Raw genomic sequence first — 54,436 nt, forward strand, 5'->3', positions numbered from 1 at the left:
AGGTTGGCGAGCGCCCGGCTCGACTCGCTGAACCGCCTGACGGCTTGTTTTACTTCCTGCATGATGGCTTCCAGATGCCGAAAAAAGTCTGGCGTACTATAGCCGAGAGGGGCTCCTTGTCTATCAGCAAAGGCCTACATCGCCGACCTTTTTTGCGGCCCTAGTACCATTACGATTCGTAGCCACCAGGAACTCGTATCCTTACTGGTCGGGATTCACTCTGTGATTTCACTCTGTGATATATAAGAAGCGAAGAAGCGCCGTCAGACCATACTTCATTCCTGATCGAGCCGATGCCGCGATGACCGTTCAGGCGCAATTTCCGGATGAGCAAAGCACGGCGGGCGAATTCCTTCGGCAGCCCGACGCCTTTCGCCGGTCCGTCACCGCCGACGGGAGCTCGGGGTTCCCCGCCGCGGCCGGGCGCTACCATCTCTATGTCTCCTGGGCCTGCCCTTGGGCGCACCGCACCATCATCGTGCGGAAGCTCAAGCAGCTCGAGCACGTGATCGGCCTGACCGCCGTCGATCCGATCCGTGACGAGCGCGGCTGGGCGTTTCGCGAAGGCCCGGGCCATTCGCACGATGCGGTCAACGGCTTTCAATTTCTGCGCGAGGCCTACACGGCGACGGATCCGAACTATGCCGGACGCGTCACGGTGCCGGTCCTCTGGGATACGGTCACCAAGCAGATCGTGAGCAATTCGGACGACGACCTCATGCGGATGTTGAACGGCGAGTTCAATCGCTGGACGGACAGCCCGCTCGATCTGTATCCCGAAGGGCTGCGGAAGGACATCGACGAGTTGAACACGTTCATCTACGAGAACGTCAACGACGGCGTCTACCGGGCGGGATTCGCGACCTCGCAAGCCGTGTACGAGCGGGCGGCGCGGCGGCTCTTCCAGGCGCTGGATCAGTTGGAGGCCCGGCTGGCGAGCCGGCGCTATCTCTTCGGCTCGATGTTCGTCGAAACCGACTGGCGGCTGTTCGTCACGCTGGTGCGCTTCGATGCGGTGTACCACGGCCATTTCAAATGCAACGTGCGACGCATCGTCGACTATCCCAACCTGTTCGGGTATTTGAGGGACCTGTACCAAACCGACGGCATCGCGGAGACCGTCAATTTCGACCACATCAAGCGCCATTATTACATCACCCACGACGACATCAACCCGACCGGGATCGTGCCGATCGGCCCCGAGCAGGATCTCACCGGCCCGCATGGACGGGCGCGCTTGGCTTGACTCTTTCTTGCGGGCAACTCGGGTCGTTACCAGTCATCGCGCTCGGTCCTACTTGCTATGATCCGCCCCTGAAGCGTATAAGCCTACCGTGTCCGACCGTTCCGGTGCGTCTGTCGTGAACGTACGTGCCTGCCTCTTCTTCGTGATCGCGGGAGGACATCATGATGACTCGCCCTCTCTTCCTCGCTTTCGTGCTTGTCTCCGCCGTGCCGGGAATCACCGCTGCTGATGCCGGCGCGGCCGACCTGGCTGCTCCACCCGTTGCCGTCTTTGCGGCCCTGGACGACCGGTTCGAGGGCCCCGATCAGTTGCAGGCGGGGCTTACGACCCTCCGCCTCCACAATCGAGGAGAGGAGCCGCATCAACTGCAACTCTTGAAGTTGGCCGACGACAAATCGCCGGCGGATCTGGCGGCCAGTCTCCGCGAACAGGCGCAGGTGCCCCCTTGGGCCAAACATATGGGAGGACCGAACGGCGTCGGGGCGGGCGAGACGGCTGAAGCGACGGTCTACCTCGAACCGGGCACCTATGTGGTCATCTGCGCCATCCCGACGAAGGATCAGCGGCCCCACGCCGCGCTCGGCATGCAGAAAACGGTGCGCGTGACGCACACCGCGCCATCCGATGCCGAATTCATCGGCAACGTCCACATGGCGATGTTCGACTACGAATTCGTCGTCGTGCAGAAGGTGGACAGCGGGCCGCACACGTTTTACGTCGTGAATCGCGGCCATCAGGCGCATCAAGTGAGTCTCGTGCAACTCAATCCCGGCGCATCGACGGACGATATGCTGGCGGCGTTCGGATCCCCGCAGCGGTCGCCCCTGCCGGGCAAGCTCATGGGCGGCATGGCGGGTCTCGAGCCGGGCGGACGCGGGACGTTTTCCGCCTCGCTCTCGCCCGGCCGCTACGCGATGATGTGCCTCTTTCCCAATCCGGCCGCCCACGACTCCCATGCCGCGAAAGGCATGGTGATGAATTTCACCGTGGACAAATAAGGGACGGCCGGCCCCGGACTCGCGCCGGGAGCCGGCCTCCGCTCCACGCGTCGTCACCCTCCGTTCACTGCGGAGAGGCGTTCACCTTCGTCGCCTCCTTCACCGGCGGCTCGATCTTGATGTTGGGCCCCTGCACTTTCGGCAACAGCCCGGCGCCCGGCTTTTCGAGCAGCCGTTGGTCGCTCATGTTGGACAGATTCTGTCTGAGAGAATCGGACCCGAACGCGGCGGCCCCGGTCAGCGACCGCTCGCCGGTCGCGTTTCTCTGCCCCGGATCATTCGCCAGCGGCTGGCCATTCACCGGATCGACCGCCTTGCCCATCGGATAGCCTTCGTGCTTGGGCAGCATGGCGGGATTCGCCAAGACCGCGGACGCGGTCACCATCGCACCAATGAACACCGATATGATGAGCAGCGAGGTCCTCATCGTTCAACCTCCTTGCTGGACGTGAGACAACACAATGCCCCCGACGGCTCAAGGCCGCACGAGAGCGTGTCATGGAATGGGAGCACGACGCGCGGAAACGGTGGGAAGACTTTACCCCGGCTCCATACGATCCCCCGGGCGACGCTTAAGCATACTCCCGGAGAGGATCATGGAGTCAAGCGGCCGGAAAGGGCCGTGGCAGCCGGCTTCTTAATTCCCAGCTACGGAGCCGCAGTAGCTCCGTTTATGTACCGGTCTGATAGATAGCAGGGCGATAGCGCGGGCGGGGAATAGGCTTGCGTTCGGCGCGGGCGGCTTCGAGCCAGGCTTTCTTGGCGAGCTGCGCCTGACGGAGAGCCTCAGCCGGCGTCTTGCCGAAGGCGGAGCAGGCTTCGAGATCGGGAATGTCGGCGATGTAGCCTTTATCTTTCTCGCTATAAAAAATGTTGATGTGATAATCCTTCATGGCTCGTCTCCGGTTTCAAGAGTTAGATTATACCGCTCGACGATATCAAGCAACTGGCGCACTTGGTAGGGCTTCGCTTTTCCACCGACTTCTTGAAGGTTAATCAGTTCCTTAACCCGGGGATGCACAAAAATGTGATGACTTCCTCTGGTCCGAGACAATCGATATCCGAAGGCCTTCGCTAGGGCCACGGCCTCTGTGAACCGCAAGTTTTTTGATCCCGCCAGCGCCTTTACGAGTAATTTCTGTTTATTCATGTAGGGGCTTGATTGGCATGGGGACGATTGTGCGCGAGTCTAGGGGGAAGAGAATGACATGTCAATTTTTGGTGAGGCAGGATTGGACGAAGACCTACTTCCCCAGCATGCCCAGGCCCCGTAGCTCGTCGAGCCACGCCATTCGCCGCTTGTCGGTCAGGCTCTCGATGTTGCCGATCAAGGTCGTCCGGATGGGACGAATGCCGCAGAAGCCGAGGATGTTCCGCTTGAGGCTCTTCACGCTGTGCGCCAGGAAGATCCACCGATAGGCGAACGCCGACATACCCATCGTGACGGCGATTCTGGCCGACTTGCCGGTAAGAAGCTTTTTCGGCAGCTTCCCGCCTTGATACTCGGCGCCGAATCCAGGGCGGAACACCTGTTCGAAGAAGCCTTTGAGCAGCGCCGGCATCGATCCGTGCCAGAGCGGATACAGCAGCACGAGATGATCCGCCCAGCGAATCGCCTCCTGCGCTTCCATGATCGAAGCCGGCGGGCTCTTTTCGAAGTCCTCCTTCGTCCGCAGCAGCGGGAATTCCAGCGCCGCCACCTCGATCCGCTTCACGTCATGCCCACTGTCCTCCGCGCCTTTGGCATACTCGTCCGCCAGCGCATGGCCGAAGTGGCGCCGTGACGCATCGGGATGGCCTTGGATGATCAGAATGCGCCTGCTCATAGTTTCGCCGCTCGCGATGATTCAGAACAGAGGATGATGTGGAGCGCTTGCAACGGGCGCGGAAGGGTCGGTCCCTCCTGCATTGCCATAGAACCGCCAGGCGCCCTTTTCCTTCACCAGATAATGGATCTCCCGGACCCAACTATCGATCGTCACCGGCTTGCCCGTCTGTTTCTCGGTCCCGTACAGGCCGCCGGTGCAGGTCACGTACGCTTTGCTCACGCCGCCCGCCTGCGCCAGTTTCACCTCCGTGAAGACATGCTTCGACGAGACCGCACCATAATGCGCGAAGACCTCCCCCCACACCCGCCCCACATCGGACCGTTTCAGTCCGTGGTAATTGTAGGCCGGCGCATAAAACGGCATCAGCGCCTCGACGTCGCCCTTCTGCACAGCTTGCTCCGCCCGATCGAAGGCGGCCACGAGTTCCTTCATCGCCTTGCGCTCGTGTTCGGGCAAGCTTCCCGCTGACACTTCGACGGCCGAGGCCACCGGTCCGGGAACGGACCATTCGAATGAAACCAGCAGTCCGAGTAGCACAAGCAGGGCGACCGGCTTGCTGCTCGTGCTGGGCGACGCACTTACGAGGGTTAGGACGCGCACTATGGCGGCCGGCAGACTTCTCATCGGACGGTTCCAGGTACAGCGAGCACGCTGTAATCTCTCAGCAAGACGGATGCCGAACACGCCATATTGAATGACCGTGGGAACTCCCCGTGTCGGCAGGAGAAATTCCTCTCCCACGCTGCTGATCACGCATTCCAGGTTGATGAGCCGGCAATCGGCTGCGAGCATGAGGGCAGCACATCGCCCCACAAAGCTTCGGGGCAGATGGATCGGTTCTGGGTGACATACTGATCCACCAAGCGCCCGAGCATCACGTCGCCGGTCAGCGCAATCTTCATCGCTTGAAGGACCTTTATTCTCGATTGAGGTCATCCCGTTGTTCCCGTTAAGATGACCGACGAGGCACAGATTGCTTACCTTACTCCCTGCGTCCGCCGGCATCCTCATTAGGAGCGCATTGATGAGCGTCTTCTGGGCTGCGCTCGCCTTCGGCGCGCCTCAGCCCGCTTCGGAGACGCCGACCGAAGTCGTCCGCGCAACCCTCTCGGAAGTGATCCGCATCCTCGAAGACCCCAAGATGAAAGACCCGGCCAAACTCGCCCCGCGGCGCCGCCTGCTGGAAGACGTGATCGCCGAGCGCTTCGATTATGCCGAAATGTCCAAGCGGGCGTTGGCCGCCCAGTGGCCCAAGCTCACGCCGGCGCAACAGAAAGAATTCGTCGATCTCTTCAAATCGTTCCTCTCGGATCGCTATGCCGGAAAGATCGAAGGCTATTCCGGCGAGCAGGTGGAGTATTTGAACGAGCGGCTGGAAGGCCGCTATGCGGAAGTCCGGACGAAGCTGGTCTCCAAGAAGACGGAGATCCCGATGGACTACCGGCTCATCAATAAGAGCGGCCGATGGTACGCCTACGACATCATCGTGGACGGCGTCAGCTTGGTCAAAAACTACCGCAGCCAGTTTGAAAAGATCATGCGATCGGATTCCTATGAGGAACTCGTCACACGATTGCGCAACCGCACCGTCGCCGAAGACCAGAAAGAGAAACGCTGACCGCCCGTCAGCCCGCTACGTGGCCGCCGGAAATTTTCGCAATCCGACCCGCCCCGCCAGCTCATGCAGTTTCTCGTGCACGGATTCGTTGTTATACGACTGGACCTCCGCGAGCGCGAGGCAATAGTCGGTCAAGGCCTCCAGCCACAGTTTTTGATTCTCACAGGTCACGGGTCCTTGGCGCGCTTCGTCGATCCTGAACTCCACCTCCTTGAGCTTGGCCACGGCGTCTTCCAAGTGCTTCGGTACCGGCATGCGTCCCTCCCTTCCGGCTCTCGCCTCGCGTCCCTCAGGGGTTCCATGATTTCGATTTCGGCATGGATGGAACAAGCATTCTGTGTGCCATACCGCCTATACAAGACAGCAAGTCTGTTGCTGACGGCAACTGCCGACTTCCCTTGGCTTTATGTCTCATCGTACAGCATCGATTCTTAGAACCGATCCGCCATCGACGGACTTCCTGTCCTCTTTTGATACGATTCGCTGTCGCACCGGAGTATGATGAGCGGGATTGACCCTGAGGAATCAGCCGTTATCTGGTAACTGAGCGGAGGCCTCGGTGAGAGGAACACTCAAGGGAATCGAGGTCGAGCGCTGGGGCGGTGAGCAGGCCCGCAGGTGAGCGGGAAGCCTAAAGCCCCTCCAAAGACCTCCACAGTAGATGCAAAGCTCTCTAGACCTGCCTCCGCTCCGGTGTTTGCCTTCCTACAGAGAACTCCCATAAATGAGTGGTAGTGTGGGCCGCACCCATGATGAGGACGTTTGTCACGGGTCTGCTGCGATTTGCCACGGGACTCGTCGTACCCTGTTGATTTCCGCTACAGACTTCCATCTCTCGGCGCGCCCGTTCCTTTCGTCAGGCCTACCATTCGCAAGGAGATTGTCGGACAAGAGACGCCCGGCTGTTGGTCTCTTCCTTGCAGAACCCGTGCTCGCATCACGACGAGCCGTAGCCACAGGAGGTCTTACCGATGCCGACTCATCCGATACCTGTCTTGTCCATCTTCTGCCTGGCCCTTAGCCTCTGCTTGTCGCCGGCCTCCAATGGTGAAGCCAAGACGCAGCTCACACCGAACACGATTCAGGAAGTGGACCAACAAACCGTGAGCGAACTGGTAGTCACGTTTGAGGAAGCCGAGCGGGCGATGCAAGCCCACGATCTGGACGGCGTCATGGTCTTGTATTCGGACGAGTACGACTATCACGGCCTGAAGAAGGCGGACGTCCGGAACATTTGGCGCAAGCTGTTCGACCACTATCAGGAATTGGAGAGCGTCCATACATTTTCGATGATCCGCCGGCTTGGTCCGGCCAGCAAGCTCACGGCGGAAATGACCTGTACGGGCGTCATCTGGGGCACCTCGAAACAGACGACGCTACGCACCCCGATCGACAGCTGGTATGAAGAGGTGCATTACCTCCGAAAGGAAAACGGCCGCTGGCGAATCGTCGGGCATGCCGGCGGGAACGTGCAACCCATCCTCCAGTTCGGCATCGCTCCGCATCCCTTGTTCTGATGCACGATCGCCATGTTGAAAGAATCCACAGTGCCGTGTGGCGGCCTGCCCTGTTACGCGACAACGATCCGTGCCTGTTTGTCCCGGCGCCCCCTCCAACCCGTTGAAAACCTGCCCCGGAGAGTTAGTTCATCGGATATCGCCACTGTGGCATTGTCGATGCATTTTCGGGTTCATGACAGGTGTATGACGTCGGAAAAGCGTTCATAGTCATATTTATTATTCTTCCCGCGAAAGGAGAGGTGTTATGAGCGCGCTGACGAGGTGGGAACCGCTGAAGGGCCATTGGAATCCGTGGAAAGATCTGGAGGAGCTGGAAAAACGCCTGGCTACCATGTGGGGGAGGTCGCCGGCCAAGGGCGACGGCGACAAGGAAGCGATGACGGTCGCCGAGTGGTCCCCGCTGGTCGACATCGCCGAAGACGACAAGGAATATACGGTGAAGGCGGAACTCCCGGAGATCAAGAAGGAGGATGTGAAGATCACCGTGCAGGACAATGTGCTCGCCATTTCCGGGGAGCGCAAATACGAGAAGGAGGAAAAGGGGAAAAAATACCATCGCGTGGAACGGGCGTACGGGAGCTTCATGCGCAGCTTCACGCTCCCCGAGGACGCCGATGGGGCGAAGGTCGCCGCGGAATACAAGGACGGCATCCTGAAGGTGCATGTGCCGAAGTCGGAGAAGGCCAAGCCGAAGTCCATCGAGGTGAAGGTGGCCTGAGGAGCGAGGTCCAGGTTCAGGCCTCTTCCCTCAACCTCAGCCTTCTTGGAAAGGAGGACGCCATGATTCGCCATCCGGATTACCTCGACATTCCGTGGGACATCCATTGGCGGACCGAGCCTCAGCAGCACCATGGGTTCGGATGGTGGCTCGTCGCCGCGAGTGCGTTGTTGGCGCTGTTCCTGATCGGGGTCAGAGTCACAAGCGGCACGTTGGGGTAAGAAGGGAGGGAGCGTGGTGTTGTTCGACGATCGCCGGCATGCCGGAATTCTGCTGGCGAAAGAACTCGAAGCGTTTCGGGGCAATCCCGCCGCAGTGATCCTTGCGCTCCCGCGAGGCGGCGTGGTGGTCGGCCACGAGCTCAGCCTGGCGCTGCATCTGCCGCTGGACGTGTTCATCACGCGCAAGATCGGTCTCCCGGAGTGTCCGGAGTATGCGATTGGAGCGGTCAGCGAAACCGGCTCTGTGTATCTCAATCCCGACGCGGCGGGCACCGTCCCGCGTGAAGATATCGCCGGCTTGGTGGAGGCGCAGCGCCATGAGATCGCCCGCCGCCAAACGCTCTACCGGCAAGGCAAGCCGCTCCCTTCGCTGCACAACAAAACCGTCATCGTGGTCGACGACGGGATCGCGACGGGATCCACCTTCTTCGCCACCATCGAGGCGCTCCGAACACTGGCGCCGGACCGCATCATCGCGGCGATTCCCGTGTCGCCGCCGTCGACCGCCGCCAAGGTCCGCGCCCTAGTAGACCATTCCGTCATCCTCGCCACCCCGGAGTTCTTCGGCGCCGTCGGGGAATTCTACGTCAATTTTCAGCAGGTCGAGGATGAGGACGTCGTCCGCTGTCTGGAGCAAGCGGAGCAGGTCTACCGGACGCGGCCGTGCGACGTGCGTTGAGGTTCACAGTCACTGATAAGGGGAACTGATGAGAGTCATCGCGGGCGTCGATTGGTCGGAGGAATCCTTCGCCGCAGTGGAGCAGTTGGGGCAGCTCTACCGGCCGGAGGAAGTCGTGATCGCCCACGGCGTGGACCTCGGCATGTTCCAATCGCCGATGGTGGCGGAGGCGGTGAATTTGCAGGGGTACGACGAATTCCGCCAAGCGATGATCGACGCGGGTCAGCGGGTGGTGGATCGCGCCCGGACGCTGCTGCCGGCGGACATCCCTTCGGTCAAGACCGTCTGCGACATCCATCACGCGGCCTCCTTCATCACCGATCAGACACAGGCGCTGAAGGCGGACCTGGTGGTCGTGGGCACGCACGATCGTTCGCGGGTGACGGAGCTGTTTGTCGGGAGCGTGTCGCACGATGTGCTGCTTCATGGCGGCACGACCACGCTCATCGTCAAGCGGAAAGCGGCGCCGGTGTCCCGCGTGCTCATCGCCGTGGAGGGCCGCGCCGACGCGACGCGCGTCCAGACCTGGCTGACGACCCATCCCTTCAGGACTCCGGTGGCCGCCGCCGTGCTCTGCGTCGTGCCGACGTTCCAGATGCTGGATCCGCATCCGGTCATCGGATTGCAGAAACTGGTGGAAGAAAATATCCGCCAAGCCGAGCAACTGGTCCGCGGTACTGCGCAAGCCTTGGCGAGCCCGCACTATTCCACATCGTCGGAAGTCCGCACCGGCGATCCGGTCACCGCGGTGTGCGACGCGGCGCGCTCGTACGATCTCCTGGTCGTCGGCTCGCACGGTCGGACGGGCCTCGACCGCTTTCTGTTGGGCAGCATCTCCCACGGCATCGTGCACCGAGCCGGCCTCTCGGTGCTCGTCGTCCGATAGCGCCGCTGGAACGGCGGAGAAGGAAGAACCCATGACACGCACCCCCCTCGTCGGCGCGCTCTGCGCGGTTGTGCTCACAAGCTCATGGGCGGTCGCCCAGATTCCGCGCGGAAATCCGGACGCCGGCCAACAGATCTATCAGCAGCATTGTCTCCGCTGCCATGGCTCCAAGCTGGACGGCAACGGGCCGGACAGCAACGATCTGATCGTCCGGCCGGCCAATCTCACCTCGCCCGCTTCCCGCTCCAAGAGCGACTGGGAATTGCTGGTCACCATTTCCAACGGCGCGCTGTTCACGCCTATGCACAGTTTCCGGGGAAAGCTGAACGACCAGCAGATGCTGGACGTGCTGTCCTACATCCGATCCGTCGCGCCGTCCGACTCCGTGAGCTAACGCGCCGGACGCTGGCTGAAGCTGGCCGGCGGCACCGTGATGGCCGGACTGGGGTTCGTCCTGCTCTTCGCGCCGGACTGGTTGATTCCCTAGGGCACCGCCGATGAAACACCTTCGTCCGCTCTATGTCCCGCCGTTGCAAGCCGACCGCGCGGAAGCCGGGTCGTTGATCCTGCGCGACGGGACCACGGCCGCCATCCGGCTCGCCCAGCCGGCGGACCGGACGCGCGTGCGTGAGTTCGTGGCCCGGCTGTCGCCCGAGTCCAGACGCCATCGGTTTTTTTCGGAGGGCGCCCCGCCGGATGAGATGATCGCGGCCCTGTGCGACTCATCCCGTCCCCGCGTCCAGCTGACGCTGCTCGTCACGCGGATCGCCGACGGCGACGCGCGCATCATCGCCGCCGGCTCCTATTGGGCCAAGGACGAGCAGACGGCCGAAGTCGCGATGGCCGTGGACGACGCGTTCCACGGAAAGGGACTGGGCACGCTGCTGCTGGAACGGCTGGCCTTGCTCGCCATTCGCCACGGCTTCTCGCGCCTCTGGGCCGTGACGCATGCCGAGAACGCCGCCATGCGGGAAGTCTTCCGGGAATCCGGCTTTACGGCGCGCGAAGCCTATGAAGCGGGCGACATGCACGTCGAATTGTCGCTGATCCCGACCGAGACGACGGTCGCCCGCGCGGAAGTCCGGGAGCGGCTTGCCGCGGCCGCCTCCCTCCGGCCCTTTTTTCATCCGCACTCGGTCGCCGTCATCGGCGCCTCGCGGCGGTCCACGAGCATCGGCTACCGATTGCTGGAAGCGATCGCGGTGAACGGGTTTCACGGGGCCGTCTATCCGGTCAATCCCAAGGCCGCCGAGCTCGCCGGGCTCCGCTGCTATCCCTCTATGCGCGACATTCCAGGGCCGGTGGATCTGGCCGTCGTCGTGGTGCCGCGGGACGCGGTGCCGGGCGTCGTACAGGAGTGCGCGGCCAAGCAGATTCGGGCGCTGATCGTCATCACCGCCGGATTCGCCGAAGCGGGGCCGGAAGGCGCGGCGCTCCAGGCCCGCCTGGTGGAGACGGTGCGCCAACGGGGCATGCGGATGATCGGCCCTAACTGCTTCGGCCTCTTGAACACCGACCCGGACGTGCGGCTCAACGCCACGTTCAGCCCGCTGTTTCCACCGGCGGGCCGCGTCGCGATGTCATCCCAGAGCGGCGCCATCGGCCTCGCGATCCTGGCCGGAGCGCGACGCACCCATCTGGGCATTTCGTCCTTTGTCAGCGTCGGCAACAAGGCCGACGTATCGACCAACGACTTGCTGCAGTACTGGGAAGAAGACGAGGCGACCGGCGCCATCCTCCTGTATATGGAGTCGTTCGGGAATCCCCGCCGCTTCGCGCGGATCGCCCGCCGCGTCGGCCGCCGGAAACCGATCGTCGCGGTGAAGGCCGGCCGAAGCCGGTCCGGAGGCCGCGCGGCCGGCTCGCATACCGCGGCGCTCGCCGTGAGCGACGTGGCGGTCGACGCCTTGTTCCGCCAGACCGGCGTCCTGCGCGCCGATACGTTGGACGACATGTTGGCGCTGGCCGCCGGCTTGTCCCAGCAACCCTTGCCGCTCGGGCGGCGGGTGGGCATCATTACCAACGCGGGGGGACCGGCGATCCTCTGCGCCGACGCCTGCGAGGCACAGAACCTGACGGTGCCGGCCCTGTCACCGGCGATACAGCGGGCGCTCGCAACCTTTCTCCCCGCGGCGGCCGCGCTGGCCAATCCCGTCGATCTGATCGCTTCGGCCGGCGCGGAACACTATCGGCGGTCCATCGAAACGGTCTTGGCGACGGACGAGATCGATGCGCTGATCGTCCTCTATACCTCCGTGACCGCGGAGGACCAGGCACCGATCGCCCGCGGAATCGAAGCGGGGATCGCGAACGGACGCAAGCGCGGCGCCGCGGCGAAACCGGTGCTCATCTGCTGGATGGCCGAAGGAGACGCCGATCGAACCTTTTGCTTGCCCTCCGAAACCGTCCCGGCGTACGGGTTGCCGGAAACGCCGGCGCTGGTTCTGGGCAAAGCGGCTGCCTATGCCGACTGGCGAGCGCAGCCGGCCGGCACCATCGTGGATTTCGACGATCTGGGTCTGCCGGAGGCCCGCGCCATTTGCTCGACGGCATTGGCCCGGCGCGGGCCGGGCTGGCTCACGACCGACGAGACGAGGCGCCTCTTGAGCGTGGCGGGATTGCCCGTGCAACCGGGCGGGCTGGCGCACACGGCCGATGAAGCCGCAGTCCTGGCCGCACGCATCGGATTTCCCGTCGCCGTCAAGCTGGCCTCGCACCGGATCGTCCATAAAACGGAATTCGGCGGGGTGCGCCTCAACCTGACGAGCGAAGCGGCCGTTCGGGACGCGTTCGAGGCGATTCGCGCGGGGCTGGCTCAGGATGGGCAGGTTGAGGCCATGGAAGGGGTGCTGGTTCAGCCGATGGTCTCCGGAGGCGTCGAGGTGATGGTCGGGATGACGCAGGATCCGTCGTTCGGCCCGTTGATCGCCTTCGGCCTGGGCGGCATCCACGTCGAAATCCTCGGCGACGTGCAATTTCGCGTCACGCCCTTAAGCGATCGCGACGCGTCCGACATGGTCCGGAGCATCAAGGGCTTTCGCCTGCTCACCGGCTACCGCGGACATCCGGCCGCCGATGTAGGGGCCATCGAAGACGTCCTGTTGCGCGTCTCCCGGCTGGTCGAAGAGCTTCCCGAGATCGGCGAGCTCGACTTCAACCCGATCTTCGCCCTCCCGCCCGGCCAAGGCTGCCGCATCGTGGATGCCAGAATCCGCCTGAAGGGGGGAACGCTAGTCGACGGCCCGCTTGCGACGACCCCCGGCTGCACGGCGCGTCACGGCATGAGACTGCCTATCCACATAGGCATCTAGAAGCCGACGGATCATCCGTTGATATTGGGTATGGTGCCGTGACGCTTCTGCCTTGAAAAACTCGACACTTTTCTTGCTCAGCGCCAGAGTCACCTTGACGCCCTCCTCGCGAAAAGCCAATTCGGCGGGCGAAGGAAGAAAGTCTTGAATCACCCGAATCTCTCCGAGCGGCTCATCGGTGTATTTGATTTTCGCGCTCATAGATCGCTTTCCCTTTGCGCCAATACCCGGCGCCGATGATACGAATCACTGAAGCCCGATATACGAACCGCACCGTCAGAATGCCCCCGTCCACTTCGCCGAAGCAATAGAAGCGATCCTCCGACTGGCTATGCGTGAGATCCTTTGCGATGACACGTCGAGGATCGGCAAAGGCGTACTGCGCTCGCTGAAACGACACGCCGTGCTTGATTCGATTGGCGGCGTCCTTGTCAGAATCCCACTCGAAGCGCGTCGGAGCCATCTGCCTCGTCGCAGACTAGCACAAGGCAATACTTTCTACCATATCAGTTTATGGCTTCCCGGCATCGCTCAGGATTCTTGGCCTGGAGGGACGGCAGCGGCAGGAGCAGAACTCTCTTTCTTGGCACCGTCTCTGCGGCCCGTCGAGGCGAGTCACACTCGCCTCGACGGGATCCGATGCAAGAGCGATGACAGATGGCTACGATGCCATGCGATACACCCAACGGGACATCTCGCGGTTCCGCTCCGCCTGCGCTTTGGCCTCGCGCGCCATCGCGCTCAGGAGCAGCCCCGCCATAAAAATCGTGCCGAGCCCGACGACCGCGGCGATCAGCAAGCCGAGCGGAATGTCGGGCCAGGATGCCGGTTGAGTAGAGCGCGCCGCAGGCTCGTCCTGCAACGACTCGAGCGCCGCCAGCAGCTGCAGCCGGTCGGACAGAGCATCGGTCCGGACGGCGGCCATGATCGCACCAGCCAACTGCCGTTGATTCTCGCCGAGCGCTTCACCGGACGCCGCTTCCACGGACGTCAGGTGCGCGATCGCCGCGCCCATCCGCTCCTGGACGGCGGCGCTCTGCTGCCGGTACCGCCGGACCGCATCGATGATCGCCTGGCCCAACATCGGTTGCCAGCTCGCCTCGAACTCCCGGTTCATCCGGAGCCCGGTCGCCTCAGTCTTGCCGATCATGCTCGTATTGAACGCCGAGTCCAGGCGGTCGCCCGACAACAGTCCGCTTCGGACTCCCCGCTTGGTGAAGTTGACGATGGACCGTCCCAGCACGCCCTGCACGCGGGCGAGATGCTGAGCCGGCATCGCCACCGCCAGACGAGCCACGCCGCCCACGGGATCGTCGAAGCGGGCCTGCAGATCGTGGTACGCCATGGTGGCCCGGTTCCATTCCGACACCGCGTCGGCCTGCGCGGCGTTGAACCGGCTTTCGAGCAGCATCCGATCCACGATGGCTTGCCCGAGCGCCGGCTGGAGCCAGACCATGCCGCTTGGATCGTCGGAGAACTGTTCTGCGGAGACGGCTTGCGGAGAGACGGCTTGCAGCGTGCCGGCCGTGGCGACGAAGAACAGGATCGCCCCGAACATGATGGCGCTCATGCCGACGCCGACGATGATATCGAGCGCGTTGAATCGGTATGACATATGAACCTCCTTTGTTCAGGCAGCTCGGCACGCGGCAAGCGCGCCGCCCGCCGGCGAACGGTGAGCAGGTGCGTGGGGGGCGTGAGGCGCCGGCCACGGATGGATGACGAGGGAAGAGAACGGGATTGTGGACGCGCGCAGCAGGGGCTGCGCAATCGAATGACAACCACGCTCTTGGTCGGAAGACCGCGTAAGGGAGAAGAGGCCGCACTCGGCAGGGTCGCGCCGTTGGATGAGGGCTCCACGGAAGACCATGCCGCCACCTCTGAAGACAGGCGGTTATTGAACGGACGGATTTACTCTACGCTCGGCCGGAAACCCGGTCAAGAGGCCGGAACCCAAGGGTGCCGGCGGGCCACAGCGAATCATGGCAGCGTCTGAAGCCACGCCCGGATGTCGGCGAGTTGCTTCGAGGTGACGGTATCCTTGAGCGGCGGCATCATGTGCCGGCCTTCTGACAGAATCCTGTCGAACGCCTTGTCGTTCGACAACACCGGATTGCCGGCCAGCCGCGGGCCGATGCCGCCGGCCGCTCTCGGGCCGTGACACACGACGCAGCTCGCGTTGTACAGCTCCTCGCCTTTCGCTGGATCGCCGGCCGGAGACGTCCGGCTGTCGGTGTGACCGGATGGGGCCGCTTGCACGCCGGCGGCGGCTGCGAGGAGACACATCGCCATGATGGGCCGTCGCTTCACCGTTGCGCTCCTCTTGAGCCTTCGCGCCTGAGCACCGCGAGATACGCCAACGTGTCGGCGAGCTCCCGGTCGGTCATCGTCGTATCCGGAAACATGGCCGTGCCTTCGTGTCCTTCACGGATCAATTTGGCGCGCGCCTTGTCGGTCTTGAGTCGCAGGCTCTTGGGATTACGCAGATCGGATGGCGGCGGATTGAGGCGCGCGATCAAGGCAGCGGTGTCCACTTCCAGTTTCGGGCGCTTGTCGCGATAGCCGTCCACCCCGTGGCAGTAATGGCACACCCCCTTGCCGTTGAAGACACTGCGACCGGCTTCGGCGTTGCCTAACAGAGTCTGCGCCGTTCCTATTGTTGGCGAAGCGTCAGAAACGGCCCAACACATCATGACGGACATCAGCACCCCCACTGAGACATCCCGTCGCCGTCGCATCGTCCTTCCCTCAGTGTGAATGGGTGCCGCAGCACGTGCGGTAGCGGTCCTCGGGAATGTCCTGCATCTGCCGGTACACGAGCGTTCGTTCGTCTTCGGTCGTCACGTGGTCGATCGAGGGATAGAGCACCCGCTCCTCCTTCATGTTGTGCGCCCCGAGCAGGGCCAACAACTGCTGCTCTTCCCGGTCGCTCTCCGGGTCACCTTCTGCGACCTTCTGATGGATCGCCTCAAGCAGCGCGCCGATCTGGCGATGCTCCGCCCGCATGACGAAGGTGGGGCCGCCTTCGGACATGCCGGTCTTTTCCTTCCACAGCGGAAACAGGAGATCCTCTTCCCAGACGATGTGCCGTTGCAGGCCGACCTTGAATTCCTTGAAGGCCTCCTTGGCCCTGGCAAAATCCGATCGCTTCAGTCGCTGAAAGGTGGTGAATAGCTCGTCCAGCCGGTCATGGTCTCGTTCGTAGTAGGTCCTGATGGTGTCTTGCTCCGTCATGCTGCCTCCCGCTAGTCAGGAAGGATCGCGGACTTTGTATTCCACGTGGCACGCCACGCAGGCCTTGAGCACGTTGTTCAGGCGCGGCAAGATTTGTTTGAGGTCCGTAACACCGTGACGAGTGCGCACAGGACCGTCGCTCGATACCCCCATCGTGCCGTATTACACATGGGCCCGCACCCACCGTACGATGTCCGGCGTCCCCATCGCGCCCGGCTGCCGCGCCACCTCGCGTCCCCCGCGAAACAGCGTCAGCGTCGGGATGCTGCTGATGCCGAAACGGGCCGCCAAGGCCTGCTCTTCCTCCGTGTTCACCTTCGCCAGCCGAACGGCCGGTTCGAGCAGCTTCGCCGCTTGTTCGTACGCCGGCGCCATCATCTGACAGGGTCCGCACCAGGAAGCCCAAAAGTCGACCACCAGCGGAATGTCGGAGCGCGTCGCATGGAGGTCGAAGTCGGATGACGTGAGCGCGATCGGATGTGCGGTGAAGAGCGGCTGATGACATTGGCCGCAGTTGGGCCGATCGCTCAGCCGAGCCGCCGGCACCCGATTCACGCTCCGGCAATGGGGACAGACGAGATGCAGCTTCCGATCCATGTCAGCCTTCGACCGATTGCCAATAGGCATCGACCCGCTCTTGAATGTGCCGGATCGCCTCCTCCTGCCTGGCCGGCTCGAACAGATGCCGGAAGCGACCCTGCAGCTTGAGGTACTCTTCCACCGGTTTACGCTTCAGAACATAGGTGTGCGTGACCTCTCCGTCGGTCTTGGCGCCCTGCCCTCCTCGGCCGTGAAAACGAATCGACAGCACGCTCTGTCCTCAGCTACAGCACTTCTCCATTCGCTCTTTCATCGCTTCTTTGCCGGCTTTGACGGCCGCTTCGACATCGGCCCGCTTCTCGGCCATGAATTGCTTGCCGCGTTCGATGGTTTCATCGAGGGCGATCCGGGCCTCCTTGGCTTTCTCGATCACTTCTTCCTCCGCTCTCTTGGCATAGCCCTTCAACGCCCGCCGCGTCTCTTCTCCGGACTTGGGAGCGAGCAGGACGCCAGCGACGGCTCCGGCGAGGGCGCCTCCCAGAAAAGCGAGAATCACGGTTTGCGGCGAACAAGTCATCTTTTGATTGTCCATGGCACCCCTCCGTTGTGAAAAGCCTGTCCGTCGAAAAAGCGAGGTTCATGCCAGGATATCGCCTAGAGAGACTGTCGATTCCCCCTATCTGACAAGATGTTGCAGAGGCAGGAAAAGACCGATTGTATCTCCCTGGGGCATTCCAGGTCTGAAAGAAATCTCCGCTGTTGCAAAAGGCGACAACAACATTTCGTCTACAGGGGCTGGAGCGGTTCTATCCCTGATGCATGCGCAAGATGATAATCCTCATTCCGTAGCCGGAATGGAGATCAAGACCGCACCGAGCACATCGTTGAGCTTGTAGTCATGTTTCGGGCTCGCCGCGTGCGCGTTGTGACAGCTGACACAAATGGACGAGACCGCGCGATCCGCATAGAGGGCCTCGAAGCGCCTGGTTCCTCCTTCGGTGACGAATCCTTTATACGGGCGGTCGGGGTCGGCCATGACGGCTTCCAATCCCTTTCGTTCGAATTCCGTCGAAGGCCCGCTCTGCTTGTTGATCGGATGGAGCGCGATGAGCCGGTATCGCACCTGCACGCCCGTGAGGGCCGCCAGGCTGGACGACTCCTGGAAGAACTGAGCGGGCAGCGGCAACGCGCTCGCCGAGCGCCAATTCTCCGACGCCTCGATCACACCCCGACGCTGCATGCGTTCCACGACATGGACCGTATAAAAGGTCCGGTCGGAGGCCAGCACGGCATGGATGTAATCCACGACCGTTTCCACAGGAACCGCGGCCGACTCCTTGCCGACCGACGCGGCACCGGCCGGACCGCAGAGATAGAGTATGACCGCAGTTGTTGCGAGCAGGATGCTTCTAAACGGCATGAGGCACCTCCTCTTTCAGCGCCGGGGCAGGACATCGGGAAGTCGAAACCGGGAGACGCGGACCGTACTAGGGCTTCAGTTCTCCGACCTTCGCGCTCACTTCTTCACGATCACGCCGCAGGCGACCCGCGGGCCGCCCGGCGCATCTTTGGTCGGTGGATCGGGCAAGTACTTGTCTCTACCTGCTTTCTTGCGAACTCAATGCCTGCCGATGCGCAGGGGCGTCCGCGAGTGACTGTAGGAAAACCGGTGTGTTAGCGAAAACGGATCGAAGTGGAGGAAAGGATACTGACGCAAAACGACTCAGCAAAGTGTGCTGATGTGGGGAACGCCGCTACGGGGCGGTGTTCAGGACGTTAGGCACGTGCATGAGGAGGCATTAGCGACCGCAGCGTTCCCCCTCACATTCTCCCTGGCCGCCTCTTGGGCCCCGATGATCCATCTCATCCATCCCTCTTCCACGTCCCATGCCGCGACCATGGCCGCCGGCGAAGGTGCGCTCGTACTGGATGATCGACCAGATTTCTTCGTCGCTCAGCACGCTGCCGAAGCCGATCATCGAGGTCCCGGGAGATCCGTGCTTGATGACCCAGAAGATTTCCCCGTCGGTGCGATGGCGCCAGAATCCATGATGATGAAAATTGCGCGGCGCCGGATCGAGGCCGGCGGCTGCGGGACCGTTGCCCATCCCGTCCCTGCCGTGGCAATTGAAACAAGTCCCTTTACCGTTGTAGAGCGCCTTCCCTGTTGCCAGCGTCTCGGGCGATTCAGGAAGCGGGTTGGTGAGCGCACGCGCTTCGGCCAGCTGGTCCGCCGGCACGCGCGGCTGCATCATGTGGCGCTCGGCTCCGATCACGTCCGATGTCGCCGCAACGAGCAGCACCACGCCCGCCGACACAGTTCCCCACTGCCGCACGATCCACCCCCTTCGTTCGCCCGCATCACGCTTCACGCGTCACGAGCTATAGATCCAGCTCCACCATTTCGCGGTGGAACCTGGTGACGATGTTCGGATCCGGAGCCAGCCGGATCTGCGCCTGTTCCTTGCCTTTGTACGGCAGGAGATTCAGCACGTAGCGCAGGCTTTCCAGCCGGGCGGCCTGCTTGTCGTTGGCCTTCACGATGATCCAGGGACTGAACGTCGTGTGGGTCTTGCTGAACATCTCTTCCTTGTAGCGGGTGTAGTCGTCCCACAGCTCCTGGGCCTTTTCATCGACCGCGCTGAACTTCCATTGCTTGAGCGGATTGTTGCGCCGGGCTTCGAACCGCCTGAGCTGCTCCTCTTTGGAGATGGAAAACCAGAATTTGATGATGACGACGCCGTCTTCATAGAGCATGTGCTCGAATTCGGTCACCTGCTGCATGAACCGCTGGTGGTCCTTCTTGCTGCAGAACCCCATCACCGGCTCGACCACCGCACGGTTGTACCAGCTGCGGTCGAAGAAGACGATCTCGCCCTTGTTCGGCAATTGGCGGATGTAGCGCTGGAAATACCATTGCCCCCGCTCCTCGTCCGTCGGTTTCGGCAGCGCCACGACCCGCATGGCCCGCGGATTGAGGTGTTCGGTGAACCGTCGAATCGTCCCGCCTTTGCCCGCGGCGTCGCGGCCTTCCACGAGGATGGCAATGCGCTGTCCGGCGCTTTGCACCCACCGCTGCAGCCGGACCAATTCCACTTGCAGCGCGCGCAGCTCTTCTTCGTAGAGCAGCGTCTTGCGCACCTCGGTCAAGTCCACTGAGCGATTCTGGAGCAGCTGAATCAATCCTTTGCGGGTGTTGACGCGGCGCAGATCCTCCTCGGTCAGCCGGCGTCCATCCTGCCCCATTCCGCCGTCTTGACGGGCGCGATACCCGTCTCCCTCGCGCGGGACGACGGTGGGAATGCGCTCCAGTTCTTCAGCCAGCTTGGCGCCATCGCCGTCATGGCGCTCTTTGCGTGGAGGCGACTTGTCGCTCGCGTCGTTTTCATCTGACATGGGATCCCCCTTTGTGCTCGCCCATTGGAATCAGAAGGCCACGTTGCGATCCCGCTCCGCCACCGCCTTGATGTACTCCGGCATGCCTTTGATGGCGGCGCCCGCCACCAAGTCGGACCCGCCGATCTGGCGCGCGACCGCGCAGGCTCCGCAGACCCAGATCGGCACGCCGGCCGCCTGCACGGCCGCGAGCAGATCTTTCAACGGTGTGAGATTCACCCCGCTCACATGGTCCGCGGTGCCCTTCCGTCCCAGCGTCACCGCTTCGTTCCAGAGCCAGAGCACGACGTCGTGCCCCTGCTCCTTGGCCGTCTTCGCCGCCATGAACGGCAGCGTCGCCATCGTCGGATCGTCCGTGCCTCGACTGCCGGAAATGATGAAACTGGCCATTCCTATCCTCCATCGCTCGTTAGTCGTATCTCGTGTCTTGTGCGTATCTCGTATCTCGTGAAGCGTATTTCGTGAATGCAGTTAGTCGTCTTTCTTCACGCTTCACGTCCATTCCTACTGCGGTCCCTTGAACGTCGCTTTCAAGTACGCCATCACGTCGGCCACCCCCTGCTGGCCGATGGTGAGCCCCCAGTAGGGCATGTTGGCGGATTTGCCCATGGCGGCGCCCCCGTGATTGATCATGTTGTACAGATATTCGACCGACACCTGATTGAAGTCGATATTCGCATGGATCGCCGGTTTGGGCTCCAGGCCCGAGGCGGCCGGCCCATCGCCCTTTCCCTTCGCCCCATGGCACTGCGCGCAATATTCTTTGTAGATCACTTTGCCGCGGCCCACGCTGGCTTTGCCGAACTCAGGTGCCGTCCAGGGTTCATAATATTTGAAACCCGGCACGCCCTGCACTGCCAGAAACCCAAGCACCGCGCGCAGTTGCGGATCGGTCGCATCGGCCAGGAATTCTCCGCTGTGCGGCGCGAAATCCTGTGGGTTCAATCCGAACCGATACAGCCAATCCATATTGTACCGCCGGCCGGCCCTTTCCAAGGCCACGCTCTGCGGGCCGCCGATCAATTTGCCCTGCTCTTCGATGGTATGACAGCCGAGACAGGCGTGCGCCTTGTACGCCACGCCGCCGAACGAGGCTTCGAACTTGGTCACCTTGGCGACGTCGAACGCGCCGACTTTCACGCGCGGATCCTTGTTGTGTTTGTCGAAGTAGTCGGCGATCGCCTCCGCCTCCGATTCCGTGACGACCGGATGCTTCATCGGCCCTTCGCTGAGATCCCAGCGGTAGCCTTTGGCGTAGAGCGGCGGCTCCTTGCCGGTCAGCCAGCGGATGAGCCACGGCCGCTGGTACTTGCTGCCGGCCCAGATGAGATCGGGCGCGCGCAAGTTGAACCGGGAATCGGGCCGGCCTTCCAGGCGATGGCATTGGACGCAGGCCTGCTGGAGCAATTCCTTCGCGCGCGGCTGACCACCGCCCAGCAACAGACGCGGGAACGACATCACGCCGACCACAGCGACGACCGCGACCCCGATGAGCGCCGGCCTGTTCAGACCCTGCATAATTACTCCTTTCGTAAATCACCCCATCTCCTCACTGCTCTGCCAGCCACGCATGGATGTCCGCGATGTCCTGATGGCTCAACGCCGAACCCCAGGCCGGCATGGGACCACGACCGTGCAACACCGTTTCCCAGAACAGGTCCTCGTGTTTGAGGATCGGATTCTTCGCGAGCTTCGGCCCCATGCCGCCCATCGCGCCGCTGCCATGGCACGCCTGGCAGTTGTGCGCGAAGAGAGCGGCGCCGCGGCCCGCCACGCCGGCGACCGGGCCCTCCGACGTGTCGCCAGGGGCCAACGGCTCCGCCTTCCCATGATCCAGTTCGACAGGCGCGAGCTGCTCGGGGGCACCGGGGTGATAGCGCGCCGACAAATACCGCACGAGCAGAGCCGCCTCCTCGGGCGACACCTGGGCCCCCCACTGCACCATCTTGTCGACCGTCGCCATCCAGCGATCGCGCGGCAGCCGCTGTTGCGTGATCAAATCAGGGCTATGGCAGACCGAGCAACGGGCGGCGATCAAGCCTTCCGCCCGCGGCGCCCATGCGGCGCCGAGCGTCGTCAGGTCGTCCTCTTGCGCCCAGGTGCTCAGCACGAGAGCCAAGAAGCCGGCAACGATCATCAGCGCGTCGACTCTTCCCTTCTTACGCTTCACGCCTTATGCCTTACGTTTCACGCTTCTCTCTTCACGCTTCACGAAGACGGGGACAGGCACCGCCGGGGACGGCGGAGCCAGTCCCCTTTAAGCCGTCACCTCGACGGTGATGCGATCCCAGCCGTTCCATAAAAACCCGCTGGGATTCCACGGGCTCATGGCCGGCTGCACCTCCCCCCGCGCATCCGTCGCGCGACAGAGGATGGTGTACCGCCCGGGCTTCTTGGCCTGCCAGACGAATTGCCATTGCCTCCAGGCATACGGCTGTTCGCGTCCCAACAGCCGTACAGGCTCCCAGGTTCGGCCTTCATCCAAGGAGATGTCCACCCGGACGACCGGCGCGGTGCCGGCCCATGCGACGCCTTGGATCGTCACCGCGCGGGCCGGCATCGTCTCCCCATCGTGAGGCGCCACGATCAGCGATTTGACGACCATCTCCTCTACCGGCACGGACGGCCCGCCGGCCGTTTCGCCGGGCCTCACCGGCATGGCCGGCACGCGATACGCCGTCTGCATGTAGTACCCCTGCGCTTCGTCCGCCTCCACGTCGATCTCCGTCAGCCATTTGATGCAGGACTCCGCCATCCAGCCCGGCGTCAGCACGCGCAGCGGCGCGCCGTGCAGCAAGGGAAGGGGACGCCCGTTCATCTCGTAGGCGAGGATCGTGTCCGGATGCAGCGCCTTCTCCACCGGAATGCTGCGGACGAAGAGCGGCACCGTCTCCACCACCGGCCGATCGGCGCCCTTGAACCGCACGTGCTTCCCGCCGCTCCGTATCGCGCAGCGCCGCAGCACGTCGCGCAGCCGCACCCCCGTCCATTCCGCATTGCCGACCGCGCCGCGCTCCCATTGCACGCCGGGCGTCCGGGGTCGATAGAAGGCTCGGCCGTTCCCGCTGCATTGCAGCACCGCCGTCACCCTCACCGCCTCCATCCGCCGCAGGTCCGCCAGTCGAAACTCCTGCGGCTGGTCGACCAAACCTCCCACCCGCACGGTCCACCGGTCTTCGGAGATCGTGTCGGGCGGAGGCGGCCCAAAATGGCTCCTCACGAAAAACCGATGCGCCGGCGTCAGAAACGACGCGAACTCGCGCACGGGCGTTTCCGCGTCATACGGCCTGGTCACGCGGGCGATGAGGGGTCCCGTGGCGCTCCGGCCCGCCTCGTCGTGCGCCGCCTGCGCGGACGGCGACGCCCGATGGACCACGAACGCAGCCGCCAGGCCTTGCCACAGCCGCTCCAATAGATCCCGCCGCGACCGGATCATGATGCGCTCTTCGCGTCGTGTGGCGGAGGCGGATTCAGCGTGATGCCGACGGTCGGCGCCACCGCGATCGACTGATGGACCGTGCAGCCGTGAGCCACCTTCAAGAGCCGTTCTTTCTGCTCCGCCGTGATCCGATGCGGCAGATGAATCGCCAACGACACGGATCCCACCCGATGCGGCCCCTCCGCCATCTCCCATTCGGCCTCGACCCGCAGTCCGTCGCAGTGGATGCGATGCCGCGCGCAGAACCGGCCGACGAAATAGCCCACGCAGCCGGCCAACGACCCGACGAACAGCTCGACCGGACTCATGCCGGCGTCATGCCCGCCGTCTTCGACCGGTTGGTCCGTCACCACGCGATGCGAGCCGCTCGTGATGTCATAGCGTGTACCGCCGTGATAGGTGACCGAGAGTTTCATAGGTTCCTCCTCGGCTCGGGCAGCCGCATCGCCAACCACAGGCAGGCGAGACTCAAGGGCAGCGCGAGCGCCAGGCCCGGCACGCCCAAGGAGCCATGGAGCGTGATCCCGCCGAAGCGGCCGAGCGCAAACAGGGCCCCTTCCAATTCCGGAACCAGAAACGCGAAGGCCAACGCGCCGAACAATCCACCGGCGATCGTCAGCCAGGCATCGGGTTTTCCTTCCGCCGCAGCGGCCAGGGCCGTGCCGGGACAGTAGCCGGTGAGGGCGAATCCCACGCCGAAGATGGCGCCGGCGATGACGACGCCTGGCAGATACAGATCCTTCACCTTCATGTGCGCCGCGCCGAACGCATCCAACAGATGCACCCCGAGCAGCCCGACACCGATCGCCGCCAGGATCAGTTTGATGATGGTCCAGTCCTTGAGCCGCAGCGCGTCGGTGATCTTCGTATGACTCGACGCGCCGGACAGTTGGAGTAGCGCTCCGAACGCGGCGCCGAGCGCAAGTCCCGCCCATGCGGTCATACCCGCCCTCCCTCGCCGTAGAGCCAGCGCGCGGTCAGCACCGCGCTCGCGAAGAGCGCCGCGGAAAACAGGATCGAGCTGACCGCGAGTTGCGACACTCCGCTGATCATGTGGCCGGAGGTACAGCCTCCTCCGAAACGGGCGCCGAACAAGAGCAGAAATCCTCCGACGAAGGACCACCACAACCGGCGAGCGGGCGAAGCCCCGAAGCGGCGGGACCATTCCTCCGGCACCACTCTGGTCGTGAATCGTTTCGTCGTCCAGGCGGCGAGGAATGCCCCGAGCGGGATGCCGGCCACGAAGAAGAACTCATAGGTGGCCAAGGTCCAGGCTCCGCCCGCCTCCATCAAATAGGCGCTGTGTTCGGCCAGCTCAGGAAACAGCGCATGCAGCACCACACCGTCCAGCACCACGTACTGCGTCGAGACGCCGATCGGCTGCACCAACGCGACGGCGATCAAGAGGACAAACCCGATGCCGAGGCCGCCGGCCCACCAGGGGAGCGCGGGAACCGCACGTTGTTCGTCATGCGTCATTGGTAACCCCGCTCGCTTGTGAAATCTTGTTCACCTACGTACCGGTCTCGTTTGCCTGGTTTGTCCGGTTTGTTTGGTTCAACCAAAGAAACAAAACAAACCATCGAACCATTCAACCTCTCAGTACGGCGCATCCGCCGGCTTGCCGCCGTTCGGCCAGTCGCGCTGTTTGTCGGGAAAGTCCGGGCGCGGCTGTTGATTGATGTACGCCGCGACGTCGAACGCCTCGTCGTCCGTGATCGACCAGCCCCATCCGCGCGGCATATTGGCCTTGATGAACGAAGCCGCCACACTCACGCGCGCCATGCCAGCGGCGATGTTGTACGAGCGCGGGCCCCACACCGGCGGCGCCGCCATCGTCCCCTGGCCGTCCATTCCATGGCAGAGCGCGCATTTCGCCGCGTAGACCTGCTTCCCGTTCGCCGCAGCCGGCGGGCGGGAAGGCGCGAGACGCGGAATGCCGCGCCACGGCACGTCGCTTTCACGCGGCACGTTCTGCGACAGCCACTCGATGTAGGCCACGACCGCCTGCAGCTTGGAGCTGTCCGGCGGCAGCGGTTTGCCGTTCAGGCTGCGCTCGAAACATTCGTTGATCCGATCGGCCAGGCTCATTCGACGGCCGGCGCGGGCGCGATACTCGGGATAGAGTTTCGCCAGGCCGACGAACGAGGCGGCGTTCGGATTCAAGCCGGCGTCGAGATGGCAGTTGGTGCAATTCAACGCATTGCCCACATAGGGCTTCCCGTAGTCCTGCGTGCGCGCCACGATCTCGTAGCCGAGCCGAATCTGTTCGCCGCGGAGATCGCCGGGAATGGAATCGGGAGACGGAGGGAGAAACAGGGCATCGAGCGAGGCAGGCTTCGAGGCCGTCAGGCGTGGCGGCGGCTCAGGCGTCTCCTGCGATCCCGCGCAGCCGGTCAGCGTGCCGAAGAGGAGCCAGACAACGATTCGTCGCATGATGCCCCACCCTTGCGATAAGTCCGACCTTCTCGCCAGATTACTCCTCACGCGTCGCTCGTCACTTCTTCAAACTCAGCATATAGCTCGTCAGGTCGTTCAGTTGCTGATCGTCCAGCGGGAACTTCGGCATGAACGAACCCGGCGAGACGGATTGCGGATCGCGGAAATGCTTCAGGTGCCACTCGCGATCCGGCCTGGTGTCGCCGACGAACGACAAGTCCGGGGCGACCGCCCCCCCTTCGCCGTGAATGCGATGGCAGCCGGCGCAGCCGAATTGCGCATAGAGCGCCTTGCCGCGCGCCACCGCCGGATCCACCCGCGGCACCGCGTAGAGGCTGGAAATGGAAACCCCGAGCAGGGAAAAGACGACCAGCAGGAACAGCGCCCCCGCCGACAGGGCGATCGGGCGCTTGACCGGATGGCGGGACGGATTTTGATCGATGAAGGGCCACAACAACATGATGAGCACGACCAGCAGCGGCAGCACCCAGGTCGCCAGCGGTTCGAGCGGGCCGTGCACGTACTTCAGCAATTCGTAGTAGAAGAGAAAGTACCATTCGGGGACCGGCACGAAGCTCGTGTCGGAAGGGTCCGCCTTATCGGTCAACGGCAGCGGGACGGCGACAGCCAGCGCCGCGACGATCAGAAAGACGCCCAGCATCACGACCGCGTCCATGTAGACTTGGCGCGGGTAGAACGGCTCCTGCCGCAACTCCGCGCGCCGGTCGGTCCACGGGCCCGCCGGCCCCACCCGGCGCAGGATGAAGAGGTGGGCCGCCACGAGCAGCACCAGCGACGCGGGGAGGAACAGCACGTGCACCGCGAAGAAGCGCGACAACGTCAAGGCCCCCAACTGGTCGCCGCCCCGCATGACGCGCATCAGAAACTCGCCGACGAGCGGGATCGTGCCCACCATGTTGATGCCGATCTGCGTCGCCCAGTAGGCGGTTTGATCCCACGGCAGCAAGTATCCGGTGAACGCGAAGGCCATGACCAGCAGGAACAGCCCGACGCCCACCATCCACATCAGCTCGCGCGGCGGCTTGTAGGCGCCGTAAAGAAACGTCTGCAGCATGTGGAGCCCGATCGCGACGACCATCGCCGACGCGCCCCAATGATGCAGGCCCCGCACGAAGCCGCCGAACGCGACGTGCTGCTCGATGAACTGAATGCTGTCGTACGCGTGATCCGGCGTCGGCGCGTAGTAGACCGCCAAAAACATGCCGGTGATCGCCTGCAGGACGAACAAAAACAACGTGGCGGAGCCGAACACGTAGATCCAACTGGCCCCGCCGGGGATCGGCTCGTCCAGCAGTGTTTCTTGAACCGGCTGGAGCCGCAGACGGCTGTCGAGCCAGGTGTAGAATCGGGACGGCATCTCAAAAATGTCTATCTGGTGCCTGGTCTATCCGGTCTGTCTCGTCTCCTGACCAGACAGACCGGATAGACTGAATAGACGAGACAGACCGCTTCACAGTTCCACCTGTCGCGGCAGACCCGCTTTGAATTCCTTGTAGACGATCAGCAATCGCCCGTTCTCGACCTTGCTGGGCAACCGATCGAGGGGACGCGGCGCTGGACCGCCCAGGACTTCCCCGGAGATCGAAAATTTGCTCAAGTGACAGGGGCATTCGAAGCGACGGTCCACCGGATCCCAGGTATAGCCGCAGCCCAGATGCGTGCACATGGGTGCATACACGGTGACGCCGCCCTCGCCCTGTTTGACCGCCCACACGGCCTTCCGAATGCGCGATTCCATGTAGCCGTCGCGCGCCGTCGTCACATACTCCAACTGCGCGGGTTCTCCGTCCGGCAGGCGGTCCACCGGGCCGATGTCGGTCCACTGGCCTTCCCGCCGTTTCAGAGCCGGCGAGACGACATAGCCGGCCAGTGGAACCGCCAGTCCAAGACCGATGACAGAGACGGCGAACGCCGTCATGCGGCGGAAAAATCCCCGGCGCCCCTCCGGCGTTTGTTGCAGCGCTTCACGCTTCACGTTTCACGCTTCACATCCTTCGCCGCACAGGTATTGATGCCGAAGAGCGCCCACGCCGGGCAGAAGCCGATCGCCCCGGTGACGAGCGCGACCGTGCCGACGATCAGCGCCGCGGCCATCCCGCCGACCGGCAGCCCTCCGAACGCTCCGATGCCGATGAGGATAATCCCGACCACCATGCGAATCGGCCGCTCGATGCCCCCCACATTACAGGTCATAACGCGCCTCCTTGCGATGTGCCCTTACGGACACGTCCTTTCCCCTTTGAGACATGCCGGCGGTAAGGGATTCACCGCTCCCTCTCCTCCACACGGACATCGAACCTCAAACTTCGAACTATTCGTGGCGGCCGAGCGTCCGCACGTAGGCCAGCACGTCGCGGCCCTCCTCATCGGAGAACCGAAACCGCCACGCGGGCATGTTGGGCTTCCCTTCGTGAATCGTCTTCAGCAATTCGGCATCCGACCGCGCGGCGGTGGAGGGCCCGGTCAGATCCGCCGGCCTCGGGCCCAACAGACGGTAGCCGTCTCCCTGTCCGCCCGTCCCGTGGCAACCCGTACAGTACTTGACGAAGAGGACCTTGCCCTTTCGCGCATCGCCTGCGGACGCATCGCCTCTCGCGGCGATCGGCGCCATGGTGAGTATCGTGCCCGCAGCACAAACCGCCAACCCAATGCCGATCACGACTTCTCTCATCGATTTCTCCATACGTGTGTCATCAACGACATTGTGAGGACGTTGCGAGCGGAATGCCATGATGGGGTTGATAAATTTATCTTGTGACACAAGGAGTTACCCTCTTCGTTTTCTGAGCGGCCGGAACGGCGCCGGGAAGTGGCGAGAAATGCGCCATAGGGAATTTATGGAAGTGGCGCAGGATGCGACAGTGAGGACTTCCGTGACGAGGAACTTCTTGATTCGGCGATTGGACGATCGAAACAACCCACTGAGTCCATTCTGAGGGGGTTTACTTGACCAAATCACCAGATCATCAAATCACCATTGCACGTCACGGCTTGATGTAGGCCCAGCCCTGCTCCTGCCGTTCCATGAGGCGCACCATGGCGGGCACGGTATCGCCCACCCCCTCGATGAGGTCGCTTCGCGTGAGGCGCAGGGCTTTCATCGTGTTGGAACAGGCCGTGTACTGCACACCGAACTCGGCGTGCAGCTTGGCCAGATCCCCGCCGAATGCCGTCTTATTCTTCGTCAGGAGGTTCAAGCCGGCGCCGTGGGCGACCACTTCGAGCGCCAGCCGCTCTCGTCCCAGCTCCTGATAGAGATTGCGAATGTTGCTTAAGACGCCCCGCTGGACCTGTTCGTCTCCGGAGTTGACATGCATGACGATACGATGACGCGTCACCGCGTCAGACTCTGCGATGGCAGATCCGGAGGATGGAAGCACCGCCGCCAGCAGGACTCCCAGTACCATCCGCTCGATCATGTTCGACCTCCTCAGATATGGAATGTCGAACTATCCCATACCGGACGCCGGGATGCCAGCCTGCGGCAGGACCGAGCGGAGCGCGTCAGGAGCCGGCGTTTTCAATATCGACGCCCAAGCCGATCCAGGCCCGCAGGAGATCGTGCCGTGTGATCGAATAGCCCACCGTCCCGTTCCGGACGACGGGGAGATTCAGGAGGCGCTTTTCCTCCATCAGCTTCACGGCTTCTTCGATCGTGGTGGACTCGGTCACGGCGATGCGATCGTTCGCCATAATGTCTTCGGCCCGCAACCGGCTGAGATCACGCTGGGCCTGGAGCGCGCGGAGGATATCGAATTCGCTGACGAAGCCGATGAACACGTTCTGCTCGTCCACGACGGGCGCCCCCGGGGTATGCGATGTGAGCAACTCAACGGCGATCCCGAGCGCGTTCTGGCCCTTGCGAAACACCAGGTCGTTGGTGGGATGGATCTGTCCGATCGTCTTCAATCCGCCGGCCGGTACGCCGGGCATGGTTTGAGTGGGCATGGAACCTCCTTGCAAAGTACAAAGGACGATTTGGTGATTTGGCGAAGGAGCGGATCGGGGTCTTCACTTCACCGATTCACCAAATCGCGACATTACAAATTTTTACTACGCCACCGGCACGTCGAGCAGGTACACTTCTCCCTGCATGTCCGAATGCAGATCGCAGTGGAACGGAAAGCTGCCTTGATGCGGCACGATCAAGCGCAACGACACCGTCTTCCCGGGCCCGATGTGGACGCCGTCGATGCCCCGGCCGTAGAAGTCGATCCCTTCGCCTTCGCCTTCCACCGCCAATCCTTTCAACATCGGAGACGTAAAGCCGTGCCGGATATTGTCGTCGTTATGAATGACGATGACCAGAGGCAGCTCCGCGCGAATCGGCATCGTCTTGGTTTTCAGAAACGTCGCGTCCTGGATCGTGATTTCGACGCGTTGCTCCTCCGGTTCGATGGCGGACACGCGCGCCTCCGCTCCCGCGAGCAGCCCCAGAGACAGACTCACACCCCACATCCCACCGCGCGACGGGAACCTCAGACGCATGTCTCACTCCATTTCGTTGGATACGCATCGCTCGCACCGATCCATTCCATATCGACATCCCAGGCGCTGAAAGGCCACTAGGGTGTTCCCTAGGCTTTCGAAGGGTGTAGCGGGGCGCCTCCACTTTCTACAGGGCCGCGGAGGCAAAACGCGTCATTCTTCGCCGGCGTACCGGCGCCGATCGCGCGGCGCATCGTCGCAACTCGGCTCCGGATCACGAGTCGTCCTGCACCCCGTCGCAGCCGGAAGTCGATGGCACTTTTCCTGCTTAGTAATTACCCTCCCGGGACTCATCCCGTCGGCGAACCGCAGAAGCAGATGCGGTTTGGAAAGGAGCCGTATGGAAGACCACCTTGTCCTCTCCTCATCGGCCCGTCGATCGACGGGCGATCACACACACGCCGCCTCCCAGCCGGTGGCGGTCGAAGGACCGGTGCATCGTGTGTTGATTGTGGATGATCATGCCGCCATGCGGGCCTGTCTACGGTCGCTGGTGGAAGACCACCCGGACATGGCCGTCATCGGCGAAGCGGCCAGCGGCGAAGAAGCCGTCACGCTCGCCAACCGGCTTCAGCCGGACGTCGTCCTTATGGATGTGCGGCTGCCGCGGCTCGACGGCGTCGAGGCGACCCGGCGCATCCGGCGCCAGATGCCGGCGCCCGTCGTGATCGGTCTCACGGTCCATTGGACTCCGGCGATGGAAGCGGACATGTGGGACGCCGGCGCGGCGGACTGCCTCTCCAAAGCCGAGGCGGCGGAGCGGCTCCACGCGGCGATCCTCGCCGCGCGCAGGCCCCCTCATCACCCTGCGGCGCCGCCGACCCATCGGCCCACATAGTAGGTCGCCGCGATCACGGCGAGCGCGATCAGCAGGTGCTCGCCGACGATCATCCACGGCGAGAGCCGCTGCGACCGGGCCATGAGCCAGCTGAAGAGGGCGAGCAGCCCCAGGCCCCACAGGATGCTGAGCGTCACCGCCTGCGCCAACGGAAACAGGAGCACCGGCAGGGCGAACGACGCGGCGCTGAGGAATTTCACGGCGAAGGTCGCGGCGGTGGATTCCCAGACGTGGGTCGAGCCGCGGTTGTGTGCTTCTTCGGTGATGTGGATGCCGAGCGCATCCGAGAGGGCGTCGGCCACCGCGATCGTCAGAATGCCGCCCAGGACCGCGGCCCGCGATTGCGTGCCGGCGTGCAGCCCGACCAACAAGCCGAGCGTCGTGATCACCCCCGACGTCAACCCGAAGCTCACTCCCGTCTTGATCGAGGGTTTCATGGGCTCCGGCGGGCGCGCGGTCAGGTCTTGTCGAGAATGGCTTTCAGTTCGGTGCCGCTGATCGTCTCGCTGGCCAGCAATCGCTGCGCGCCTTCGATCACCGCCGCCTTCTTCTCCGCCAGGAGACGGCTGACCCGGGCATACTGCTCATCGATGATCCGCCGGACTTCGCAGTCCACTTCGCGCGCCGTCTCTTCCGAATAATCGCCCTTTTCCTGCGGGGGCTGAATCTGCACGAACTGCGGCTGCCGCTCCCGCTCCAAGGTGATCGTGCCGAGCTTCTCGCTCATGCCGTAGGCCTTCACCATGCTTTTGGCGATGTCCGTGGCTTTGACCAGATCGTTCTGCGCCCCGGTGGACGCTTCGCCGAACATCAGCTCTTCGGCGATCCGCCCGCCCAGCAGCACGGCGATCTTGTTTTCCAGCTCCGACTTCGTCATGAGAAAGCGGTCTTCCGTCGGCAGCTGCAGCGTGTAGCCGAGCGCGGCGATCCCGCGCGGGATGATCGAGATCTTCTGCACCGGATCGGAGCCCGGCAGCGAGAGCGCCACCACCGCGTGCCCCGTCTCATGGTAGGCCACCCGCTCTTTCTCCATCTTGTTGAGCACGCGGTTCTTCTTTTCCAGGCCGGCGATCACCCGCTCCACCGCCTCCTGCAGCTCGGACGAGCCGACCTGATCCTTCCCCCGGCGCACGGCGAGCAATGCCGCTTCGTTGATGACGTTCGCGAGGTCCGCGCCGGAAAACCCGGGCGTCATCCCCGCGACCATGTCCAGATCGGCGTCGGGCGCGAGCGCCACATGCTTGGCATGCACGCGGAGAATCGCCAGGCGACCTTTTTTGTCGGGCCGGTCCACCAGCACGTGCCGATCGAACCGGCCGGCGCGCAACAGCGCGGGGTCCAGAATTTCCGGCCGGTTGGTCGCGGCCATGAGAATGACGCCGATGCGCGGATCGAACCCGTCCATCTCGACCAGCAGTTGGTTCAAGGTCTGTTCGCGCTCCTCGTGGGCCATCGGTCCCATGCCGCGCGCCTTGCCCAAGGCGTCCAGCTCATCGATGAAAATGATGCAGGGGGCTTTGCCCTTGGCTTGCTCGAACAGATCGCGGACCCGCGCCGCGCCGACGCCCACGAACATCTCCACGAACTCCGAGCCGCTGATGCTGAAGAACGGCACGCCCGCTTCGCCGGCGACGGCGCGCGCCAGCAGGGTCTTGCCCGTCCCCGGCGGGCCGACGAGCAGGATGCCTTTCGGGATTTTGCCGCCCAGCTTGGTGAATTTTTCCGGCGTCTTCAGAAACTCGATGATCTCCCGAAGCTCGTCTTTCGCTTCGTCCACCCCGGCCACGTCGGCGAAGGTCACTTTGACGTCCTGCTCCATGTAGATCTTGGCCTTGGATTGGCCCACCCGCATGAAGCCGCCTTGAGCCTGCTGCCCCAATCGTTGGATCAGAAAGAACCAGATCCCGACGAAGACCAGGGCGGGCACCACCCACGACAGGAGGTCCCGCCAGAACGTGCTCTCGATGACGCCGGTAAATTTCACCCCGTGCTGCTGGAGGTCGCGGACCAGCTCGGGATCTTCCACCCGGACGGTCGAAAAGAGCCTGCCCTCCTTGGCGTCCTCCGCCGGCTTCAGTTTGCCCGTGAGCGTCTGCCCGCTCACGGCCACTTCCGCCACCCGTCCGTCGGACACCAGCGTCTTGAACTCGCTGTAGGGCAGCTCCTCCACCTTCTGCACGGCCACGACGAAGTCGTGGATGAGAATCACCGCCCAGATGGCGAGCAAGACGTACCAGATGGAAAAAGAGACCTTCTTGTTCACGGCTGAGCCCCCGCCTTCAGGCCATGTTTAATGCTGAATGTGCAACGATCGATTACAGCCAGTGGGAACAAGAGACCGACAGTGACATTTAACATTGAAGAGTGAGCGTGGAGCAAGCCACATACGGGAGGGGGGTGGCGCTCTAGAACATGAAATAGAGTCCCGCCCCCACCGATTCGACCTTCTGCGCGAAGAACTGCCCGTAGGGATTGAAGCCGTGATAGTAGTTCACCAGAATGCGGAAGCGCCGGAACGCGCCGGCGCGCGACCATTCCAGGCCGGCGACGACGTTCGTGTTGATGATCCAATGCAGCTCCTCGATGGACTTGAAGTCGGCCGCCAGCACCGGCGTCACGAGCAATTGGTCGTAGAACGCGCCGAGGACCCGCGAACGCGTGGTCGGCCCGCGCGCTTCGAACCCCCACTGCGCCCGATTGCGGTCGAACGACGCCGGTTCGCGGTGCATGAGGTAGCCGCCGCCCGCATAGACGCGCAGCCGGCGGTAGTCGTAGGAGACGATCGCCTCGATTTCTTCGTAGCTGAAATTCAGCCGGTTGAAGCCGGCGCGGCCCAGGAGAAACTCATCGCCGACGTGGCTGCTCTGGTGAAAGTACCGCACCCTGGTGGACCAGTCGCCGGACCGCCAGGTGACGGGAAAGCCGACGACGAAGTCCGTATTGATCAGCTCGGTGGACGGCGCATCCATGTTGAACTGGGAAAACACGCCCGTCAGCAGGCCGAACTGCCACCCGTTGCAGCCTTCGCGTTTCGTGTACAGGCCGAAGTTCTCGCCCAGCGCAACGGAACCCACATTGGCCGCCGTCCCCTCGGTGCGCGCGCGCGCGAATTGCCACGTCGCAAAAAACTGCGGCTGCTTGGGATCGGCGATGAGCGGGCGGAAGACGTCGTCGACGGGAAACACCACGGCCGCCGCGTCCTCCACCTCGGCATGCGCATAGCGGCAATCCACGGGAACCGGCTTCGGATCCGGCTTCTCCTCCGCGATCACCGGGGGTGTCGAGGTGAAGGCGAGCACCAACAGCACCGCAACCCCCAGCGCGACTCGCGAGCTCCCTAGGGCCGTCCGATCCGTCTGCATGGCGCGGTAGACTACGGTTCTGACGGTGGAGTTTGCAAGGTGACCGGCCGAACAGCCGGATCAACCCCGGCTGATCAGCCGGGGTTGATCCGCCCGTCGACATGCCGTAGACTTTGGCCTCTGACTTAGGTGGAGGTACGCAATCGGATCCTCGCTTCGATCATGTTTGTCCTCCCGACCCTTCTTTTGGACACCGCCACTTCTGGTTCCCCTAGACCGGCCGTTTCGGATCCGGTGGTTAGCGCCATGCGACCGGGTCTCATTCTTGCTGGCAAGGGAAGGGCCCGTTCAGCCGGGAGGACCGAAGCAGAGGCGCCGTCGGATTGCCGCGCGCGTGCGGCGGTTCGCAGGAGAAGCATTGTGCTCTATTCCCTCGAATCGTTTTCGATCTTGGAGATGACCGAATGTGCCGCGGCGCTGCGGCAAGAGGGCGCCGCCGCGGCGTCTGCGGAAGACGCGGCGCAACGGATGGCCGACTATCTCTACCGGCACCTGGGTGACCGCCGCAGCGGGAGGCCGCAATGCGCGCTCGTCCGCTGCTTCCTCACACGGCCCTACCGGGAGCTGGACCCGGGGGCGCAGGAGCGGGTCCGCGACCTGCTCGGCGGAACGCCGCCGTCGCCTGACCTGCTCTGCCTCGCACTCATGGGGACAGCCGGCGCGCGGCCCGAATGGAACGCACGCGAGCAATCCCGGCACTATCGCGCCATCCCCCTGGCCGGCCGCGGGTTCGTCGCGCAGTTTCCCATGTTCTCGCAACTGCTCAAGCAACTGGGCGTGGGATTTACGCCCGACCCGCCGAACAGCGCCGACATCCTCATCGAGGCGCCGGACAGCACCTTCAATGTCTTTTACGTCCCCGTGGCCCACGGGAGTCCTTACGTGCCGGTTCAGGACGAGTTCGTCATGCCGTACGGCGTCGAGTCGGTGTTGGGATTCGGCGCCGTCCTCGCGCCGCAGGAATTCTTCGTCGTGGTGCTCTTTACAAACGTGCCGATCACGCGCGAGACGGCCGAGCTGTTCAGACCCTTGGCCCTCAGCGCCAAACTGGCGCTCCTGCCGTTCAGCCGGCCGGAGCCGAGCCGCACGGTCATCCGCGTCCAGCACCGGCCTTCGCCCTGGGAATCCAAGGCGGAAACCCTCGAACAGCTGCTCCTCCTGCACGAACGAACCGTGGCCGAGCATGCGGAGCGGAACCGGCGGGCTCAGGATGCACTTCGCGCCAAAGACGAACAATACCGCTTGCTGGTCATGCAGGCGAACGATATCCTGTATCGGACGGACCCGATAGGACGCCTCACCCTGGTGAATCCCACCGCGACGCGCATTACGCAATATACCGAGGACGAGTTGCTGGGGCGGCGTTTCACGGAGTTGATCCGGCCGGATCGGCGCGACGAAGCCGAACGCTTCTACGGCCGGCAATTCGTCCGCAAGCGGCGGAACACCTATCATGAGTTGCCGGTCGTCGCGAAGGACGGGAGCGAGGTGTGGATCGGTCAGCACGTGCAGCTGCTGGAGGAAGGCGGTCAGGTCGTGGGCTTTCAGGCGGTGGCCCGAGATATTACGGAGCGCAAAGCGGCCGAAGAGCGGCTGCGCCGGTCGGAGCAGCGGCTGCGGGAACGCATGGAGGAAGTCCGGCTGTTGAGCGGGCGCCTCGCCACGGTGCAGGAAGAGGAGCGAACGCGCATCGCTCGGGAGCTCCATGACGAGTTGGGCGTGCGGTTGTCCTGCATGAAGATCGATTTGGCTTCGTTGCTTTCCAGCGCGCAAGCGCTGGCGGAGTCCGCCCCCCGCACCCAGATGACGGATCGCATGCGCGGGATGGTCGTCCAAGTCGAGGAGACGATCGCCGCCGTCCACCGGCTGGTCAGCGAATTGCGGCCCGCGATCCTCGACGATTTGGGGCTCGTCGCCGCCATCGACTGGCAATGCCAGGACTTCCAGAATCGGACGAAGATCGTCTGCACCTTCACCGCCGGTTCGGAAGAGATCGCGCTGGAGCCGGAGCAGGCCACGGCGCTCTTTCGGATCTGCCAGGAAGCGCTCACGAACATCGCGCGCCATGCCCGCGCCACCGCGGCCACCGTGCGGTTGGACCGCACCGACGACGGCGTGCGGCTCGAAGCGGCCGACAACGGCGTCGGCATTCCGGAAGAAAAGATCGCCGCACGCCAGTCGCTGGGTTTGTTGGGCATGCGGGAACGCTTGGCGCGGTTCGGCGGGGAGCTGTCGATACAAGGGACGCCGGGGCGGGGCACGGTCGTGGTCGCGACGCTGCCGCGGCTGCCGCCAGATCCGAGCGAGGGCTCCCGATGATGCGTATCCTGATCGCCGACGATTTTCCGCTGTTCCGGCTCGGCGTGCGCGAGCTGCTGAGCCGCGGGTTGACGGGCGCGCGCACGGGCGAGGCCGGCGACTTCCACCAGATGCTGGAGCTGCTGCGCCGCAAGCCATGGGATCTCCTCATCATGGACATCACCATGCCGGGCATGACGGGATTGGCGGCGCTGAAGCAGGTGAAACAGGAGTTCCCGGCCCTGCCGGTCGTCATCCTGAGCCAGCATCCCGAAGAACAGTACGCCATTCGGATGTTCAAGGCCGGCGCCGACGCCTACATCACGAAGGCCATGGCGCCGGAAGAGCTGGTCAAAGCGATTCAGAAGGTCCGCGGGGGCGGAAAGTACGTCAGCTCCTCGCTCGGCGAAACCTTGGCCCTCTCGGTCCGAACCAACGTGGAACGTCCTCCGCACGAAACCTTATCTGACCGCGAGTACGAAGTCCTGTGCCTCTTCGGCACCGGCAAGACGGTCGGAGAGATCGCGGAATCCACCCACCTCAGCGTGACGACCATCAGCACCTACCGCTCCCGCATCCTTGAAAAGATGCGCCTCAAAACGACGGCCGAGCTGACGCGCTATGCGATCGAACACCGCCTCTCCCTCTAGCAAGTCACATGTGATGATGAGGTGAAGTACGAAGTGGCGGGCTGAGAATTCCTTCGATCCCGGACTGTCCGGCACTTCACCACTTCACCCAATCACTCAATCGCTACATTCCCTTGGTCCAAACAGATCTAGGCTGTCGTCGGAATGAGGACAGCGCGCTGGGCGACATTCGACAGGCGAATCCTACATTCTTCGATAGTGCCGACCCTCGTATCCCGATATATCTCCTCCTCACACGACACCCGTAAACCCCAAAACGGATTCCAGACGACCAGCAGGAGGGAAGGCCGATGAGAACGCGACACGCAGGCGGACGGACCCGCGTCATGATCGTGGAAGAGGATTGGGACTATGGGATCCGGCTCGCCGATTGGCTGGCGGCCGACGGGTATCAGCCGGTGCTCGTCCGCTCGCTCGACGCCGCGCTGACGGAGCTGGGCGACGTGCTTCCGCAGGCCTTGGTGGTGGGCATTGGGTCGGTGAACCCGCATCCCTCGATTGCCGCCGTGAAGACTCTGCTGCGCCTCAACGCGCGCTGCCCGCGCGTCCCGGTCATCGCAGTAGTGGATCAGGCGCGCGACGCCGTGGTTCCGGTCCTCATCCGGCGCACGGCACGCCGGTGTGTGACCAAGACGGCGGCCTTCGCGGAGATCGGCAATCTGCTGCGCGCCGAACGCCGGTTGGCGGAGGGCGCGACGCTTCGGAACGACCGGCCGAGTGCGATGGCGGACGGCGCCGGGCAATCGCGGCAGCCGTACGAACACGTGATGGAAGCGTAGCCATGACGCCCATGGAGTCTCAATCGGCCGGCGTGACCGGGCGTCCCGTGACGGGGACTCGGGATACGGGCATCATCGTGCTCTCCACCTCCCTCGCCGTTCTGCACATCAACAGCCGAGCGCTGGAGTTGCTGCAGGAGTGGTATCCGGAGCAGAGGCAGCGTCCGCTCGCGATGCCGCCGCCGATCGTGCAGCTCGCTTCGGAACTGCTCGCGCAGAAGCGGGAGCGCTCGGCCGCGGGCGAACAGGAGCGGGTGATCAGCCGCTCGTGGAGGAGCGACCCGCCGGACACGGTCGTCGTCAGAGGGTTCACCCTCCGCACATCGCAGGAATGCCGCGATCGCGTTCTTCTCTTGATCGCCCGGCAACGCTCATCCGATCTGTATGCACCGACACGGAGGACCCTGAAACCGTCCGTTCGGCAGGACAGAGAGCCACACGGCGTCACGAGCACGTGAGGCGCCCGGTGAGCGCGCGGCCGGACTTCGGCATCCTCACGCTTGAAAGGAGACGTTCCATGTCCCGAGTATTTGTCGACGGGCTGCCAGCCACGGTACGCCCCCAAGATCTCGTCGCCCTTCTCGCGCCGTTCGGAGCCGTCGAGCGGGTCGACCTCCGCGACAACGCCACGGCGGTCCGCTACGCGTTTGTCGATATGACGCCGGACCGGGCCGCCGGCGAAGCCGAACGGACGCTCAACCGATCACGCTTCCAAGGCCGCACGATTTCGGTGCTGAAAGTGGAGGGCGGTTCGGCCGGCGGCAGCGAACCGGTCGGCGGGCCTCCGGACGGAGACGGGACCCGGCGCACGACCGGCTCGTCCTGTCTGCCGTTCTAGGTGAAGGCTCGTCGCCACGCAGCGTCTCCACCAACTCCTTCTTGCCAGAGTGAAGGAATAGACGAAGAACAGCACGATCGGCAGATCGCGAAACAGCTGGATCATTTCCTTGCGGGTCATCACGAACAACCGCCGCCACCAGACGGCCGCGCGCGACCGAGGTTCATACGGCCGCCGCTCCCGCGCCGGCCGGCTTCCTCTTCCACCTGGGTTTTCATGTCGCCCGGCAGCGTACCGGACGAACGATGGGGCATTTGGGGGCAACTTCCTCCCGGGCGGATGCCGCCAATTACCCCAGGTGCATGGCTCTTCCCGCGCGGCGTGCCGCGCGGCAGGCCGGATAATTCCCTGTGCAGTGAGCTCTAGAAGGAAGTAGAGACCGGTTCGGTCGGCTGCAGAGCGGCTTGTTCGTCCCGAGAGGCCGTGCAGGACGGCGCTGCTGTCGGATGCGCGCCGATGACATGGTAATAGAGCACCGGGATGACGACGAGCGTCAGTAAGGTCGACGCCCCGACGCCGAAGAGCAGCGACACGGCGAGCCCCTGAAAAATGGGGTCGAGGATGATCACGAAGGCGCCGACCATCAGGGCCGCGGCGGTGAGTAAGATGGGCCTGGTCCGGATCACGCCGGCTTTGATGACCGCTTCGCGCAGCGGGACGCCGGCCAACTCTTCGAGTTGAATGAAATCCACCAGCAAAATCGAGTTACGGACGATGATTCCCGCCAGCGCGATAAAGCCGATCATCGAGGTCGCCGTAAAATACGACGCGGTGAGCCAGTGCCCGGGCAGGATGCCGATGAGCGTGAGCGGGATCGGCGCCATGATGACGAGCGGCGTCAGGAACGACTGGAACTGCCCGACGATGAGCAGATAGATGAGCAGCATCGCGACGGCGAACGCGAGGCCCATGTCGCGGAATGTCTCATAGGTGATCTGCCATTCACCGTCCCATTTGAGGCTCACGCGCTCTTCCGACCAAGGCTGCGCCGCATAATATTGTTCCACCCGGTAGCCTTCCGGCGGGCGGTAGTGCTCCAGTTGCCGGCCGGCCCCCAAGACCCCGTAGACCGGGCTTTCGGCCTGCTCGGCTCCCGGCCCGCCGACATCGCCCACGACGTAGACCACGGGCTTTTGATTCTTGTGATAGATGGCCTTGTCCTGGATCGTCTGTTCGACCGTGAGCAGTTCCGACAACTGCACGATGCCGCCGGTGTTGGTCCGCAGGCCGATTTCGCCGATGTGCTCGAGCCCGGTGCGCTCCGCGAGTGGAAGGCGGAGCATGATTGGGACGGAGCTCTTTTCTTGTGGAATGTGGACCAAGCCGACCGGCGTACCTTGCACCGCCATGCGGAGCGTCCGGACGATGTCCTCGGAGGGAATGCCGGCCAGCGCCGCCTTGGCCCGGTCCACGGTAAACACATATTTCACCTGATCGGCTTCGATGTAATCGTCCACGTCGACGACGCCCGGCGTCGCCTCGAAGAGCTTCCGCACATCCCGCGCGACGGCGATCTGTTTGGCATAGTCCGGCCCATACACTTCCGCCACCAACACCGACTGCACCGGCGGGCCCGGCGGCACCTCGACGATCTTCACGTTGGCGCCGTGCCGGCGGCCGATCTCGGTGACCTCCGGACGCAGCCGCTTGGCGATCTCATGGCTCTGAGCGGAGCGCTCGTCTTTCGGCAGGAGATTGATCTGCATGTCCGCTTCATGCGGCTGGTCGCGGAGATAATAGTGCCGGACCAATCCGTTGAAGTTGAACGGTGAGGCCGTGCCGACATAGGCCTGATAATCGCGGACCTCCGGCACGGTCGCCACATAGCGCCCGAGCGCCTGGGTCACGCGGGCCGTTTCTTCCAACGTGGTGCCTTCGGGCATGTCGATGACGAGCTGGACCTCGCTCTTGTTGTCGAAGGGCAGCATCTTCACGACGACGTGGCGCGTATAGAATAAGAGCGCCGACACTGCCAGCAGGAGCGCGACCACGCCGAGAAACGCCGAGGCCAGAATCGGATGCGCCAGCAGCGGCGACAAGAGCCGGCGATACCACCGCGCCGCCCCCCCTTGCTCGTTCGCTTCATGATCGGCGCCTTTCATAATCGTCCCGGCCCGATAACAGGTCCGGCAGAACCAGGGGATGACCACGAAGGCCACGAGCAGGGAGAAGAACATCGCGATGGAGGCGTTCACCGGGATCGGCCGCATGTAGGGTCCCATCAGACCGGAGACGAAGGCCATCGGGAGCAGCGCCGCGATGACGGTGAAGGTCGCCAGGATGGTCGGGTTGCCGACTTCGTCCACCGCTCGGATCGCCGCTTCGTCATGCGGCCGCCGCCGCATCGTCAAATGCCGGTAGGTGTTCTCCACCACGACGATCGCGTCGTCCACCAGAATGCCGATGGAAAAGATGAGCGCAAACAGCGTGACGCGGTTGATCGTGTAGCCGATCAGCATCGAGGTAAAAAGCGTGAGGGCCAACGTCAGGGGGATGGCGATGGACACGACGAAAGCCGGACGGGGGCCGAGGGCGATCCCCAGAAAGGCCACCACCGCCAGGATGGCGACCAGCAGGTGCCATAACAGCTCGTTGGCTTTCTCCTGCGCGGTTTCGCCGTAGTTCCTCGTCACGGTCACGCGCACGTCGCCCGGAACGGCCAGGCCTTTCATGTCCTCGACTTTTCGAATCACTCCGTCGGCCACCGTGACGGCATTGGTGCCGGCCTGTTTGGCAATGGCGACGGTGACGGCGGGCCACTCTACCCCGTTACCCCTTACCCCGCTTGACCCTTGCCCTTCGCCGTGCCAGACATAGCTCGCCGCTTCGGCGGGTCCGTCCATCACCTCGGCCACCTGGCGGAGATACACCGGCCGTTGGTCGCTGACGCCGACGACCAGCGATTCCACGTCCTCCTTCGAGCGGATGAACCGGCCGGTTTCGACGAGGAAACTTTGGTTGCGGCTTTCGAACCGACCGGTCGGGAGCGCCTGGTTTTCTCCTTGAATGACGGCACCGACTTGTAGCGGTGTCAACCCGTACGCTTTCAGCCTTGCCGGATCGATCTGCACCCGCAACTCCCTGGTCCGGCCGCCGACGATGAAGCCGGCCGACGTGCCGGGCACCTTCTTCACTTCTTCCAACACCTGCTCGGCGAGCTGATGGAGCTCAAACTCGCCATAGCGCCCGCTGGAGAGCGTGAGGGTCACGATGGGCACGTCGTTCACGTCTTTCGGCTTGACGAGAAACGGAGCGGCTCCCGGCGGGAGAAGATCCTGGTTGGACATGAGCTTGTCGTACAGATCGACGAGGCTCGCTTCCATCGGCTGGCCGACGTAGAAGCGGACGATGATCAATGCACCGCCGGGCCGCGAGATGGAGTAGACGTACTCTACGCCCTTGATCTCGGAGATCTTCCGCTCGAACGGCTTGGTCAGCTGCTCTTCGACGACTTTGGCCGCTGCACCGGGAAAAGGCAACCAGACATCGGCCATGGGGACGATGATCTGCGGCTCTTCTTCACGCGGGGTGATCAGCACGGCGAACAGGCCGAGCAGCAGCGCGCCCAGCATGATCAGCGGCGTCAGCTTGCTGCCGATGAAGAGGGCGGCGATGCGGCCGGACAGGCCGGGGCGATATGGAGGGTTGGAAGTCATTGGTCATTGGGGGAGAGGAAAAGGTGAGGGGGGAACGATTGATGAATCAACCACCATATAGACCAAATAGACCGGACAGACGAGATAGACCTCTTACTATTGGCCATTGACCACCTGTACCACCGCGCCGTCCGCACCGCGGACTGCGTCGGTCAGGACCCGCTCGCCCTCGTTGAGTCCGGAGAGAATCTCGATGCGTCCGTCGAGCCGGCGGCCGGTCTTGACCCATCGCAGGCGGGCGATGCGGTCGGACCCCACGACAAAGACGCTGGTCAGCTCGCCTCGCTCCACCACGGCCGAGGAGGGCAGCACGATCGTCCGGCTGGTGCCTTTATCCAGCTGCAGCCGCCCGAACATGCCCGTTTTCAAGCCGGGCGTGCGCGGCAAATCGACCTTGACGGTAAACGTATGGGTTTGCGGATCGCCGGCTGGCAGAATCTGGCTCACCACGCCGCTGAGGACCTGCCCGCCCAGGGCATCGATGGTCACCGGAATCTTATCGCCGCGGGAGACCGCCTTGAGATCGCCTTCCGCAACCGTCGCTTCCAGCCGCAGCCGGCTGGGATCTTCCATTTTCAGCAGGGGCTGGCCCGGCGAGGCCAGCTCGCCCTCTTCCACTTTTTTCTCGGTGATGACCCCGTCGAAGGGAGCTTTGACGATGGTATAGCTCAGCTGAGCCAGCACGGCTTTGCGGGCGGCTTCCGCGACCTTGAAGCCTCGCGTGGCGTTCTCCATTTCCTGCTTCGACACGGCGTCCTGCTTATACAAGGTGCTCATGCGGTCGAGGTGCGCCCTGGCATTGTCGACCTCGGCGGCGGCGCGCGCGAGTTCCGCCTCGAGATCCCGGTTATCCAGCTCGATGAGCTTTTGTCCTTTGGCAACCTGGGCGCCCTCGCGGACCCACAGCTTGTCGATGGTCCCCTGAACGCGGCTGGACAGCACGGCTTGGTACACGGCGGCCACCTGCCCGGTCACTTCGACGCGGATCGGCACCTCCGAGGCCTTGATCTCCATGACCGCCGCTTGGATGCCGGTCTGCGGCGCGGCCGAGACAGGCGGGGTGGCCGGCTCCTCCTTCGACCCGCATCCCGCTGTGAGAAGGAGCACCGTCACCGCCACCAACCACGGTAAGCCTGTCCTGTTGGATCGTCGTTGCACCATAGAAAAAGGCCGCCGCTGAGGTCCGGGTTGAAGCCGGCGGCGACAACCTTGGCCCACGCCTTGGCCTTTTGCAAGCGCCTCTATTCCTGTACTCCCAACTTCCGCAACAGCGCCATCATCGGACACCAGCCGGTGAAGGCCGATTGGATCAAGTTCACCGCGACGAACGCGGCGAAGTAGTTCCAATAGGGATGCACCGCGGCGCCGAGGAACAGCGCCAGCAGCACGAATACGCCGGCAATCAACCGCAACAGTTCATTGAGTCTCATGGGTCCTCTCCTTTCTTCGACCCATGTGAGACAAGGCCGAGGGAAAGGATTCTCCCGGCGAATCACGCCTGTTTCTCAAGCTTATTGATCCCCATCGCGTTGAGAATCGCCTTCTCGAAGAACGGCTCGCTGACCCCCTTCTTCATCTTGAGCAGGAAATACTTTTCGAGGGCGATCTTGGCCAGATGCACCCACTTGCCCTTCTTGGCCCAGGTCACGTTGCGCGGCGCCATCTGGGGCAGGGCCACGAAGGCCATGCCGGTGTCGCCCATGTCGGCCAGACAGATCGCATTCCAGGTGGCCGTGTCCTTCTTCTCGTTGTTCTCGATGTCGGCCTTGATATTGTGGACCGCCGCCGACACCATCGATTCGATCATATAGCCGGTCTTCGGCGCGCCGGTCGGAATCGGCGTCTGTTCCACCGGCGGAATCGCCACGCATACCCCCACCGCGTAGATGTTCGGGTACTTCGGATTGGCCTGATAGCTGTCGATGTTGACGAATCCTTTCGGGTTGCACAGCCCTTGCGTTCCGGCCACCGCGTCGACGCCGGCGAACGGCGGGATGATCATCGAATAGCGGAACGGCACTTCCTGCCCGTCTTCGAGCAGCATCTTGCCCGGCTGCACTTCCTTGATCGAGACATTATGGATCGGCTTGATGGAATGTTCGGCGAACTCGTCCTCCATCAAGCGGCGCGACTTGCCGACTCCGGCCAATCCCATATGGCCGATGTAGGGCTCGGGCGTCACGAAGTAGATGGGCACTTTCCTGCGGAGTTTCTTCTTGCGCAAATCGGCATCGAGGATGAACGCCATCTCGTAGGCCGGTCCGAAACAGGACGCACCTTGCGCGGCGCCGACGACGATCGGCCCCGGATCCTTGAGAAAGCTTTGATACGTGCCCCAGGCCTGCTCGGCATGATCCACCGTACAGACCGACTGCGTATAGCCGCTCGGGCCCAATCCCGGCACGGCGCCGAAGTTCAGCTTGGGACCGGTGGCGATGATGAGATAGTCGTACGGCACCTCGCCCTTGGCCGTGATGACGCGGTTCTGCTCCGGTTCGATGCGCGTCGCCGCCGCATGAACGAACTCGATCCCTTTTTTCTCCAGCACCGGACCCAACGCAAAGCTGATGTCCTTCCGTTTCCGCCAGCCGACCGCCACCCAGGGATTCGACGGCACGAAGTGGAAGTAATCCACATTCGAGATGACCGTCACCTTGTGCTTCTTGTCCAACAGCGCCCGCGCTTCATACGCCGCCGGCAAGCCGCCGATCGACGCGCCGATGATCGCAATGCGTGCCATACCCCCTCCTTATGATCAGTCACTCTCGGCTCAGCTCTCCGCCATTGATAAGAGCGGACTCCTTCGCTCGGCTCATTTGAGCCTACGCGTGCACAGAGGATTCGCCTACTGCCAATAGTTCTCGTTTCAAGCCGGCGGCTGATCGCCGAAGGCTGACGCTCTATCGCCCCGCTCCGAATCGATACAGGTCGTGGCAAGTCGTGCACCGGACCGTCATGCTCGACAGCCGCTGAAGGATCTGCTGCGGCGTCTCCTGCTGCACGACCGCATCGGCCAACGCGTCCATATCCTTGTGGATCGACATCCCCATTTGCTTGAACGGAAGCGGCAGCTTCGCCATGATGGCCGGGCTGGTATCCGCCGCCATCGCCATGCCGGCCGCTCTAGCCGCCTGTTCCATCGTCGTTCGATCCGGCTGCGGGTCACCGAGTCCTCTCACCACCCCGTCCACCGCCTTCAAGAGCTGGCGCATCTCCGCCAGGATCTGATCCCGCTCTGCCGGGGCAAGCAGGATTTCCGTCCGACCGTCGGTACCCCGCGTCGTCCATCCCGTCACGAAGAACCATCCGGCGGTCACCAGCGTGACGACCCATAGGGCGAGCGCTATGATGCACAAGCCGCGTTTCATCGTGTTCAATCCTCCTGCATTTTCCGGTCCTCGACAGTGAGTGCAAGGAGGAAACCGCCTGACCGGTTTTTGCGGCTCATACGATTCTTCTAGAAAGTTCAGGAGTTCGGCAAAGGGCCTCTGATTCGCCAGACGCCAGAGAGGGGAGCCTTGCGACAGCGCCTCAGGACGATCTGTTGCAGAAGGCCTCAGTGGTCATCGAATTATGACCGGGCTAGAGCGGCGGCGGCCCAGAGGACGGCCAACGCGACAAGTAGGGAAAGGCGGGGCAGCCAGGCGGAGGTACGCATGAGAGTTCGCTCCCATGGCGATCTCGCCGCGTCCGAGATGGCGCTGATGGTCCTCATCCTCGGTCCAAGAATCAGATCATGCACGACGGTCAGGATCAGCAGCACCACGACCAACCCGAGCTTGACGCGCAGCACGGTAGGCCATCGGTGGGGATCGAACAGCGACAAGCCCCGCTCGTGGAGCAGCAGCGGGCCTGTGCCCAGCAACAGCGCGATGGCTCCGTAAACGACGAGCCGGAACCGCAGCGCCGCGGTGCGAAACAGGGCCATGAACTCCGGCGCCGCTTTCCGCTGCCGCACGAGCGGCGCCAGCACCGCCGAGAGAAACACCATGCCGCCGATCCAGGTGATCGCGGCGATCAGGTGAAGCCAGAGCAGCAGGAGGTGGAAAAAAGACACGAGACGGTCGGATCCGATCAACCAGAGGGAAGGGCGCGCCGAGCCAAACTCGGCGCGCCAGTTTCACTCAGAACGCAATGCCGACGTAGGGGCCGACCTGCATGTAGCTGTTCGTCGTGTTCGTCATGTTGGCCGTCACATGGTACCGCGCGTCCATGCCCAGCCTGATGGCTTTCCAGACGGCATACTCGAAGCCGGCGCCGAATTGCACGCCGACGTCCAGATACTGTGTCTGATTGGACGGCGGGCTGATGACATGGATGTCGAGCCCCACGGGAATCAGCCAAGGCCGGAAGGCGCTGCCTTCCATGAACTTCAACTTGGGAGCGATGTCGATGGTCACCATGGTCAATTGCTGCAAGGAAGGGTTCGTCGAGGTCACTTGAAGGCCTGCGGGAGGACTCGTCCCAACCCCGATGTTGTTGGTGTTCGTGACGACCTTGGACGAGATGCGATTGAACTGCAATCCGATCTCGCCGACAACCCATGTCCCCTTCAGCAAGCCCCAAGCGTCTTTTGTCAGGCCTTGATCCAGCCAGGCGCCGACATACCATCCTCCCTGACTGTTGTTTAGGCCCTCGCCGAGCGGATTCCTCGCATCGGTGAACAACGCGTTGGAACGATCACTGTCCAGGCGCATGAACCCGCCCTTGAACACCACCATGTTGCCGGTTTCTTCAGCCGAAGCCGGCCACACACCACAGACACCGAGCGCCAGCACGATCGCAACGGCGGCACACTTGGCTCCAATGCTCCTGCCCCTCCTTGCCCGAACCTGCATGATGTCCCCCTCCTTGGGTGCTCGTCGCGGAGCACGGCCCTTCCTGCGAGCGTTGTGCTGATTTGCGCTCGCCGGCCCGAGACATCAGCATGGTGAATAAACGAATCATGGTGAACGGGTCATTGGTCAATAGTCATTGGTCCTTGCACATGAGATCATCGAGCAGTGACCGTCGACCATTGACGAATGGCTATCTGTCGGCCCTGATGACCATTGACAATTGACTGTTGACTGATTTCGCGCAGCGGAAGCCCAGCCAGTTGATCTTCGTGTGGGGATCGGTCCCGTTCCGCATGACCACCCGCATGGTGGTGGTGCTGTCCATCCAACCGCCGCCGCGAAAGGCTTTCTGGGTGCCGGTCTCCGGCCCCTTTGGATTCCGGTCCGGCGCAGTCTTGTAATAATCCTGGTCGTACCAATCGGCGACCCACTCGGCGACGTTGCCGATCGTCTGATACAGCCCGTAGGGGCTCACCGCGTTCTCGTACTTATCGACGGAAATCAGCGGCGGATAGAGCAGCAGCCGTTCGGGGCGATCGCGCACCGGCCCGGACAGACCCGTCCGCCCGAAGTTCGCCCGCGTCAGGCCGGCGGACTCACTGCCCCACGGAAAGAGCCGTCCATCTTCACCCCGCGCGGCCTTCTCCCACTCCGCCTCCGTCGGCAGCCGTTTGCCCGCCCACGTGCAGTAGGCGTCGGCGTCATACCAGGACACGTGCATGATCGGATGGTGGGCCATCGTGTCCTGGAAGTTGCCGCCGTCATACCGCCAATCCAATTGGGGCTTACGACCGGTCGCATTGGGGCTTACGACCGGTCGCAAGGATGAACTTGAGATACTGGAGATTGGTCACTTCATATGTGTCGATCTCAAAGGCATCGACATAGATACGCCGCTGGGGCAACTCCGACCGGTAGGCGTTGCGGTCCGTTTTCTTGTCGCTGCCCATGAGGAACCCGCCGGCCGGCACCAACACCATCTCGTCTTTGGCTTTCCAGTTCGCCGCCCGTTCCTGAGCCAGCCTTTTACCGGCCTGGGTCCATTCGACGACGATGTCCTGCGTGTCCAGCCCCCAAGCCATGCGCGCCATGATGAGCAGCGCCACGATGACGAGCACCGCATTGATGACCCATTCCCATTTTCGGTACCTTCGTAGTTCCTCCTCTTTCACAATGGTGGCCTCCTTCTTGAGACAGAAGTCATCGGTCAATGGTCATTGGGTCAATGGTTGTCTAGGAGGGATCTCTTCACCTTTGACTATTGACAGATGACCAGTAACGTTTTTCTCCGACCGCGCGCAACGAAATCCCGTCAAATAGCTTCGCCGGTCGGGCTCCCCGCCGTTGCGGCCGGCCGAACGGGCCACCTCCGGATCCTCGTTCCACGAGCCTCCGCGGAAGACTTTCAGCTCGCCCGTCTCCGGTCCCGGCGGATTCCTGTCGTGGCCGCGGCGGTAATACTCAGGATCGAACCAATCGGACACCCACTCGCTCACATTGCCCGCCATCTGGTGCACGCCGTAGGGGCTCACGCCCTTGTCATAGCGATCGATGTTCGCCAGCGGGGGGTACCTGAACCCGCGCTTTGATCCGGAATGCGCGATGTTGCTTTTGATCCAGCCGGCCGGCTCGTTGCCCCACGGGAACACGCGCCCGTCTTCGCCCCGCGCCGCCTTCTCCCATTCCGCTTCGGTCGGCAGGCGCTTGCCCGCCCACCGGCAATAGGCGTCGGCTTCGCGCCACGTGACGTTGATGACCGGATGCAGCGCCGCTTTTTCCGGGAACGGGCTCTCCCGCCAGAACTTGGGCCAGTCCACGCCCGCCGCAAGGACGAATCGCAGGTAGTCCACGTTCGACACCTCGTACTTGTCGATCTCGAACGCGTCCACGTAGACCTTGTGCTGCGGCAATTCTTGCGGGCCCGCCGCGCGATCCGCTTTGGGATCGCTGCCCATCAGAAACCACCCCGCCGGCACCGCGACCATCCCGCCAGGCGTCTCCATCGCCGCCATCCGCTCCGGCCCGTCCAGCGGCGTCCACAAGGGCGGCTGCTTCGATGACTCGTGGTTGGCCAGCGCCAGCGAAGCCGCGAATGCAAAATTCAAAATTAAAAATGAAACAGGTTTTTTCATTTTACATTTGGCATTTTTCACTGCATCAGCGCCGCTCACCGTTCCTGCTTGTGGATCATCGGCTCGATTTCTTTCTTCGCTTCCTCCGTCACGTTGTACCGAACGTAGTCGTGATCCAGCACTTCGTTGGCGTACAGCCGCCCCGTCGGAGCCGGAACGACCACTTTGGCCTCTACGGTGCTCTTCGGACCGACGGTGACGGTCTGCTCGACCGGCGTCCGGACGTAGGGATGCCAGACGACCAACTTATAGGTACCCGGCGGCACATCGGTGATGGTGAACCGGCCCTGCTCGTCCGTCTTCGCGAAATAGGGATTCATCACCGCGACGCCCCAGCTTTCCATGTAGGCATGGAAGCCGCACTGCATGACGAAGATGCGCCGCCCCTTGCTGAGGTTGACCAGCTGCTTCATCGGCGCGCCGGCCATGTGCCGGTGATACATTGCAGCATCGCTGCGATCCTTAAAGTTCCGCGGATGCTGGGGGTTCATCGGCAGCGGGACGTTGAACAAGACGCGGGCGCCCAAGTGAGACGTTTCGTAGGCTTGAATGTCGTGCATGACGGGATCCATGTTGACCACCGTCACCGATTGATCGTCCCGCACCACGGTCGTAAACGGCAGGAACAGGCAGTCTTTCGCTTCGATCTGAGGCACACCGCCGTCCTCGAAGGGTTTTCCCTTTTCCACTCCCTCCAGATAGACGACCACCTCGCGAAACTCGCCCGCCGGCCCCACGTTGAACGGCTGCAGAATGCGCCAGCCTTGCCCATCGGAAATGCGCCCGCAATAGAATGGATCGGGCAAGGTCGTCAGGTTGTAGCCCTTGGGTTTGGGAACCGCTCCCTCCAGCTTCACGGTGCCCGTGATGGTGCCTCCATCCGACACCGCGATTTCTTCATAGGCATAGACTGGCGCACTGAGGCTTACGAGCATCACTCCGGCCGCTGCAATCTGTTTGACCATCGTCCTTCCTCCGGCCTCTTAAAAGGTTAAGGTTTAGGTCGAGACCGCGACTCTGGATCTTGCTCTCAGCCTCGACCTCCGCCTCAACCTACCAGAAACGCGATGGGGGAGCTACGTGTTGCCGGCAGCTCCCCCATCGGTTACGACGCCATGTCCGACCCGCTTACTTCATGGCGGTTGGAATGGCCTGAACGGCGGGCTCCGTCTCCGCCCGCTTGGCGCCGACACCCGGCGCGCCCAGCGGTTGGATCCGCGTGTCGCCGGCCGGCAACACCCGGAGGTAGCCCCACTGTCCCGACTGCGTGTAGGGCAGCCGTTGGTTCGACCACACGAAGTCGCCCACCTGGCGGTACGGTCCGCCCGCACCGCCGCGGAGGAAGACATCCAGGGTCTCGGACCCGGCGTACTCCACGACGCTGATCATGTCGGCACCCGGCATGTAGGGCTCGATCGGCCATTCATGGCCCTCGATCCCGAACATCCCGTTTTGCTCGCTGTTGGCGCCGATCACGTGGATCCGCACCGCGTCACCGGCATGGGCCTCGATCAGAGGCGTGACCGGATCTTCGGGCTTGTCCACCGCGCACGGCTGGAAGATCTTGCCCAGCGAGCAGCCTTGCTCTTCACGGAACTTGTACGGTTCGGCGCGGTAGTTCACCGACGTCAAACCGGCCACGTTCTGCACGTAGGGCATGAAGGCGGTCCCGATGATGTTGTCCTCATCTTGGAAGAAGAGGGCCACGTCACGATAGTTCCGCTTGCCCACGTTCTCCGGCAGGCTCGCGTCCACGATGACGTCCGCCCGCCAGGAGTTCTTCTGCGAAATGTCGGCGCCCGTCACCGGATCGCGATACTGCGACCCGCGGGGCCCGACGATGACGGCCCCGTACAATCCGTTGCGCGGATTGACGACGATGTTGCCGCCGTCCCACACCAACGACGTCGTCTCCTTGTTGGAGGGATGCGCGTAGTAGGTGTAGCCGCGGCTCTCGCCCGGGCCGATGGTCTGATCGCCGCCGTTGTTGCCGACGTTCAGGCCCTGGCTGTCCTTCGGATCGAAAGCCAAGCCCGGCGCGAAGAACGAGGCGCGGCTGGCTTTCATCTTGTTCTTGAGGTTCACTTTCACACAATCACCCACGTTGACGCGCAGCGTGAGCGGATTCGGCATCACGTTGCCCGCCACCGTGGTGGCTTCCTCTTCCAGCGCGAAGATCTTGCCTTCCGGCACGGTCATTTCGATCTTCCGCTCGAAGTCCACTTCGATCGCATCCGGCGCCTTCGGATTGAGCTTCATCGGGCGGTCCAACGCCACGACGTTGAAGCTCTTCACCGGCGCGTCGGCCGGACACACGCCGCTCGGCGTGGCCGGGATGCCCAGCGGATTGGTGCCTTTGGGCAGCGGCATCAGATCCGGCACTTGCTTGTCGAGCACGCGCACGATGCCCCATCCGCCTTCGGCGAAGTGCGAGCTCCGTCCGTTGAAGTGGATGTAGTCGCCCGGCATGCCCTGGAAGCCGCCCGCCTTGGTGACGAGGTCATACCGCTCGGCGATCCCGACGTGGATCGAGTACTTCCGATTGGCGTCCGCCGCATACCGCTCCGTGAGGAAGGTGTGGCCGGCGATCGTCCAGACGTGCGACTCGTTCATCAGCTGGTGCAACAGGCGGAACACCATGGTGTCGCCCGTGTACGCCCGCAAGAGAGGCGTGTCGGGGTCTCCATGGATCGCGCTGCTGAACAGCTTGGACGTATCCGGATTGTTCGAGAGGCGCTGCGCAAACGGTTCCGCGCGGAAGTTGAAGCCGCTGCCGGTCGTGTGCGTGCCGCCGTTGATGTACTTGTTCGGCGCGTTCAAGATCTTCTCGGGCATCTGGAACGACACCGTCTTACCCGCTTCCAACGCCACTTCGATCGGCTGTCCCGGAGGATTGCCGGCTTCGATGACGTTGACCGTGTGCGGCACCGTGTCGTGGATGGAGACCATCAACTCACGGAAGCTGCCGCTCACGCCGGCGCCGATCGGCTCATTCGAGTGAATGTCCGCGATCGGACCGCTGTACACCAGCTTGCCGTTCTTCGGGTCGTGATAGGTGGACCCGAACGGCTCCACGATCGTCACCCCGAACCCGCCGTGCGGCCAGGTCGTCGCGCCGAACGCGTGGTCATGCCAGAACACGGTCCCCATATCGACGTCCACCCACCACCGATAGCGGACGAACTCCGGCGACACCAGGTCGTTCGCCGGATGGTTGTGCTTCAGCGGCTTGAAGAACATCACCTCGTCGCCCTTGATCTCCTTGATGCGGGCGACTTCGGAGCAGCTCTTGTCCCGCGGCAGCGACGCCGCCGGGTCGTGGCCCTTCTCCAGGCAATCCATGCCGACCATGACTTCGCTGTTCACGTGGAACTTGGTCGCGCCGGGCGCCATTTGGATCTTGATGCTGCTGGCGCCAGCTTTCGCGCCGCCGACGATCTTGGCGACCATCGGAGCGGGCAACCCGTGCTTGTTCGGCTTGCCCCACATGGTGAAGGGGCGCACCGACATTTCGTACTCGAACCCGGAGATCACACCGTCCGAATTCCCCGTGTCGAATTGGAAGAAATGGGGATGGATGTTGATCTTGGACGACTGGAAGTTGGTGTAGTCGTCGTCGTCCCACTCGCTGGTGAGGACCAAGTCCACGCAGTCATACACGTTGGCGCGGATGACCGCCGGAAGCTTGAGGTCGTCGTTGGCTCTGGTCAGGCGCTCCTCTTCGTGGAGCACGTAGATCAGGCCGTCCTTGTCCACGATGGCCGGTTCCTTGCCCTGCTTCTTGGCGAGGGTGATCGGCATGCGGACGAAGTGCAGGTTGTAGAACTTCTGATTGGCGTTCTCAGGACACAGGCTCCAGCGGCCCTGCTCGCCCGGCTTGGCCGGTTCGGAGGTCCGTTCGCCGTTCGCATCCTGGTGGATCGGCTCCAGCCAGGGCGCGCCGCTGTGGTTCGCCGAGAACGGATTGCGCTTGCCGAAGTGCGGCTTCAGCAACGGCCACGCCATCTTGCCCGTCGTCGGGTCGAAGAGAATGGCCGGTCTGGTGCCGTCGTCCCACTTGGCCGCGGCCGGATACTTGGGATTCTGGGCCGTGCTCTCCCGCTCGCCGCGGGCGATGTTGCCGTCCCATTTCCAGTCCCACACCGTCGCGTCATAGGCCAGGATCTGGCCCTTCTCGTCGTTGGTGTGACCCGGTTGGCCCTGAGCCGGCACGAACATTTCGACCCAATCTTTGACGCTCACGATCACCGGATCGGATTTCCAGTTCGTCTTCTGGCTCTTGTCCACGATCTTGAAGGCCTTGCCGAACCAATCGACGGTCGTGCCGATCAGCTTGTCGGAGGACACGCCGAGCTTCATGCGGCCCTTCCGGTCCGGCAATTCCTGCAAGTCCGGCATCGTGTCGGTGTGACCGGCGCCGACTTGCAACGTGTTGTAGAAGCGGCCATAACCCCACATCCCC

The 54,436-nt window shown here is 63.2% G+C and carries 65 protein-coding genes (2 of these 65 cut by a window edge); 16 read left to right on the forward strand and 49 right to left on the reverse strand.

Annotation, left to right across the window (positions count from 1 at the left end):
• Positions 1–62 carry the 5' end (the start) of a hypothetical protein gene (locus NITMOv2_RS18000; protein ID WP_053381184.1) on the reverse strand. 130 nt of this gene lie to the left of the window's left edge, so only the first 62 of its 192 coding nucleotides appear in the window; it begins with the start codon at positions 60–62; its stop codon lies off the left edge, out of view.
• 239 nt (positions 63–301) lie between these two features.
• Between NITMOv2_RS18000 and NITMOv2_RS18005 the strand changes: the two genes are divergently transcribed.
• Positions 302–1,246 (forward strand): glutathione S-transferase family protein, encoded by a 945-nt coding sequence (locus NITMOv2_RS18005; RefSeq protein ID WP_053381185.1) that lies wholly within the window; start codon positions 302–304, stop codon positions 1,244–1,246.
• A 161-nt stretch (positions 1,247–1,407) separates the two neighbouring features.
• The gene (locus tag NITMOv2_RS18010) at positions 1,408–2,244 is read left to right on the forward strand and encodes a hypothetical protein (protein WP_053381186.1); all 837 of its coding nucleotides are present in this window, start codon (positions 1,408–1,410) and stop codon (positions 2,242–2,244) included.
• A 64-nt stretch (positions 2,245–2,308) separates the two neighbouring features.
• Here NITMOv2_RS18010 and NITMOv2_RS18015 read toward each other — a convergent pair whose 3' ends face one another.
• The 6 genes from NITMOv2_RS18015 to NITMOv2_RS23630 all read right to left on the reverse strand — a co-directional run bounded on the left by NITMOv2_RS18015 (position 2,309) and on the right by NITMOv2_RS23630 (position 4,975).
• Positions 2,309–2,671 carry a hypothetical protein gene (locus NITMOv2_RS18015; protein WP_053381187.1) on the reverse strand — a complete coding sequence of 121 codons (363 nt, stop codon included), beginning with the start codon at positions 2,669–2,671 and terminating at the stop codon, positions 2,309–2,311.
• 244 nt (positions 2,672–2,915) lie between these two features.
• Positions 2,916–3,137 (reverse strand): type II toxin-antitoxin system HicB family antitoxin, encoded by a 222-nt coding sequence (locus NITMOv2_RS18020; RefSeq protein ID WP_053381188.1) that lies wholly within the window; start codon positions 3,135–3,137, stop codon positions 2,916–2,918.
• Positions 3,134–3,394, reverse strand: coding sequence for a type II toxin-antitoxin system HicA family toxin (locus NITMOv2_RS18025; protein ID WP_053381189.1), 261 nt, complete (start codon positions 3,392–3,394; stop codon positions 3,134–3,136). The genes NITMOv2_RS18020 and NITMOv2_RS18025 overlap by 4 nt, the downstream gene beginning before the upstream one ends.
• A 94-nt stretch (positions 3,395–3,488) precedes the next feature.
• Complete coding sequence (locus tag NITMOv2_RS18030) at positions 3,489–4,070, reverse strand: NAD(P)H-dependent oxidoreductase (protein ID WP_053381190.1); 582 nt, start codon at positions 4,068–4,070, stop codon at positions 3,489–3,491.
• Between the two features lie 21 nt (positions 4,071–4,091).
• A complete protein-coding gene (locus NITMOv2_RS18035; RefSeq protein ID WP_145976413.1) occupies positions 4,092–4,697 on the reverse strand; it encodes a YybH family protein in 606 nt (201 codons plus the stop codon).
• 125 nt (positions 4,698–4,822) lie between these two features.
• Entirely contained in the window at positions 4,823–4,975 is a 153-nt protein-coding gene (locus tag NITMOv2_RS23630) for a CapA family protein (protein ID WP_145976414.1), read from the reverse strand.
• Between the two features lie 122 nt (positions 4,976–5,097).
• Here NITMOv2_RS23630 and NITMOv2_RS18040 point away from each other — a divergent pair, with 122 nt between their 5' ends.
• Positions 5,098–5,691 (forward strand): MlaC/ttg2D family ABC transporter substrate-binding protein, encoded by a 594-nt coding sequence (locus NITMOv2_RS18040; RefSeq protein WP_053381192.1) that lies wholly within the window; start codon positions 5,098–5,100, stop codon positions 5,689–5,691.
• Positions 5,692–5,706: 15 nt separating this feature from the next.
• Here NITMOv2_RS18040 and NITMOv2_RS18045 read toward each other — a convergent pair whose 3' ends face one another.
• Positions 5,707–5,946 carry a hypothetical protein gene (locus tag NITMOv2_RS18045; protein WP_053381193.1) on the reverse strand — a complete coding sequence of 80 codons (240 nt, stop codon included), beginning with the start codon at positions 5,944–5,946 and terminating at the stop codon, positions 5,707–5,709.
• 716 nt (positions 5,947–6,662) lie between these two features.
• Between NITMOv2_RS18045 and NITMOv2_RS18050 the strand changes: the two genes are divergently transcribed.
• The 7 genes from NITMOv2_RS18050 to NITMOv2_RS18075 all read left to right on the forward strand — a co-directional run bounded on the left by NITMOv2_RS18050 (position 6,663) and on the right by NITMOv2_RS18075 (position 13,026).
• The gene (locus tag NITMOv2_RS18050; RefSeq protein WP_053381194.1) at positions 6,663–7,208 is read left to right on the forward strand and encodes a Cif family virulence factor; all 546 of its coding nucleotides are present in this window, start codon (positions 6,663–6,665) and stop codon (positions 7,206–7,208) included.
• A 247-nt stretch (positions 7,209–7,455) separates the two neighbouring features.
• Complete coding sequence (locus NITMOv2_RS18055) at positions 7,456–7,929, forward strand: Hsp20/alpha crystallin family protein (protein ID WP_053381195.1); 474 nt, start codon at positions 7,456–7,458, stop codon at positions 7,927–7,929.
• A 62-nt stretch (positions 7,930–7,991) separates the two neighbouring features.
• Positions 7,992–8,150: a hypothetical protein gene (locus tag NITMOv2_RS24080; RefSeq protein WP_187299260.1), complete on the forward strand. Its 159-nt coding sequence runs from the start codon at positions 7,992–7,994 to the stop codon at positions 8,148–8,150.
• Between the two features lie 13 nt (positions 8,151–8,163).
• Positions 8,164–8,829, forward strand: coding sequence for a phosphoribosyltransferase (locus tag NITMOv2_RS18060; protein ID WP_053381196.1), 666 nt, complete (start codon positions 8,164–8,166; stop codon positions 8,827–8,829).
• Positions 8,830–8,857: 28 nt separating this feature from the next.
• Positions 8,858–9,715 (forward strand): universal stress protein, encoded by an 858-nt coding sequence (locus tag NITMOv2_RS18065; protein WP_053381197.1) that lies wholly within the window; start codon positions 8,858–8,860, stop codon positions 9,713–9,715.
• A 31-nt stretch (positions 9,716–9,746) separates the two neighbouring features.
• Entirely contained in the window at positions 9,747–10,109 is a 363-nt protein-coding gene (locus NITMOv2_RS18070; RefSeq protein WP_053381198.1) for a c-type cytochrome, read from the forward strand.
• A gap of 103 nt (positions 10,110–10,212) precedes the next feature.
• Complete coding sequence (locus NITMOv2_RS18075; RefSeq protein WP_083448169.1) at positions 10,213–13,026, forward strand: bifunctional acetate--CoA ligase family protein/GNAT family N-acetyltransferase; 2,814 nt, start codon at positions 10,213–10,215, stop codon at positions 13,024–13,026.
• A gap of 172 nt (positions 13,027–13,198) precedes the next feature.
• Here the strand turns inward: NITMOv2_RS18075 and NITMOv2_RS18080 are convergent, their stop codons facing one another.
• The 26 genes from NITMOv2_RS18080 to NITMOv2_RS18205 all read right to left on the reverse strand — a co-directional run bounded on the left by NITMOv2_RS18080 (position 13,199) and on the right by NITMOv2_RS18205 (position 30,583).
• Complete coding sequence (locus NITMOv2_RS18080; protein ID WP_053381199.1) at positions 13,199–13,489, reverse strand: BrnT family toxin; 291 nt, start codon at positions 13,487–13,489, stop codon at positions 13,199–13,201.
• A 198-nt stretch (positions 13,490–13,687) separates the two neighbouring features.
• Positions 13,688–14,641, reverse strand: a complete 954-nt coding sequence (locus NITMOv2_RS18085) for a hypothetical protein (RefSeq protein WP_053381200.1) — start codon at positions 14,639–14,641, stop codon at positions 13,688–13,690.
• Positions 14,642–15,006: 365 nt separating this feature from the next.
• Positions 15,007–15,336, reverse strand: coding sequence for a c-type cytochrome (locus NITMOv2_RS18090; protein WP_053381201.1), 330 nt, complete (start codon positions 15,334–15,336; stop codon positions 15,007–15,009).
• On the reverse strand, positions 15,333–15,764 hold the full coding sequence (locus NITMOv2_RS23635) for a c-type cytochrome (RefSeq protein WP_145976415.1): 432 nt from the start codon (positions 15,762–15,764) through the stop codon (positions 15,333–15,335). Before NITMOv2_RS23635 ends, NITMOv2_RS18090 begins: the two co-directional genes overlap by 4 nt.
• A 10-nt stretch (positions 15,765–15,774) precedes the next feature.
• Positions 15,775–16,260 (reverse strand): hemerythrin domain-containing protein, encoded by a 486-nt coding sequence (locus tag NITMOv2_RS18100; protein ID WP_053381203.1) that lies wholly within the window; start codon positions 16,258–16,260, stop codon positions 15,775–15,777.
• Positions 16,261–16,422: 162 nt separating this feature from the next.
• The gene (trxC, locus tag NITMOv2_RS18105; protein ID WP_053381204.1) at positions 16,423–16,857 is read right to left on the reverse strand and encodes a thioredoxin TrxC; all 435 of its coding nucleotides are present in this window, start codon (positions 16,855–16,857) and stop codon (positions 16,423–16,425) included.
• Position 16,858: 1 nt separating this feature from the next.
• Complete coding sequence (locus tag NITMOv2_RS18110; protein WP_053381205.1) at positions 16,859–17,071, reverse strand: hypothetical protein; 213 nt, start codon at positions 17,069–17,071, stop codon at positions 16,859–16,861.
• A 9-nt stretch (positions 17,072–17,080) separates the two neighbouring features.
• Positions 17,081–17,392 (reverse strand): YtxH domain-containing protein, encoded by a 312-nt coding sequence (locus NITMOv2_RS18115; RefSeq protein WP_053381206.1) that lies wholly within the window; start codon positions 17,390–17,392, stop codon positions 17,081–17,083.
• Positions 17,393–17,638: 246 nt separating this feature from the next.
• Positions 17,639–18,220 (reverse strand): Tll0287-like domain-containing protein, encoded by a 582-nt coding sequence (locus NITMOv2_RS18120; RefSeq protein WP_083448171.1) that lies wholly within the window; start codon positions 18,218–18,220, stop codon positions 17,639–17,641.
• A gap of 379 nt (positions 18,221–18,599) precedes the next feature.
• On the reverse strand, positions 18,600–19,172 hold the full coding sequence (locus NITMOv2_RS18125; protein WP_145976416.1) for a c-type cytochrome: 573 nt from the start codon (positions 19,170–19,172) through the stop codon (positions 18,600–18,602).
• 10 nt (positions 19,173–19,182) lie between these two features.
• The gene (gene ppk2, locus NITMOv2_RS18130) at positions 19,183–20,046 is read right to left on the reverse strand and encodes a polyphosphate kinase 2 (RefSeq protein WP_053382149.1); all 864 of its coding nucleotides are present in this window, start codon (positions 20,044–20,046) and stop codon (positions 19,183–19,185) included.
• A gap of 180 nt (positions 20,047–20,226) precedes the next feature.
• Positions 20,227–20,586, reverse strand: a complete 360-nt coding sequence (locus NITMOv2_RS18135) for a DsrE family protein (protein ID WP_053381208.1) — start codon at positions 20,584–20,586, stop codon at positions 20,227–20,229.
• 114 nt (positions 20,587–20,700) lie between these two features.
• Positions 20,701–21,714: a c-type cytochrome gene (locus NITMOv2_RS18140; RefSeq protein ID WP_053381209.1), complete on the reverse strand. Its 1,014-nt coding sequence runs from the start codon at positions 21,712–21,714 to the stop codon at positions 20,701–20,703.
• A 31-nt stretch (positions 21,715–21,745) separates the two neighbouring features.
• Positions 21,746–22,366: a c-type cytochrome gene (locus NITMOv2_RS18145; RefSeq protein ID WP_145976417.1), complete on the reverse strand. Its 621-nt coding sequence runs from the start codon at positions 22,364–22,366 to the stop codon at positions 21,746–21,748.
• 87 nt (positions 22,367–22,453) lie between these two features.
• Positions 22,454–23,632 carry a sulfite oxidase gene (locus NITMOv2_RS18150; RefSeq protein ID WP_053381211.1) on the reverse strand — a complete coding sequence of 393 codons (1,179 nt, stop codon included), beginning with the start codon at positions 23,630–23,632 and terminating at the stop codon, positions 22,454–22,456.
• Complete coding sequence (locus NITMOv2_RS18155) at positions 23,629–24,051, reverse strand: OsmC family protein (RefSeq protein ID WP_053381212.1); 423 nt, start codon at positions 24,049–24,051, stop codon at positions 23,629–23,631. The genes NITMOv2_RS18150 and NITMOv2_RS18155 overlap by 4 nt, the downstream gene beginning before the upstream one ends.
• The gene (locus NITMOv2_RS18160; RefSeq protein WP_053381213.1) at positions 24,048–24,578 is read right to left on the reverse strand and encodes a YeeE/YedE thiosulfate transporter family protein; all 531 of its coding nucleotides are present in this window, start codon (positions 24,576–24,578) and stop codon (positions 24,048–24,050) included. Before NITMOv2_RS18160 ends, NITMOv2_RS18155 begins: the two co-directional genes overlap by 4 nt.
• The gene (locus tag NITMOv2_RS18165) at positions 24,575–25,114 is read right to left on the reverse strand and encodes a YeeE/YedE thiosulfate transporter family protein (RefSeq protein ID WP_053381214.1); all 540 of its coding nucleotides are present in this window, start codon (positions 25,112–25,114) and stop codon (positions 24,575–24,577) included. Before NITMOv2_RS18165 ends, NITMOv2_RS18160 begins: the two co-directional genes overlap by 4 nt.
• Positions 25,115–25,234: 120 nt before the next feature.
• Positions 25,235–26,071 carry a c-type cytochrome gene (locus tag NITMOv2_RS18170; RefSeq protein WP_053381215.1) on the reverse strand — a complete coding sequence of 279 codons (837 nt, stop codon included), beginning with the start codon at positions 26,069–26,071 and terminating at the stop codon, positions 25,235–25,237.
• A gap of 61 nt (positions 26,072–26,132) precedes the next feature.
• The gene (locus NITMOv2_RS18175) at positions 26,133–27,452 is read right to left on the reverse strand and encodes a cytochrome b N-terminal domain-containing protein (RefSeq protein WP_053381216.1); all 1,320 of its coding nucleotides are present in this window, start codon (positions 27,450–27,452) and stop codon (positions 26,133–26,135) included.
• Between the two features lie 93 nt (positions 27,453–27,545).
• Positions 27,546–28,070: a QcrA and Rieske domain-containing protein gene (locus NITMOv2_RS18180; protein ID WP_053381217.1), complete on the reverse strand. Its 525-nt coding sequence runs from the start codon at positions 28,068–28,070 to the stop codon at positions 27,546–27,548.
• Positions 28,067–28,288, reverse strand: a complete 222-nt coding sequence (locus tag NITMOv2_RS18185) for a YgaP family membrane protein (RefSeq protein ID WP_053381218.1) — start codon at positions 28,286–28,288, stop codon at positions 28,067–28,069. Before NITMOv2_RS18185 ends, NITMOv2_RS18180 begins: the two co-directional genes overlap by 4 nt.
• A gap of 118 nt (positions 28,289–28,406) precedes the next feature.
• Positions 28,407–28,766, reverse strand: coding sequence for a c-type cytochrome (locus NITMOv2_RS18190; protein WP_187299261.1), 360 nt, complete (start codon positions 28,764–28,766; stop codon positions 28,407–28,409).
• 313 nt (positions 28,767–29,079) lie between these two features.
• Positions 29,080–29,514: a DsrE family protein gene (locus tag NITMOv2_RS18195; RefSeq protein WP_053381220.1), complete on the reverse strand. Its 435-nt coding sequence runs from the start codon at positions 29,512–29,514 to the stop codon at positions 29,080–29,082.
• An 85-nt stretch (positions 29,515–29,599) separates the two neighbouring features.
• A complete protein-coding gene (locus NITMOv2_RS18200; protein WP_053381221.1) occupies positions 29,600–30,043 on the reverse strand; it encodes a CBS domain-containing protein in 444 nt (147 codons plus the stop codon).
• 105 nt (positions 30,044–30,148) lie between these two features.
• Positions 30,149–30,583 (reverse strand): cupredoxin domain-containing protein, encoded by a 435-nt coding sequence (locus tag NITMOv2_RS18205; RefSeq protein ID WP_145976418.1) that lies wholly within the window; start codon positions 30,581–30,583, stop codon positions 30,149–30,151.
• A gap of 340 nt (positions 30,584–30,923) precedes the next feature.
• On the opposite strand from NITMOv2_RS18205, the gene NITMOv2_RS18210 reads away from it, so the two are divergent.
• The gene (locus NITMOv2_RS18210) at positions 30,924–31,421 is read left to right on the forward strand and encodes a response regulator (protein ID WP_053381223.1); all 498 of its coding nucleotides are present in this window, start codon (positions 30,924–30,926) and stop codon (positions 31,419–31,421) included.
• On the opposite strand, the gene NITMOv2_RS18215 is transcribed toward NITMOv2_RS18210, so the two are convergent.
• From NITMOv2_RS18215 to NITMOv2_RS18225, 3 genes are all read right to left on the reverse strand, one after another.
• On the reverse strand, positions 31,385–31,858 hold the full coding sequence (locus NITMOv2_RS18215) for a VIT1/CCC1 transporter family protein (RefSeq protein ID WP_053381224.1): 474 nt from the start codon (positions 31,856–31,858) through the stop codon (positions 31,385–31,387). The two genes, NITMOv2_RS18210 and NITMOv2_RS18215, sit on opposite strands and share 37 nt — an antisense overlap.
• A 20-nt stretch (positions 31,859–31,878) precedes the next feature.
• A complete protein-coding gene (gene ftsH / locus NITMOv2_RS18220) occupies positions 31,879–33,684 on the reverse strand; it encodes an ATP-dependent zinc metalloprotease FtsH (RefSeq protein ID WP_053381225.1) in 1,806 nt (601 codons plus the stop codon).
• Positions 33,685–33,826: 142 nt separating this feature from the next.
• Positions 33,827–34,783: a DUF1207 domain-containing protein gene (locus NITMOv2_RS18225; RefSeq protein ID WP_083448173.1), complete on the reverse strand. Its 957-nt coding sequence runs from the start codon at positions 34,781–34,783 to the stop codon at positions 33,827–33,829.
• 360 nt (positions 34,784–35,143) lie between these two features.
• Between NITMOv2_RS18225 and NITMOv2_RS18230 the strand changes: the two genes are divergently transcribed.
• The 5 genes from NITMOv2_RS18230 to NITMOv2_RS24090 all read left to right on the forward strand — a co-directional run bounded on the left by NITMOv2_RS18230 (position 35,144) and on the right by NITMOv2_RS24090 (position 39,348).
• On the forward strand, positions 35,144–37,102 hold the full coding sequence (locus NITMOv2_RS18230) for a PAS domain-containing sensor histidine kinase (RefSeq protein WP_053381227.1): 1,959 nt from the start codon (positions 35,144–35,146) through the stop codon (positions 37,100–37,102).
• Positions 37,099–37,731, forward strand: a complete 633-nt coding sequence (locus tag NITMOv2_RS18235; RefSeq protein WP_053381228.1) for a response regulator transcription factor — start codon at positions 37,099–37,101, stop codon at positions 37,729–37,731. The genes NITMOv2_RS18230 and NITMOv2_RS18235 overlap by 4 nt, the downstream gene beginning before the upstream one ends.
• Positions 37,732–38,021: 290 nt before the next feature.
• The gene (locus NITMOv2_RS18240) at positions 38,022–38,510 is read left to right on the forward strand and encodes a DNA-binding transcriptional response regulator (RefSeq protein WP_145976419.1); all 489 of its coding nucleotides are present in this window, start codon (positions 38,022–38,024) and stop codon (positions 38,508–38,510) included.
• 2 nt (positions 38,511–38,512) lie between these two features.
• Positions 38,513–38,968, forward strand: a complete 456-nt coding sequence (locus tag NITMOv2_RS24085; RefSeq protein WP_053381230.1) for a hypothetical protein — start codon at positions 38,513–38,515, stop codon at positions 38,966–38,968.
• A 59-nt stretch (positions 38,969–39,027) separates the two neighbouring features.
• Complete coding sequence (locus NITMOv2_RS24090) at positions 39,028–39,348, forward strand: RNA recognition motif domain-containing protein (RefSeq protein WP_053381231.1); 321 nt, start codon at positions 39,028–39,030, stop codon at positions 39,346–39,348.
• Between the two features lie 362 nt (positions 39,349–39,710).
• On the opposite strand, the gene NITMOv2_RS18255 is transcribed toward NITMOv2_RS24090, so the two are convergent.
• From NITMOv2_RS18255 to NITMOv2_RS18310, 12 genes are all read right to left on the reverse strand, one after another.
• Positions 39,711–43,004, reverse strand: coding sequence for an efflux RND transporter permease subunit (locus tag NITMOv2_RS18255; RefSeq protein WP_053381232.1), 3,294 nt, complete (start codon positions 43,002–43,004; stop codon positions 39,711–39,713).
• Between the two features lie 96 nt (positions 43,005–43,100).
• Entirely contained in the window at positions 43,101–44,111 is a 1,011-nt protein-coding gene (locus tag NITMOv2_RS18260) for an efflux RND transporter periplasmic adaptor subunit (protein ID WP_187299262.1), read from the reverse strand.
• A gap of 134 nt (positions 44,112–44,245) precedes the next feature.
• Complete coding sequence (locus NITMOv2_RS18265; RefSeq protein WP_053381234.1) at positions 44,246–44,434, reverse strand: YgaP family membrane protein; 189 nt, start codon at positions 44,432–44,434, stop codon at positions 44,246–44,248.
• A gap of 62 nt (positions 44,435–44,496) precedes the next feature.
• On the reverse strand, positions 44,497–45,744 hold the full coding sequence (locus NITMOv2_RS18270) for an NAD(P)/FAD-dependent oxidoreductase (RefSeq protein ID WP_053381235.1): 1,248 nt from the start codon (positions 45,742–45,744) through the stop codon (positions 44,497–44,499).
• A gap of 160 nt (positions 45,745–45,904) precedes the next feature.
• Positions 45,905–46,372 (reverse strand): cytochrome c, encoded by a 468-nt coding sequence (locus NITMOv2_RS18275; RefSeq protein WP_053381236.1) that lies wholly within the window; start codon positions 46,370–46,372, stop codon positions 45,905–45,907.
• A gap of 203 nt (positions 46,373–46,575) precedes the next feature.
• Positions 46,576–47,061: a DUF4149 domain-containing protein gene (locus NITMOv2_RS18280; RefSeq protein ID WP_145976420.1), complete on the reverse strand. Its 486-nt coding sequence runs from the start codon at positions 47,059–47,061 to the stop codon at positions 46,576–46,578.
• A 67-nt stretch (positions 47,062–47,128) separates the two neighbouring features.
• Positions 47,129–47,842: a hypothetical protein gene (locus NITMOv2_RS18285; RefSeq protein WP_145976421.1), complete on the reverse strand. Its 714-nt coding sequence runs from the start codon at positions 47,840–47,842 to the stop codon at positions 47,129–47,131.
• 190 nt (positions 47,843–48,032) lie between these two features.
• Positions 48,033–48,665: a formylglycine-generating enzyme family protein gene (locus NITMOv2_RS18290; RefSeq protein ID WP_274519480.1), complete on the reverse strand. Its 633-nt coding sequence runs from the start codon at positions 48,663–48,665 to the stop codon at positions 48,033–48,035.
• Entirely contained in the window at positions 48,628–49,014 is a 387-nt protein-coding gene (locus NITMOv2_RS24765) for a formylglycine-generating enzyme family protein (RefSeq protein WP_274519481.1), read from the reverse strand. The genes NITMOv2_RS18290 and NITMOv2_RS24765 overlap by 38 nt, the downstream gene beginning before the upstream one ends.
• Before the next feature lie 42 nt (positions 49,015–49,056).
• A complete protein-coding gene (locus NITMOv2_RS18300) occupies positions 49,057–49,974 on the reverse strand; it encodes a formylglycine-generating enzyme family protein (RefSeq protein ID WP_083448178.1) in 918 nt (305 codons plus the stop codon).
• Between the two features lie 35 nt (positions 49,975–50,009).
• A complete protein-coding gene (locus tag NITMOv2_RS18305; RefSeq protein WP_053381242.1) occupies positions 50,010–50,939 on the reverse strand; it encodes a carboxypeptidase regulatory-like domain-containing protein in 930 nt (309 codons plus the stop codon).
• Between the two features lie 163 nt (positions 50,940–51,102).
• Positions 51,103–54,436: the 3' portion of a cupredoxin domain-containing protein gene (locus NITMOv2_RS18310; protein ID WP_053381243.1), read on the reverse strand. 1,607 nt of this gene lie beyond the right edge of the window; 3,334 of the gene's 4,941 nt are visible here — the last part of the coding sequence; its start codon lies beyond the right edge, outside the window; it ends in the stop codon at positions 51,103–51,105.

This window comes from Nitrospira moscoviensis (assembly GCF_001273775.1).
Lineage (GTDB): Bacteria > Nitrospirota > Nitrospiria > Nitrospirales > Nitrospiraceae > Nitrospira_D > Nitrospira_D moscoviensis.

What these genes read in the sequence shown, in the direction of transcription:
- NITMOv2_RS18265 (WP_053381234.1), bottom strand. Translation starts at nt 44,434, where the DNA reads ATGAGACTCAATGAACTGTTGCGGTTGATTGCCGGCGTATTCGTGCTG.
- NITMOv2_RS18085 (WP_053381200.1), bottom strand. Translation starts at nt 14,641, where the DNA reads ATGTCATACCGATTCAACGCGCTCGATATCATCGTCGGCGTCGGCATG.
- NITMOv2_RS18205 (WP_145976418.1), bottom strand. Translation starts at nt 30,583, where the DNA reads ATGCGTCTGAGGTTCCCGTCGCGCGGTGGGATGTGGGGTGTGAGTCTG.
- NITMOv2_RS24080 (WP_187299260.1), top strand. Translation starts at nt 7,992, where the DNA reads ATGATTCGCCATCCGGATTACCTCGACATTCCGTGGGACATCCATTGG.
- trxC (WP_053381204.1), bottom strand. Translation starts at nt 16,857, where the DNA reads ATGGATCGGAAGCTGCATCTCGTCTGTCCCCATTGCCGGAGCGTGAAT.
- NITMOv2_RS23635 (WP_145976415.1), bottom strand. Translation starts at nt 15,764, where the DNA reads ATGCGACGGCGACGGGATGTCTCAGTGGGGGTGCTGATGTCCGTCATG.
- NITMOv2_RS18215 (WP_053381224.1), bottom strand. Translation starts at nt 31,858, where the DNA reads ATGAAACCCTCGATCAAGACGGGAGTGAGCTTCGGGTTGACGTCGGGG.
- NITMOv2_RS18020 (WP_053381188.1), bottom strand. Translation starts at nt 3,137, where the DNA reads ATGAAGGATTATCACATCAACATTTTTTATAGCGAGAAAGATAAAGGC.
- NITMOv2_RS18015 (WP_053381187.1), bottom strand. Translation starts at nt 2,671, where the DNA reads ATGAGGACCTCGCTGCTCATCATATCGGTGTTCATTGGTGCGATGGTG.
- NITMOv2_RS18030 (WP_053381190.1), bottom strand. Translation starts at nt 4,070, where the DNA reads ATGAGCAGGCGCATTCTGATCATCCAAGGCCATCCCGATGCGTCACGG.
- NITMOv2_RS18120 (WP_083448171.1), bottom strand. Translation starts at nt 18,220, where the DNA reads ATGCCGTTTAGAAGCATCCTGCTCGCAACAACTGCGGTCATACTCTAT.
- NITMOv2_RS18045 (WP_053381193.1), bottom strand. Translation starts at nt 5,946, where the DNA reads ATGCCGGTACCGAAGCACTTGGAAGACGCCGTGGCCAAGCTCAAGGAG.
- NITMOv2_RS18170 (WP_053381215.1), bottom strand. Translation starts at nt 26,071, where the DNA reads ATGCGACGAATCGTTGTCTGGCTCCTCTTCGGCACGCTGACCGGCTGC.
- NITMOv2_RS18005 (WP_053381185.1), top strand. Translation starts at nt 302, where the DNA reads ATGACCGTTCAGGCGCAATTTCCGGATGAGCAAAGCACGGCGGGCGAA.
- NITMOv2_RS24090 (WP_053381231.1), top strand. Translation starts at nt 39,028, where the DNA reads ATGTCCCGAGTATTTGTCGACGGGCTGCCAGCCACGGTACGCCCCCAA.
- NITMOv2_RS18190 (WP_187299261.1), bottom strand. Translation starts at nt 28,766, where the DNA reads ATGAGAGAAGTCGTGATCGGCATTGGGTTGGCGGTTTGTGCTGCGGGC.
- NITMOv2_RS18160 (WP_053381213.1), bottom strand. Translation starts at nt 24,578, where the DNA reads ATGACCGCATGGGCGGGACTTGCGCTCGGCGCCGCGTTCGGAGCGCTA.
- NITMOv2_RS18240 (WP_145976419.1), top strand. Translation starts at nt 38,022, where the DNA reads ATGAGAACGCGACACGCAGGCGGACGGACCCGCGTCATGATCGTGGAA.
- NITMOv2_RS18055 (WP_053381195.1), top strand. Translation starts at nt 7,456, where the DNA reads ATGAGCGCGCTGACGAGGTGGGAACCGCTGAAGGGCCATTGGAATCCG.
- NITMOv2_RS18300 (WP_083448178.1), bottom strand. Translation starts at nt 49,974, where the DNA reads ATGAAAAAACCTGTTTCATTTTTAATTTTGAATTTTGCATTCGCGGCT.
- NITMOv2_RS18075 (WP_083448169.1), top strand. Translation starts at nt 10,213, where the DNA reads ATGAAACACCTTCGTCCGCTCTATGTCCCGCCGTTGCAAGCCGACCGC.
- NITMOv2_RS18200 (WP_053381221.1), bottom strand. Translation starts at nt 30,043, where the DNA reads ATGCCCACTCAAACCATGCCCGGCGTACCGGCCGGCGGATTGAAGACG.
- NITMOv2_RS18155 (WP_053381212.1), bottom strand. Translation starts at nt 24,051, where the DNA reads ATGAAACTCTCGGTCACCTATCACGGCGGTACACGCTATGACATCACG.
- NITMOv2_RS18210 (WP_053381223.1), top strand. Translation starts at nt 30,924, where the DNA reads ATGGAAGACCACCTTGTCCTCTCCTCATCGGCCCGTCGATCGACGGGC.
- NITMOv2_RS18040 (WP_053381192.1), top strand. Translation starts at nt 5,098, where the DNA reads ATGAGCGTCTTCTGGGCTGCGCTCGCCTTCGGCGCGCCTCAGCCCGCT.
- NITMOv2_RS18305 (WP_053381242.1), bottom strand. Translation starts at nt 50,939, where the DNA reads ATGGTCAAACAGATTGCAGCGGCCGGAGTGATGCTCGTAAGCCTCAGT.
- NITMOv2_RS18165 (WP_053381214.1), bottom strand. Translation starts at nt 25,114, where the DNA reads ATGACGCATGACGAACAACGTGCGGTTCCCGCGCTCCCCTGGTGGGCC.
- NITMOv2_RS18275 (WP_053381236.1), bottom strand. Translation starts at nt 46,372, where the DNA reads ATGAAACGCGGCTTGTGCATCATAGCGCTCGCCCTATGGGTCGTCACG.
- NITMOv2_RS24085 (WP_053381230.1), top strand. Translation starts at nt 38,513, where the DNA reads ATGACGCCCATGGAGTCTCAATCGGCCGGCGTGACCGGGCGTCCCGTG.
- NITMOv2_RS18010 (WP_053381186.1), top strand. Translation starts at nt 1,408, where the DNA reads ATGATGACTCGCCCTCTCTTCCTCGCTTTCGTGCTTGTCTCCGCCGTG.
- NITMOv2_RS18150 (WP_053381211.1), bottom strand. Translation starts at nt 23,632, where the DNA reads ATGATCCGGTCGCGGCGGGATCTATTGGAGCGGCTGTGGCAAGGCCTG.
- NITMOv2_RS18185 (WP_053381218.1), bottom strand. Translation starts at nt 28,288, where the DNA reads ATGACCTGTAATGTGGGGGGCATCGAGCGGCCGATTCGCATGGTGGTC.
- NITMOv2_RS18050 (WP_053381194.1), top strand. Translation starts at nt 6,663, where the DNA reads ATGCCGACTCATCCGATACCTGTCTTGTCCATCTTCTGCCTGGCCCTT.
- NITMOv2_RS18025 (WP_053381189.1), bottom strand. Translation starts at nt 3,394, where the DNA reads ATGAATAAACAGAAATTACTCGTAAAGGCGCTGGCGGGATCAAAAAAC.
- NITMOv2_RS18235 (WP_053381228.1), top strand. Translation starts at nt 37,099, where the DNA reads ATGATGCGTATCCTGATCGCCGACGATTTTCCGCTGTTCCGGCTCGGC.
- NITMOv2_RS18255 (WP_053381232.1), bottom strand. Translation starts at nt 43,004, where the DNA reads ATGACTTCCAACCCTCCATATCGCCCCGGCCTGTCCGGCCGCATCGCC.
- NITMOv2_RS23630 (WP_145976414.1), bottom strand. Translation starts at nt 4,975, where the DNA reads ATGAAGATTGCGCTGACCGGCGACGTGATGCTCGGGCGCTTGGTGGAT.
- NITMOv2_RS18175 (WP_053381216.1), bottom strand. Translation starts at nt 27,452, where the DNA reads ATGCCGTCCCGATTCTACACCTGGCTCGACAGCCGTCTGCGGCTCCAG.
- NITMOv2_RS18080 (WP_053381199.1), bottom strand. Translation starts at nt 13,489, where the DNA reads ATGGCTCCGACGCGCTTCGAGTGGGATTCTGACAAGGACGCCGCCAAT.
- NITMOv2_RS18270 (WP_053381235.1), bottom strand. Translation starts at nt 45,744, where the DNA reads ATGGCACGCATTGCGATCATCGGCGCGTCGATCGGCGGCTTGCCGGCG.
- NITMOv2_RS18140 (WP_053381209.1), bottom strand. Translation starts at nt 21,714, where the DNA reads ATGCAGGGTCTGAACAGGCCGGCGCTCATCGGGGTCGCGGTCGTCGCT.
- NITMOv2_RS18195 (WP_053381220.1), bottom strand. Translation starts at nt 29,514, where the DNA reads ATGATCGAGCGGATGGTACTGGGAGTCCTGCTGGCGGCGGTGCTTCCA.
- NITMOv2_RS18225 (WP_083448173.1), bottom strand. Translation starts at nt 34,783, where the DNA reads ATGCAGACGGATCGGACGGCCCTAGGGAGCTCGCGAGTCGCGCTGGGG.
- NITMOv2_RS18135 (WP_053381208.1), bottom strand. Translation starts at nt 20,586, where the DNA reads ATGGCCAGTTTCATCATTTCCGGCAGTCGAGGCACGGACGATCCGACG.
- NITMOv2_RS18115 (WP_053381206.1), bottom strand. Translation starts at nt 17,392, where the DNA reads ATGGACAATCAAAAGATGACTTGTTCGCCGCAAACCGTGATTCTCGCT.
- ppk2 (WP_053382149.1), bottom strand. Translation starts at nt 20,046, where the DNA reads ATGGGGCAGGATGGACGCCGGCTGACCGAGGAGGATCTGCGCCGCGTC.
- NITMOv2_RS18070 (WP_053381198.1), top strand. Translation starts at nt 9,747, where the DNA reads ATGACACGCACCCCCCTCGTCGGCGCGCTCTGCGCGGTTGTGCTCACA.
- NITMOv2_RS18035 (WP_145976413.1), bottom strand. Translation starts at nt 4,697, where the DNA reads ATGAGAAGTCTGCCGGCCGCCATAGTGCGCGTCCTAACCCTCGTAAGT.
- NITMOv2_RS18065 (WP_053381197.1), top strand. Translation starts at nt 8,858, where the DNA reads ATGAGAGTCATCGCGGGCGTCGATTGGTCGGAGGAATCCTTCGCCGCA.
- NITMOv2_RS18100 (WP_053381203.1), bottom strand. Translation starts at nt 16,260, where the DNA reads ATGACGGAGCAAGACACCATCAGGACCTACTACGAACGAGACCATGAC.
- NITMOv2_RS18285 (WP_145976421.1), bottom strand. Translation starts at nt 47,842, where the DNA reads ATGCAGGTTCGGGCAAGGAGGGGCAGGAGCATTGGAGCCAAGTGTGCC.